The sequence below is a fragment of the Dietzia timorensis genome (assembly GCF_020742175.1).
GTDB lineage: Bacteria > Actinomycetota > Actinomycetes > Mycobacteriales > Mycobacteriaceae > Dietzia > Dietzia timorensis_A.
The window spans coordinates 1-55,260 of record NZ_DYXM01000028.1 but is presented as its reverse complement, the minus strand read 5'-3'; the positions used below and the strand labels follow the sequence as shown (position 1 = coordinate 55,260).

The following is a 55,260-nucleotide window of genomic DNA, read 5'->3' as shown; positions in this document are numbered from 1 at the left end:
GCCCGCTTGTGCACGCGGACGACCTCGTCGTCATCTAGCTCGTGGACGACCTCCCCGTAGTCGAGTTCGCTCTTCCCGGACCTCTCCGAGAAAAGCTCGTCGCCGGAATTGTCGCGGGTGATAAAACGACGACCAGTTCGCTCTACGAAGAGTGGAGGCGGGATCGCGAACCGCTCCCGCCGGTAGGGCGACGGGAAGTGGTCGTTGACTCCGCGGGAGTTGGCATATGCATCACAGAAACAGTCCGGATATCCACCTGTCGATTGGCAGACATCACCCTGTCTCACGCGGTCGGCGAGGGAGAAGGATTCACGAACGTGGCGGCGTGGAGATCGGCTCATGAGGGCTTTTGGAACTCTGCGGAGTTCAGGGCAAGCGTGGGTGAACCGCAGCTGCGCATCGACGACGACACACTCATCGTGTGCGAGGAGTTCAGACTCGTCTCGCTGCTGTCACCGTAGCGGGAACTTCACGATCGTCGAATCTCGCGCTGCGAGGCACGCGTCTTCCTCCCAGGAACTCGAGCAGGCGGCGAATACGGCGCGTGCCGCCGGATCGCAGGCCACGGCAAACGGCATTCCGTATTCGGAGGTATCCCACGCGTTTGTCACTTCGCCTTGAACGGAGACCAGGACCACTTCCGAGGCGAAAGGCATCGCGACGAGAAGTTCATCGCGGGGGAGCACCGCAATCCCGTCGGGCATCCGAGAGCCCTCGAATTCGGCGAATGTCCGGCGATTGGTCAATTCGGCGTCGGGGCCGATATCAAAGGCCGAGATCCTCGGAGGCGTGGAACGAGTCTCGGCGACAAGCAGAGTTCGGCCGTCCTCCGTCATGCTCATCCCGTTGGCGAAGTGGAGATCCGAGGCGACCGCTCGAACTTTGCCGTCGGCGGAGACGTGAGCCAACTTCGCCGGATGGGGCGCTTCGGGTGGAACCGAATCGTCTCCGTAATTGCCGACATAAAGGCCGCCGGAAGGCGCAGAAGTCATGTCGTTGACGTGCCATTCGGCGACGGACGTCAGATCTGCGTGCGGGAGCACGGTTCCGTCGGATGCGATCTCGACCGTGGAACGCGTTTCTTGCTGGGTGACGAATGCGCGTCCACCGCCGGCGAGCACAATGCCCGAAGGGCGGCCATCGGTGTCGACGACGCGAATGGTTTCCCCGGTCTGCGCATCGACGGTATAGACCTTGCGGTCGTACATATCGGAAAACCAGAGGTGCCCATCGGAGTACCTGAGGCCCTCGGCAAAGGCCAAACCCGACACGAGTGTTTCTATGCCATTTCCCACGAGGTCCATCTAACGCCGATCGGTGTCGTCATGTGGCCGAATCGGCGGGCTCTGCGGCAGCGGCGCCCGGGACAGGGCGCTCGTGCTCGGCGCGAAGGAGCGTGACGAAAACCGCCCCGTAGGTGAGAGTGATCGCCGACATCGCGATTCCGACCCAGCCGTGAACTACGGCGGGGGAATCGTCGCGCAGGACCGCGACGATGGCGGCCACGCCTATGGCCACGCCGGCCGCCGTCATCCACAAATGTAGTGCGTTTCGGGTTGCCGGGCTGAACCAGAAGAGGGCGAAGTGCGCGCCGACGATGAGCGCGATGACCGGCTGGATGAGGTCGAGGTCGATGTGGCGGACGATCTGGACCGCGATGAAGATCGCCACGAACTCAATGAAGAGCGCGATGTTGAGAATGCGAAACCCCGAACGAGCCCGTTTGCCCGGCGTCGGCAGGTTCGACTGGTTGCCGTAGTCGCGGCCGCGTGGAACGCGAGCGCGTCGCAAGAGTGCGACAGCGGCGAGAAGCAGAGCGACGCCGGCGGCCATGAACGCCAAGCCGATGACCGTCAGCGCGCCGATACCCGCGCCGAACGTCCACGATGCCCAGAAGAGCGTGAAGACGCCCATCAGAACGATGCCGATCCAGCGCATGTTCATGACGTGGTCCATTCGCCGGTATCGAGTGGTGGGCGCGGGCCGGACTTTGGGCGTCCGGCCTGAAAGTTGTCTGGGCTAATCATCCCAGAAACTGCAGGAGGCGTTACCGGTTCTCGGTTACAGGGCGGCGTCGACGAGCGCGAGGACCTCGCTGCATTCTCCGTCGATGGTGATGGAAGCGGCTCCATGGGCGCGCGTGGTCCCGCGATTGACGACGGCCACGGGCCGGCCCGAGTCAGTCGCCTGTCGAATGAAGCGGTAGCCCGACTGCACGGTGAGCGAGGTGCCGACCGCGAGAACGAGATCGGCGGCGTCAACAAGAGCACGCGCGGCGCCCACCCGGGTGCGCGGCACGTTCTCCCCGAAGTAGACGATCGCGGGTTTGAGGATTCCGCCGCATACCGGGCAGTCGGGAAACGCGAAGCCGTCGGTGTCGCCGACGAGCGCATCGGCGTCGGGGGCGACCTCGATGGCGCCGCGGGAGATCACGCGTTCTCGGAAGCCGGGATTGAGCGCCGACAGTTGGTCGTCGAAAGCCCAGCGGTTGATCGTGTATGTGCACGATATGCACGAGACCGAACCGTAATTGCCGTGCAGATCGATGATGTTTCGGCTGCCAGCCTTGAGGTGCAGCATGTCGACGTTCTGGGTGATCACACCGGCGACGCGCCCCGAACGCTCCCATTCGGCGAGGATCTCGTGGGTGCGGTTGGGCTCTGCGCGTTCCATGTGACGCCAGCCGACGTGGTTGCGCGCCCAGTAACGCTGCCGAAAATCGGGATCGGAGACGAACTGCCCGTACGTCATAGGGGTGCGTTGTGGGGAGTGCGGCCCGCGGTAATCGGGGATCCCCGAGCCGGTCGACACCCCCGCTCCGGTAAGCACCACGGCGCGGCGGCCGCGCATCAACTCGGCGAGGACGGCAGCCCGAACGGTGAGGTCGGCATCCGGCTCGGTGGGTTCCGCCGGTGCCCAAGCCACGGGTCGTGTCCGCATCCTCGTGCCCCTTTTTCGTCTACAGCTGCTCCGATGACGCTTCCAGGGTGTCAGAACCGCGCGGTGGGAAACGATTCGCTGAAATTTCGGGGGAGAGCACGGAACAATGGACCCATGAGCGAAAAACCGGCAGACGGACAGACGCAGCGGCGGGCCGAGAACAAACGCGAGTTCGACGAGTTCATCGACGCGCGCATCACCTCGCCCGGCTACGCCGATTACGTCAAGGACACCTCGACCACCGCGGCGAATGCCGGCCCGCTTCCCGAACCGACGAACGATTTCGCCCCTGACGTGATCGTCGTCGGCGCGGGCCTCGCCGGGCTCGTCGCGACCTACGAGGCGACGCAGGCGGGCCGCAAGGTTCTCGTGCTTGACCAGGAGAACGAGGCGAGCCTCGGAGGGCAGGCGTACTGGTCGCTCGGCGGATTGTTCCTCGTCGACACACCTGAGCAGCGCCGCATCGGGATTAAGGACAGCTTCGATCTGGCATGGCGCGACTGGCAGGGATCCGCCGCGTTCGATCGCCCCGAGGACGAATGGCCGCGCCGCTGGGCGCGCGAATACGTCGCCTTCGCCGCCGGCGAGAAGCGCGACTATCTCCACAAACTCGGCCTGCGGTTCGTGCCGACGGTCGGCTGGGCCGAGCGCGGCGGCGGAGACGTCGACGGACACGGCAACTCCGTGCCCCGCTTCCACGTGTCCAAGGGTACGGGCACAGACGTCGTCCGAGTCTTCGAGGAGCCGGTCCGCGAGGCGGCCACCCGTGGCCTGGTCAAGTTCGCGTTCCGTCACAAGGTGGACCAGATACTGCTGGATGACGGCGCCGTTGCCGGTGTCTCGGGGACGATCCTGGAGCCCAGCGACGACCTCGAACGTTCGGTGGCCTCCTCGCGCACAGAGGTCGGCTCCTTCGAGTTCCGCGCGAAGGCGGTGCTCGTGTCCGCCGGCGGCGTCGGCGGCAACCCGGACAAGGTCGCCGAGCTGTGGCCGACCGACCGGCTGGGCCCCGCGCCGAAGCGTCTCATCTGCGGCGTGCCCGAGCATGTCGATGGTCGGATGATCGACATCGCCCGCTCGGATGCCGGCGCCAATGCCATCAACCGCGACCGCATGTGGCACTACACCGAGGGCATCCGGAACTTCGCGCCGATCTGGCCGCGCCACGCCATCCGCATCATCCCCGGGCCGTCCACGCTGTGGCTCGACGCCAATGGCGACCGGATCCCAATTCCGCTATTCCCCGGGTTTCACACGATGGCCTCGACAAAGGCAATCATCGACTCCGGGTACCACTACTCGTGGTTCGTGCTCGACGAGTCGATCGCGGCGAAGGAATTCATCCTGTCCGGTTCGGAGCAGAATCCGGACATCACCTCGAAGAAGCTGTCCAAGATGGTGGGCCGAATCATCGAGGGAATGCCCGAGGGTGTCCGCGCCTTCGTCGACAACGGCGCGGACTGGGTCACCGCGGATACCATCGAGGACCTCGTTGGCGAGATGAACGGGTTGCTCGAGCCGGGCGAGCCCGAACTCGACGTGGAGAAGGTGCGCGAGTTCGTCGTGGCGATGGACGGGCAGATGGACAACCCGTTCGCCAAGGACGCACAGGTCCAGGCGATCCACAATTCCCGGCGCGTGCTCACCGACAGACTCGCGCGTATCGCCAAGCCCCACAAGCTACTCAAGGACGGCGGGCCGGGCACGCACTCGTGGGCAGGAGAGGGCGGCCCTCTCATCGCCGTGAAGATCCACCTGATGACGCGTAAGACCCTCGGTGGGCTTGAAACCGATCTGGACTCTCGCTGCCTCGCCGAAGGGGGAGACCCCATCCCGGGCTTGTACGCGGCAGGCGAGGCCGCGGGGTTCGGCGGAGGCGGGGTGCATGGGTACAACTCACTCGAGGGAACGTTCCTCGGCGGTTGCATTTTCTCCGGGCTCCGCGCGGGGCGCGCCATGGCTGCATTCGTCGACTGACCGTGCTCGGTCCGGACATCGTACGGAAATAGTGCGGCGCGCCGGGCGGAACGTAGGATGGCAACCATGACCGCGACTGATGCCAGAACCTCGGAGAACTCGGAACAGGGCTCTCCCACCCCGGGAGCCGCCGAGGATCTTCGGGAGGTAGTTCACGCTGCCGCTCGCAACGCGCGAGCCGCCGGGAAGACGCTGACGCTTGCCTCGACCGAGGAACGTAATGCAGTGCTCATCGCGGCGGCGGACGCGCTCGAAGCCGCCGAGGCCGGGGTCCTCGCGGCCAACGCCGACGACATCGAGGAGCAAAGGTCCGAAGGCGCCCCGGAAGCGATGCTCGACCGGCTGCGGCTCACAGCGGACCGCATCGTCGGGATCGCCGGAGGGCTGCGGCAGGTCGCGGGCCTACCGGATCCGCTCGGGCAGGTCGTTCGCGGTTCGAAGCTTCCTAACGGAATGAAGCTCGAGCAGGTACGCGTGCCGCTGGGCGTCGTCGGGATGATTTACGAAGGGCGCCCGAACGTCACGGTCGACGCATTCGGCCTCGCGTTCAAGTCCGGCAACGCGGCACTCCTGCGCGGCTCGCGTTCGGCGAGTCATTCCAACGAGGCGCTCGTCGCAGTGTTGCGCGGTGTGCTCAGCGAGTTCGGATACGACGCCAATCTCGTTCAGCTGTTGCCCAGCGAATCACGCGACTCGGTGACCCACCTGATCCAGGCCCGCGGCCTCGTGGACGTGGTGATCCCTCGCGGGGGTGCCGGACTGATCAAGGCGGTTGTCGAGAACGCCAAGGTCCCGGCCATCGAAACGGGCACCGGTAACTGCCACCACTACATCCATAAAGACGCCGACATCGACGAGGCGATCAAGCTCGTCGCCAACGGCAAGACCCGTCGCTGCAGCGTGTGCAATTCCACGGAAACCGTTCTGCTCGATGCCGCGCTTGGCGAGGACGTCATCAACAAGGTGGCGGACGGACTGGTTGCCGAAGGAATCACCCTGCACGGTGATCGCCCCGGGATGATCGAACCGACCGAAGTCGACTGGGCCGAAGAATACCTGTCCAATGATCTTGCCTTCGCGGTCGTCGATGGACTGGATGGGGCTGTCGCGCACATCTCCCGCTGGTCGACGGGTCACACCGAGGCCATCTCGACCAGGGACGTCAACGTCGCGCAGGACTTTGCCGCACTCGTCGACTCCGCTGCCGTGATGATCAACGCCTCGACAGCGTGGACCGACGGCGAGCAGTTCGGTTTCGGCGCCGAGATCGGCATCTCGACGCAGAAGCTGCACGCTCGCGGGCCCATGGGTCTACAGGAGCTCACGAGTACCAAATGGATCGCCACCGGCCGCGGACACGCGCGCCCCTGAGCGTCCCGCGCACCAACCTTTCCGAACGGAGAAATACTCTATGGACCGCGCTCGCCGCGAACACGCCGCCCTGTTTTCGAGCATCGACGACGTCATCCAGAAGCTTGAAACGCACGGATACCTGGCGGACCGCGCCACCGCCACGGTGGTGTACCTGGCCGACCAGCTGGGCAAGCCGTTGCTCATCGAAGGCCCCGCCGGCGTCGGCAAGACCGAGCTGTCCCGCGCCGTCGCCGCGGCGAACGACGCCGAGCTGGTGCGACTGCAGTGCTACGAGGGCGTCGACGAGGCGCGTGCGCTCTACGAGTGGAACCATGCCAAGCAGATCCTGCGTATCCAGGCCGGTCAGGGCGAGGGATGGGACGCAACGCGCGACTCGGTGTTCAGCGAGGAATTCCTGCTGTCCCGCCCGCTGCTCACCGCGATCCGGCGCGACGATCCGACCGTGCTGCTCATCGACGAGGTCGACAAGTCCGACGTCGAGATCGAAGGGCTGCTGCTCGAGGTGCTCTCCGATTTCGCGGTGACGATCCCCGAATTGGGAACGATCAACGCGACACGGCGACCCTTCACGGTGTTGACGTCGAACGCGGCCCGCGAGCTTTCCGAGGCGCTCAAGCGGCGCTGCCTCTACCTGCACCTGGACTTCCCGACACCAGAGCGCGAACGCAAGATTCTCGCCGCCCGCGTGCCCGAGCTCGACGACCGCCTTGCCGAGCAGGTCGTGCGGGCCGTGGGGCTGCTGCGTGCGATGGCGCTCAAGAAGGTGCCGTCGGTCGCCGAGACGATCGACTGGGCGCGCACCCTCGTTTCCCTCGGTCTCGACACGCTGGACGACGAGACCGTGTCGCAGACGCTGGGCGTCGTGCTCAAGCACCACAGCGACCAGATCCGCGCGGCAGCGGAACTGCGGGTCAACTAGGCGCCACGGGCGCCGGAGCACGAGGAGTAGCGATGGCAGCGGCCAGAACATCAGGGGGAGCGCGCGGTGAGGTGCGTCCCGTGCCCGGTGGGCTTGCGGGACATCTCGTCGACTTCGTCGACGCTCTGCGCGGTAAGGGCATTTCCGTAGGTCCGTCCGAGGCCGTCGACGCCGCCGAGGCGATCGTGGTCCTCGATCTCACCGACCGCGAGTCCCTACGGGAGGCGCTCGCGGCGACGTTGATCCGCCGACCGACGCAGCGCGACATCTTCGATCAGATGTTCAATCTGTGGTTTCCCGTCGCCCGCGGATACGGCGGTTCCGCCGACGCAGACGACGCGATCACCATTGAGCTCCCGCTCGACGAGAACGGCAAGGTCGACCCCAAGGCGCTCGAGGATCTCATCGTCGACCTCCTCGAACAGGACACCCCGGAAGCGATGGCGCAGGCCCGGGCGCTGGCCGAGCTCATGGTCGAGCAGATGGGACGCTACGAGTCGACGCGCGGCCCTTCGTTCTCGACGTACCAGACTCTCGGCAAGCTCGACGCGTCGACCATCATGCAGCGCATTCTCGACGGGATGATCGGCGAGAACCCGGACGACCCGGACGGCAGCGGACGCATCATGGAGAAAGCCGCGGCCGCGAACCTCGCGAACCAAAGGGTCAAGGGCTTTTTCCAACAAGTCGCCGACGAAGTGCGCCGTCGAACGGCAGAGCACTCCGGACGCGACCGCGTAGCGAATTTCGCCGTTGGGCCGTCGGCCGACCACGTGGACTTCCTGCGCGCAAACGATGCCGACCTGCAGAAGCTACGTACCCAGGTAGGGCCGCTGGCGCGCCAGCTGGGCCATCGCCTGGCCGCCAGGCGGAAGCGGATCCGCCGCGGCGATATCGACATGCGGCGCACCATGCGCAAGTCGATGTCCACGGGCGGGGTGCCGATGGAACTTGTGCTGCGAAAGCCGCGCAAGGCCAGGCCCGAGCTCGTCGTGTTGTGTGACGTGTCGGGTTCGGTGTCCGGTTTCAGCCACTTCACGCTGCAATTGGTGCACAGCCTGCGTGAACAATTCTCCCGCGTGCGGGTGTTCGCGTTCGTCGACACCGTCGACGAGGTCACCGACTTCTTCTCGACCGGCGAGGACCTCGCCTCGTCGATGGCGCGCATGGTGCGCGAGGCCGAAATCGTCACCTACGACGGGCATTCCGACTACGGATTCGCCTTCCGTGGGTTCGCAGACAAATACGTGCACACGTTGTCCCCGTCGGGTTCCGTGCTCATTTTGGGCGACGGGCGAAACAACTACCGCGACCCCGCGCTCGGATCCCTCGAACTCATCACCGAACGCGCGCGGCACGTTCACTGGCTCAACCCCGAACCCAAGGAATACTGGGGCACGTCGGACTCGGCGACACCGCAATACTCCGAGTTCGTGCCTATGCACGAATGCCGCAACATCGCCCAGCTCACCACAGTCGTCTCGCAACTGCTACCGGTCTAGCACCCCGCGCCCTCAAGGACCCCTCGCCAATGACCTCCAACGACGCCACTTCGCCTCGTCGCCGACGACTCGGCGTCATGGGCGGCACCTTCGACCCGATTCACCATGGCCACCTTGTCGCCGCGAGCGAGGTGGCGCACCGGTTCGAGTTGGACGAAGTGATCTTCGTACCGACCGGCATCCCGTGGCAGAAATCGAAGCGATCGGTATCCCCGGCCGAGGACCGGTATCTGATGACGGTGATCGCCACGGCCTCCAACCCCCGGTTCTCGGTCTCTCGCGTCGATATCGAGAGAGACGGGCCGACGTACACGACCGATACGCTCACCGACCTCGGCAGGCAGAACCAGAACGCAGACCTGTTCTTCATCACCGGCGCGGACGCGCTCGAGAAGATCTTCACGTGGCGAGGTTGGGAAGAGCTGTTCGATCTGGCAACCTTTGTCGGGGTGTCGCGCCCCGGGTTCGAGCTCAGCGCGACTCACCTGACCAATATCGACTCCGAACGCATTCACCTCATCGAGATCCCCGCGCTCGCCATCTCCTCCACGGAATGTCGGCGGCGAGCCGCCGGCGAGGCACCGGTGTGGTACCTCGTTCCCGATGGGGTCGTGCAATACATATCCAAACGAAATCTCTATCGCGCCGATCAGACGACGAGAGCGGACGGCTCGTTTGCCGCCACACCTCCGACGTCATTGGATAATGAGACAGATACACATCAGAACAACCGTCCGCAGAACAGCACAGGAGACAACTAGATGACAGCCACCCCAGAAGCGATTGCGTTGGCGACGAAGGCTGCGAAGGCCGCCGACGAGAAGCTGGCCTCCGACGTCATGGTGATCGACGTTTCGGACCAGCTCGTGATCACCGATTGTTTCGTCATCGCATCGGCGGACAACGAGCGGCAGGTCACCTCGATCGTCGACGAGATCGAAGAGGAGCTCCGCGACGCCGGCTACAAGCCGGTGCGACGTGAGGGCACGAAGGAGGGGCGCTGGTCCCTTCTGGACTACGGCGACGTCGTGATCCACATCCAGCACGCCGACGAGCGCGACTACTATGCGCTGGACCGGCTGTGGAAGGACTGCCCGATTATCGACATCGAGGGTGTTGCCTCCGCGGACCGCCCGGCGAGCTGGGACGGCATCTCCGCCGACCAGGATGCGGAACTACCGGCGGTCGAACCGAACCGTGACGCCGGCGGGCGGCAGTGACCCGACGGTTAATCCTGCTTCGCCATGGGCAAACGCATTACAATGCGACCATGCGCATGCAGGGCCAACTCGACACGACCCTGTCCGAACAGGGGCATAAACAGGCGCGCCTCGCTGCCGAGGTGATCGCCTACCGACACCCTTTTGCCCTGTACTCCTCCGACCTTCAGCGCGCGCGGAAGACCGCCGACGCGATCGGTGAGGTCACCGGACTCGACGTGCATGCCGATTCGCGCCTGCGGGAGACGAACCTGGGGCAGTGGCAGGGGATGAGCCACCTCGAGGTCGACCAACAGTGGCCCGGTGCCCGAGCGATGTGGCGGTCGTCGCCGCAGTGGGCTCCGCCCGGAGGCGAATCAAGGCTCGATGTTGCCGTGCGCACGCGTTCGGTTGTCGACGAACTCGTCGATTCCGAGGACTGGGGCGATAAGCACCCCGTCGTCATGGTCGCCCATGGCGGGGCTATCGCCGCGCTCGCCGCGGCCCTGCTGGAACTGAGTGTCGAGACCTTCCCGCTGTTCAACGGTTTGGGAAACACGGCGTGGGCGCAGCTTTCCGCGCACGACCGCGGCGCGGACACCGTCTCCGAATCGCCCGCCGCCGTGCCGCCGACGACCGAGGCCGCCGAGTCGATCCGCTGGCGGCTGGACTCGTGGAACGTCGCGCCTCATCTGGAGAACCGATGACCATTCGACTCGTCACCGACTCCGCGGCCCAGCTTCCCGAAAGCTGGGCCGAATCGATGGATGTGACCGTGCTGGACCTCCATCAGACCGTTGACGACGGGCAGGTCGCAGCCACCTCGGGGCTCGCACCGCACGAGCTTGAAGAAACCTATCGCGAGCTTCTCGAACGCGAGGACACCACCGGGATCGTGTCCGTGCACATTGCGAGCAAGCTTTCGCGGACCTGGGAATCGGCGGCCGAGGCTGCGGGTAGTTTCGGCGGTCGCGTCACCGTCGTCGATTCGCAAAACGTGGGCATGACTATCGGCGGTGCAGTCGCGCAAGGCGCTCAACTCGCGGCAACTGGAGGCTCGCTCGTCGCCGTGGCGGGCCTGGTGGAGAAGGTAGTGCGAAGGTCGACGACGTGGCTGTCGGTCGACAAGATGGACTCCCTGCGTCGGGGCGGCCGGGTCGGTGCCGCCTTCGCGCTCTTCGGCGGTGTGTTGTCGTCGAAACCGATCTTGCGGATTCGCGGCGGTAACCTCACACTCGCCGCGAAGACCCGGACGGTGACCAAGGCGCTCGACAAGCTGCGGCTGCTCGCGAGGGAAGAGCTGACCGGCGACGCCCTCGTCACCGTCCACTACAGCGGCGATATAGAGATTGCCGAGAATTTGGCGCAGGAATTCCGCAAGGAGACGACCTTCCCCGAGAGGATCCTCGTCGTCGAGATCGAACCTGTGCTCGCGTGGCATGCGGGAGACAACGCGGTCGCCGTGTCCGTGTGCCCCCTGGAGTACCCGGAGTTTAAGCTGCCCGCCGAGATCGAGAGATCCTAAAACAGCAGACCTAACCCTTGTGGGCACGTTTTTCACAGGGGTTTTCCCAGCGTCCACAGAAGTGCGTTCGGTGTCGCAGGCGGAGCAGGCCGGGGTTGGGCCGCTCGTAGGGTCCGAAACATGGACCCGGCCCCGCTGCGCTTACGCTCTCTCGTTCCACCCGACGAACCCGATGCTCTCTCCGAGGACGAGTACGGCCGGCCTCTGCAGGCAGCAGAGGAGAATGGAGAGGCGCCGCCCCTCTCCACTACACCTGTAGCATTGCGTCGCCGTTTCGTTGAATCTGATCACTCACGCCCCGAGCTGGACACCGAATCGGTAGATGAACTGGACGAGTGGATACCTAGGGGCGGACTGGGCACCTGGTCGCTTGGAAGAATCGGCGGGGCCGCTCTACTGGTTGTGGTTCTCGTTTGTGCAGGTTTCGCTCTCGCCCAATTGCTCCGTTCGGAACCGCAGACGGTTTCCGCCCCGCAGCTCCCGGGGATCGGGGAGGTCGGTGCGCCGAATGCGTCGGAAGAACCGCATCTCACCGGTGTTGCACCCGAATCTACGCCGGAGACCGGCGGCCCGGTGATTGTGTCCGTCGTCGGCCTGGTGCATAACCCCGGCTTGGTTACTCTCGCTTCAGGGTCTCGCGTAGCCGACGCGATCGCTGCGGCGGGAGGAAGTCGCGACGGCGCAGACACGGCGACCCTCAACCTCGCCAGACCGGTAGCGGATGGGGAACAGGTCGTCGTGGGCGCGCTACCTCCGGACGGCGCACCGCCACCGGGCTCGGCGGTACTCGCCGCCGGCGGAGCACCGGAGCCGGCAGGTCCGGATTCTGCGGGCGGGGGAGCAGAGTCCGCCGAGCAGGGCGGCGAAGGGAAAGTGAATCTCAACTCGGCGAGCGCGGCCGAACTCGAAAGCCTCAACGGGGTCGGTCCGGCCACCGCTTCGGCCATCATCGAGTACCGAGAATCGTCAGGGCCGTTTTCCTCGGTAGAACAGCTCGGTGAGGTCAAGGGGATCGGTCCGGCAAAGCTGGAAAATCTGCGCGAGCAGGTTGTGGTGTGACGGCACGTACGAGGTCCACGTGGGACATGCGCCTCGTGCCGGCTGCCTCAGTTGCGCTCGGTACCACGCTTGCGGTCGGGGGCATCGATGCCGACGTTTCGGCGGCCATCGCTGTGTGTGCGTTATGCGCGGCTACTGCGGGAGCCGTAATCGCGTTTGGATGGACGAGTAATGGGACGGAAGCCCGCGCGCTGACGACGTCGCAGGCGAGCACGCGGAAGGGCCGATTCGAGCAACTGTTGATGCTGGCGGTGTGTTGCCTGACGGCCGCCGTGGCCTGCGGTGTGGGAAGCCTGCAGAGCATGGCTCATCACCGCAACGTTCTCGCCGGTTCCGAACCCGTTCGAGCGACTGTGACGATCGACGTTCGCGCCATACCCCGCATGGCCGCAGACGGAACGGTGGTGATCAACGCGATCGTCGTTGAGGTGGGGCAAGGGCAACAGGTGTCGAAGATGCGCACCTCGGCGACTGTGTTCGCCAGCGGCGAGGCGTGGTTGTGGCTGGAACCTGGGACGCGCGTGCGCTCGGTCATGACGACGGGCTCCGGCCACGACCCGGAGGTCCTACTCACCCCGATCAGCGCGCCGCGGACCATTCGCGGGCCCACCGGACTCTTTGCGCTGGCCTCTTCCGTGCGCACCAACCTTCACAGCGTCGCCGAAGGACTGCCGGAGCCCACGGATTCTCTTCTGCCGTCGATGGTGCTCGGAGACCAACGGAGAGTGCCGGTAGAACTGAACGAAAACTTCCTCGCCTCGGGCCTATCCCATCTGGCCGCGGTGTCCGGGGCGAACATCGCCTACGTGCTGGGGGCGACACTGTTCCTGATGTCGTGGTCGGGTGCGCCGCGACGCATGCGACTCGGCGTTGGCGCCGCCGCCGTCGCGGCATTCGTGGGCGTCGTCGGGCCCGAACCCAGCGTGATGCGCGCGGGCGCGATGGCCGCGATCTCGGTGTATGCGATGGCAACGGGGCGCAGCAGGCAATCGCTCGCGCTCCTCGCCGCCGTCGTACTCGTGTTTTCCGTTGCCAGCCCGCACACCGTCCGCGCCCTCGGCTTCATCTTGTCGGTTGCCGCAACTGCGGGAATCGTCATTGCCGCCCGTCCATGTGAGCGAGCGCTTGCCGGAGCCATCCGTGCCGTGGACGCGAGACTTCGGTCTCGTTGGCGCCGACGCCGCGGCATGGCCCCGCGAGTGTCGGAACGGTCCGACGGCGGCACGGTTTCTCGGAGGGGACCGACGACGATCCTCTCCGCGCTTGTGGCGCTCGCAGTCGTCGCTCACCTGTCGACGGCACCGATCCTTGCGGCGACCGGACGTTCGGTGTCGCCGTGGGCGATCGCCAAGAACATTGCGGTCGCACCAGTGGTCCCGTGGGTGACCGTCGCCGGCACCGCGGCCGCCGCGATCGCGCCCGCCTCGCCGCCGGTTGCTCGCGTTCTCGCGTGGTCTTGCGTGCCCTCTTTGTGGTGGACCGCGACGGTCTCCGGTATCGAAGTGGACTCCACGGGAGGCGGCGAACGTGTCGGAGTGGAAAGGTAGGTTGTAAGCATGCCGCCGAAGAGTTCTGGAGACGCCAACGCGCCTTTGCACCTGGTATTGGGGACGGACGAGTTTCTCGCCGACCGTGCCGCGGGCAACGTCGTGGCGGCCGCGCGGCAACTGGTCGGCGCGTCGTCGGCGGAGGAATTCGTGGTTACGACCCGTGCGAGCAGCGAGGTAACGCCGATGGAAATCGGTGAACTTCTGGCGCCTTCGCTCTTCGGCGAACCCCGCGCAGTCATCATCTCGGGCGGAGGCGAGCTCGGCAAAGAAGGCGTGGCGTTGATCAACGACGCTGCCTCGGACCTTCCCGACGGCGTCTGGCTCATCGTCAAACACTCTGGCGCGGGTCGCGCGAAGGCGCTGGCGGCAGACCTGAAGAAAAAGGGCGCCGTCGTCCACGACGCGGCACCGATCAAACGGCCAGGCGACATTCTCGCGTTCGTCAAAAGCGAATTCGCCAGCAACTCTGCGCGCGTATCCACCGACGTATGCGAGGCACTGGTGGAGGCAATAGGTACCGATCTGCGCGAACTCGCCGCCGCAGCCTCACAGCTCGTCACGGACACGGGCGCGGAAATCGATGTCGCAGCGGTTCACCGCTACTACCACGGCGTCGTCGGCGTCACCGGGTTCAACGTCTCCGATCACGCCGTCACCGGCCGGATCGACGAGGCGATCGAGGCGCTGGAATGGGCCATGCATGCCGGCACCCCGCATGTCATGATCGCCGACGCGCTAGCCGATGGCGTCTGGTCGATCGCCCTCGTGCTTTCGCACCGAAACGCTCAAGGCAAGGAGATCTACGCGCTCGGGCTCCAGCCGTGGAAGTTCGACAAGATCAAACGCTCCCAGAGCCGGCACTGGGACGGCGACAACCTCGCCGAGGCGCTCCAGGTCGTTGCCCGGCTCAACGGCGAGGTCAAAGGCGGAACCAGAGACACCGCATTCGCGCTCGAACGTGCCGTGCGACAAGTGAGCAGCCTGGCGCGGTAGCACGCAACGCCGAAGATGCGAGGGCCGCCGGCTCGGCCGGACTGCCTACTGCCGCGCGGCCCACTCGGCCACGCGGCGGCTGCTTTCTTCTTCGGAGAGATCCTCGATGCGGCTCATGATGGACCATCGCACTCCGAAGGGATCTCGAATCGACGCGTACCGGTCGCCCGAGGCGAAGTTCATGAGCCCCTCCCGCACCGTTGCGCCCTCGTCGACCGCGGACGCGACCACTGAGTCGGCGTCTTCGCAGTACAACCCCATCGAGTAGCAGTCGCCCTCGCCTTCCGGCGCGGAGACGAGTCCATACTCCGGGTTTATGGTGCCGATCTGTAGCCACCCGTTACCGAAATCGATCTCGGCGTGCACGACCTCTCCGGCCATCTCGGTGACATCCGCGATCCGTGCGCCGAAGACCTTCTCATAGAAGGCGAGCGCGCCGCGCGCGTCGCGCACGGTGAGAAATGGGGTCAGGCTCGTGCGTCCGGTGGGGATGCCGTTGTTCGTGTGCTTACCTGTGACGCCGCGCGCCGGTGTGTCTTCGCTCATGGGATTAGTCTCGCAGTTGGGAGGGACGGCGGCCTTGTAGATTTGCGACAAGATCGCCCCGCCCCCAGACAGGACGCATTCGTGAGTAATGACATCGGAGACCGGCGCGGCATCATCTACCCGCACAACCTCCCACGCTTCCACCGGCGCACACCTCCGGAGGAACTCGCGGAATACGTGGGCTGGTACTGGATCTCCCAATGGGACCTGCCGGAAGGGGAGGAGTCCGTGCAGCGGGTCCTCCCGTTCCCCGCATCGAACCTCGTCGTGGAACGAGACAAGGTCACACTGTCCGGGCCCACGAGCGGCGTTTCACACCAGGTCCTGACGTCGCACGGCTGGGCCTTCGGGGTCTTGCTCCGGCCCGCCGGTCTCTGTGCTCTGGGTGTGCGGCCGAGCGTGTTCGTCGATCAGCAGGCGCCCTTCGACCTGGGTGACCTAGGGGAAGACATCCGCGAACACATGGACAGGGAAGACGTCGACGGGGCGGCGAAGAGGATGTCGGAAAGTCTCGCGTTGCGCTCCGGCGAGACGCCATACGGCGCGAAGCTCGCCGACCTGGCGGTCGAACTCGCCGCCGACGATCCGGAGATAACATCGGTCAGCCTGTTGGCCGGCAAGGTCGGGGTGTCCACCCGCGAACTCCAACGCCTCACCAAACGCTACGTGGGTGTGTCCCCGCTGCACATCATCCGCCGCTACCGGTTGCAGGAGGCGGCGCTCCGACTGCGCGAGGACCCGAAACTCACGGTCGCGGCGGTTGCGGCCGAGCTCGGCTATGCGGATCAGGCGCACCTCGCCACCGATTTCCGAACGACCCTCGGGCTCAGCGCGCGGGGATACCGCCGAGAAACGTGAGACCCGCAGGGGCCGGGGGAGGGCGGCACGTCCGGCGTCATCCAGCGGTGCCAACCGACGAACGACAAACGCCGCCCGTCTCCGCGAAGCAGTGCGGAAACGAGCGGCGCTCGGTGCGAGACCCGGCTGGTGCCGGGCGGCGCAATTAGATCTTGGAGACCGTCTGAGCCAGAGCCGACTTCTTGTTGGCAGCCTGGTTCTTGTGGATAACGCCCTTCGACGCAGCCTTGTCGAGCTGACGATTCGTGGCGACGAGCAGGGCGCCTGCGCGCTCCTTATCGCCGGCCTTGGCGGCCTCGCGCACACTGCGGATCGCGGTGCGGAGGGACGAACGTACGGACTGGTTACGAAGACGGTTCCGCTCGTTGGTGAGGATCCGCTTCTTCTGCGACTTGATGTTTGCCACGCGCTACAACCTTCGGTTTGCCTTGCGAACGACGCAGTGTGCGACGTTCCTTGCGGAGGCGTTTCGACCGATTACCGGCCGCGCATTCCGCGGTGATGGACATGTTTTAGCAAAAGTTTGCTTGCCCCGCGCCTGACGCGAAGCACCGATTGGCAAGGATAGCAGCGAACGACTGGCCAGAGCAAAGCGAGGCGCAGGTCGGGCCGTCGCTGCCGACGCCTTCGCGGCTAGCTCCAGCCGTATTCGGCACGCAGCTTGTCCGCGACCTTGTCGAAATCGGCCTTCGGCAGGATCGCACCCTCGCGGCGAATCCCATCCTCGGGTACGTCGAGCACCCGGTCCAGACGCAGCCAACTGGGCTTGTCGCCGTGGTCCCAGGCGCCGCGCCCGATGCCGACCCAGTGTCGGTCGTCGGCGCGCTTGTCCTGGCTCGAGAGCATCAGGCCGAGAAGCGTTCCGCCGTCGCGACCGACGACGAGGACGGGACGGTCCTTGCCGCGGCCGTCATTTTCCTCGAACTCAACCCACGTCCATACGACCTCGCCCGGATCGGCGTTGCCGTCGAGCTCGGGCGCGTAGACGATGGTGCGCGCCTTGGCGCTGGTGTCATGGTCGGTCGTCGCGGCGGGGCGGCCCGCACTCTGTCCACCGTTGTTGCCACTGCCCTGCTGCCGACCCGCGCCGGGGCCGATGCCGCGCGACTTGGCCTGCTTCTGGACCTCCCGCGCCACACGCGGACCGTACCGCCGTGCCATAGATACCGCGGTCCTGCCCACACGATTCCAATTGATAGCCATGGCTAGAAGCATACGGTTGCGTAGCGGACAACTAATTCCTGACGGCGGACGTGCCGGGTTTTCCCGGGCCACACCGAGCGGCTCGCGTTCGGTATTCTCCGCGGCGGCCAGGTAACGTCTGAGGTCAGAATATTTGCACCTGCCGAGCGTTCGGGCCTGCGTCCGATGAGGAGTTTCGAATAGTAGTGACGAAGAATTTCGCCAAGGACACCTTCACCTCGCCTGCGCATATTCGAAACTTCTCGATCATCGCCCACATCGACCACGGCAAGTCGACCCTGGCCGACCGCATGCTGCAACTCACCGGCGCCGTCGACGAGCGGCTCATGCGCGCCCAGTACCTCGACCGCATGGACATCGAGCGCGAACGCGGCATCACCATCAAGGCACAGAACGTGCGCCTGCCGTGGGTGCCGAAATCGGGATCGGCCGCCGGCGAGGAGATCGTCCTCCACATGATCGACACCCCGGGGCACGTCGACTTCACCTACGAGGTCTCCCGCGCACTCGAGGCGTGCGAGGGTGCGGTGCTGCTCGTCGACGCGGCCCAGGGGATCGAGGCGCAGACCCTTGCGAACCTCTACCTCGCGATGGAGAAGGACCTGGAAATCATCCCGGTCCTCAACAAGATCGACCTGCCCGCCGCGGACCCGGATCGCTTCGCGCTCGAGATCGCGCAGATCATCGGCTGCGAGCCCGAAGAGGTACTTCGCGTGTCCGGTAAGACCGGCGAGGGTGTGACCGAACTGCTTGACAAGTTGTGCGAGGTCGTGCCGCCGCCGGTGGGAGATGCCGATGCGCCGCCTCGCGCACTGATCTTCGACTCGGTGTACGACACCTACCGCGGCGTCGTCACCTACGTCCGCGTGTTCGACGGCAAGCTCACGCCGCGTACCAAGGTGACGATGATGTCGACGGGAGCGAACTACGAGCTCCAGGAGATCGGCATCATCTCCCCGGAACCCGAGGCGTGTGAGGGGCTCGGCGTCGGCGAGGTCGGCTACCTCATCACCGGCGTCAAGGACGTGCGCCAGTCCAAGGTCGGCGACACGGTGACGCTGGCCAGCGGCGGCGCCGAGGAGCCGCTGGCCGGGTACCAGGAGCCCAGCCCGATGGTGTTCTCCGGCCTGTACCCGATCGACGGCTCGGACTACCCGGTGCTGCGCGATGCGCTCGACAAGCTTCAGCTCAACGACGCCGCGCTGGCCTACGAGCCGGAAACCTCCGTTGCGCTCGGCTTCGGCTTCCGCTGTGGCTTCCTCGGCCTGCTGCACATGGAGATCACCCGCGACCGCCTGCAGCGCGAGTTCGGCCTCGACCTCATCTCGACCGCGCCGAACGTCGTCTACCGGGTCATCGCCGAGGACGGCGAGGAGTACAACGTCACGAACCCGTCGGTGTGGCCCGAAGGCAAGAACCGCGAGGTGTACGAGCCGATCGTGAAGACGACGATCATCGTGCCAAGTGAGTTCGTCGGCACCACGATGGAGCTGTGCCAGTCCAAGCGCGGCGACATGCAGGGCATGGATTACCTGTCCGAAACCCGTGTGGAGCTGCGTTACATCATGCCGCTCGGCGAGATCATCTTCGACTTCTTCGACTCGCTCAAATCCCGTACCCGCGGCTATGCCTCGCTGCAGTACGAGGAGGCGGGCGAGCAGATTTCGGACCTGGTCAAGGTCGACATCCTGCTCCAGGGCGAGGCCGTCGACGCGTTCAGCGCGATCGTGCACCGCGACCACGCCCAGCACTACGGCAACAAGATGACCGTCAAGCTCAAGGAGCTTATCCCTCGCCAGCAGTACGAGGTGCCCATCCAGGCGGCGATCGGCTCGAAGATCATCTCCCGCGAGAACATCCGAGCGATCCGCAAGGACGTGCTGTCCAAGTGCTACGGCGGCGACATCTCGCGTAAGCGCAAGCTGCTGGAGAAGCAGAAGGAGGGCAAGAAGCGGATGAAGTCGATCGGTCGCGTCGACGTCCCGCAGGAGGCCTTCGTCGCCGCGCTGTCGGCAGACACGAGCGCCGATAAGGGCGACAAGAAGAAGTAGCCCGCTCGCTCCCGCCCCGCCCGCCGCTCACCGTGGCGGGCGGGGCATAAGATGGCGGCGTGAGCACTCCGGAAGAACAGCCCCAGAACGCACCGCAGGACCACAATCCACGTATGACGGCGGGCACCGCAGCCCTCCTGGAGCCCTCCGCGCTCCCGTACGGATTACCGGACTTCGCGGCGTTCACCGATGCCGATGTGGAACCGGCCGCCCGCGCGGCGATGGACGACCACAATGCGGAGATCGCCGCCATCATCGCCAACCCGGAACCGCCGACCGTGGACAACACTTCGGTCGCTCTCGAGCTCTCCGGGCAGGCGCTGAACCGGGTGCTCTCGACGTTCTATAACCTCGTCGGCCCCGACGCCACGGCTGAGCGCCAGGACATCGATCGCCGCCTTTCTCCGCTCCTCGCCCAACACTTCGCCGCGATTTGGCTCGATACCGATCTGTTCGCCCGTGTTCGCGCGGTCGCTGAGCAGATCGAGACAGGAACCGCCCGGGTCGACGACGAGACCCGCCGGCTCGTCGAGAAGCAGGTCCGGGAATTCACCCGTAGAGGCGCGGCGCTCGGCGGCTCGGCCCGCGAACGCGTCGCGGAAATCGACGAGCGTCTGGCCGAGCTCACCACGGCATTCGGGGAGAACGTGCTCCGCTCGACAGCGGAGCTCGCGGTCCACGTCACCGACGGAGCGGAGCTCGCCGGCCTCGACGACGCAACCGTGTCCTCCCTCGCCGCCAATGCGCAGGAGGCGGGGCGCAGTGGCTGGCTCATCCCGCTGGGTCTGCCCACGGTTCAGCCGCTGTCGGCACAACTCACCGACGCCGGGCTGCGCGCCCGCCTCATGGCGGCCTCGTTGCAGCGCGGCCGCACCGCCGGTTCCGACAACACCCCGCTCGTACTGGAGATCGTGGCGCTTCGCGCCGAGCGCGCGGAACTGCTCGGCTACGCCTGCCACGCCGATTACGTGTTGGAGGAGGAGACGGCGAAGACCGCCGAGGCCGCCCGTGGTCTCCTAGAAAGCGTCGCCGACGCCGCCGGCACCAATGCCAGGCACGAGGCCAAGGACATGCTCGGCGGAGACGACGAGAACCCGCTGAGTCCAGCAGACTGGGCGCACTTCGCCGAGAGGCTGCGTGCCGAACGGTTCTCGGTCGAGGACTCGACCGTGCGCCAGTATTTCGAGTTGGACACCGTCCTCCACGAGGGCGTCATGTACGCCGCGAGCACGCTGTACGGCCTCGAGTTCACCCGCCGAACCGATCTCGCCGGCTACCTGCCCGGCGTGCAGGTGTGGGAGGTCCGCCGCCCGGCGGATGAGGACCCCGAGACCGGGCTCATCCTGCTCGACTACTACGCCCGCCCGACGAAGCGCGGAGGAGCGTGGATGAGCTCGTTCACCGATCAGTCCACCGCCCTGGGAACCAAGCCCGTCGTCGTCAACGTGATGAACCTCGCGGCGCCCGCCGCGGGCGCGCCGACCCTCCTCACTCGCGACGAGGTGACGACGATGTTCCACGAGTTCGGGCATGCGCTCCACGGCCTGCTGTCGCAGGTGCGCTATCCGACATTCTCGGGCACCAACGTCCCGCGCGACTTCGTCGAGTTCCCCTCACAGGTCAACGAGATGTGGGCCGACGAATCCGAGGTGCTCTCCCGCTTCGCCCACCACGTCGAAACCGGATCGGAGATCCCCGAAGACCTCGTCACCCGACTACGCGAGGCCGAGAAGTTCGGCCAGGGGCAGGCGACCGTCGAATACCTGGGCGCCGCGCTCATCGACCTGGCGTGGCACTCGCTCTCGCTGGAACAGGCACAAGCTGTCGACGACGTCGACGCATTCGAATCACAGGTCCTCGCATCCGCGGGGCTCGATGTCGAAGGGATCGAACCGAGGTACCGCTCCCGCTATTTCCAGCACATCTTCGCCGGTGGCTACTCGGCGGCGTACTACTCGTACTTCTGGGCCGAGGTTCTCGACGCCGACGCCGCGGACTGGTTCCGTGAGAGAGGGGGCTTGCGGGCGCAGCTGGGCGAACAGCTGCGCACGGAGGTGCTTTCCCGGGGAGGCGCGATCGATTTCGACGAGGCCTACCGGGCGTTCCGGGGCGCGAGCCCCGATCCTGCCCCGCTGCTGCGCCGCCGGGGATTGGAGAGTTCGGCCGTCGGATAGGGTGGGGGCATGGATTCGCCACTGCAGATGTGGGACAGCGTCGAGCTGTGGCTGTCGACCCTGCCGTTCCCGCCGCAGGTGGCGATACTCGTAGCGGTTCTCGTCCCGCTGTCGTTCGTGATCGCCCGCGTGCTTATCGCCGTCACCGATGGCGTCGTGAGCACACGCTTGGTCGACGCGATTCGCGGCCGCGACGAGGCCGCGGAGGAGGAATTGGAATAGATGCCTAAGTCTCGCGTGCAGCAGGCCCTCATCGGGCTCATCGTGCTCATCGTTCTCGTATGGGCGCTGACCCAGATTTTCTGATTCCACCAGGCACTCCGGCTGCGGCCTGACAGACCCCCTCCAAGGGTGTAAAGGACGAGATTTTCCTGCGGCGTTTCAGGCGCTCCAAGACAAATCTGCAAAGGCAGTTAAGCGTCAAAATTTCTCGCTTACACTGACACCATGCAGCGACTCAGCGGACTGGACGCGAGCTTTCTCTACTTCGAGACTCCCTCGCAGCTTTTGCATGTCACGGTGTTGATCACGGTCGACCCATCCAGCGTGCCCGGGGGATACGACTTCGAGAAGTTCAAGGCCGAACTCGACCGCCGCGTCAAATACATGCCGCCTCTCCGGCGCAAGCTGCAGGATTCGTTGCTCAACCTCGACCACCCGGTGTGGGTTGAGGACAAGGATTTCGATATCGACAAGCACGTCCACCGAATCGCAGTACCCAGCCCCGGAGGCAATAAGGAGTTCGGGGATCTCGCGGCGCATTTCGCCGGGATCGCGCTAGACCGGAAAGCTCCATTGTGGGAGCTGTGGGTCATGGAAGGACTCGAGGGCGGCGAAATCGGTGTCTTGGTGAAGATGCATCACTCGACCGTGGACGGGGTCTCGGGAGCGAACTTCATCACCCAGTTGTGTTCCCTGACTCCCGACAGCGACCTGCTGGAGGAGAAAAACCTCGACGTCCACGCCGGCGGTTACGGCGCGGTGGAGGTGCTGCTCGGCGGGGCGATGTCGACGGTGGCCAAACCATTCCAATTCATGTCGCTGCTGCCGCACACGATGTCCCTGCTGCCCAAGTGGGTGATGCGGGCGCGGAAGGGCGAGGCGATGCCGGCGCCGTTCTCGGCCCCGCGGACCCGGTTCAACAAGACGATCACCGGCCACCGGACGATCGCGTTCGGAGCGACCGATCTCTCCTGCATCAAACGTGTGAAGAAGACGTTCGGCTGCACGGTCAACGACATTGTGCTCACGCTGGTCGCCTCGGCCATGCGCAAGTACCTCATCGCCAAAGACGAGCTGCCCAGCAACTCGTTGGTCGCGATGGTTCCGATGTCGGTGCACGGCATGTCGAACAGGCCGGGAACCAATCACGTATCAGGCATGTTCATGTCCCTGGCAACGGCGCAGGAGGACCCAGTCAAGCGCCTCAGGGTGATCGCGAAATCCACCGACGTCGCCAAGAAGCACAACGACACCATCGATGCCGACCTGCTCACCGACTGGGCACAGTTCGCAGCGCCCTCGGTATTCGGCGCCGCGGTGCGAACCTATTCGAAGCTGCGCCTCGCGGAGAAGCATCCGACGGTGCACAACCTCGTCATCTCTAACGTGCCGGGCCCGAACTTCCCGCTGTACTTCCTTGGCGCGAAGATCACCGCGATGTATCCGATGGGCCCGGTTTTCCACGGTGCGGGTCTCAACCTGACCGTCGTGTCCATGGACGGCACCCTCTACTCGGGGTTCATCGGTTGCAGGGAGATGGAAGCCGATCTCTGGCCGCTCATCGACTACATGGAAGAAGCACTGCAGGAATACGAGGAACTCGCCGAGCGGTTCGAAAACGTCCAAGGGGCTGACGGCGAGGGCGCCGACAAGGTCGAATGCAAGGAAGATCTCGACCAACTCGATTACGAGAACGAGGCCCCCGACGAGAGCGTCAAGGACATGGGATCGGCGCTCGGTTCCCTTGCGGAGAAGGCGGCGAAGCAAAAGCTCCGCACTCGCCGATAGGGGATTGCCCGCGCTTCTCGCCTACACTGCCAGGCGTGACGGATTCGACTGCGCAGCGTTCGGGCGCCGAAGCCCATGCCTCCACGGAGACGGGGTTCGCCCTGCAGATGCCGGAGAGCATCGCCGAACCGTTCGGCGTGTACGTGCACGTCCCGTTCTGCTCGACGCGCTGCGGCTACTGCGATTTCAACACCTACACCGCCGGCGAGTTGGGCTCGTCGGCGTCGCCGGAGTCATGGCTCGAGGCGATCCGCGCAGAGATTCGCGAGGCGGCGAGCAGGCTGGCGGGCGCGCTGGGACGTGCGCCGTCAGCAAGCACGGTGTTTTTCGGCGGGGGAACGCCGAGCCTCGTGGGGGCGGGAATGCTCAACGCGGTGCTCGCCGAGATCCGGACCTCTTTCGGGCTCACACCCGGCGCGGAGGTCACGACGGAATCGAATCCCGAATCGGTGTCCCCGGAGTTCTTCGACGAGCTCCTCCGCGGTGGCTTCACCCGTATCTCGCTCGGGATGCAGTCGACGTCCTCGCGGGTGCTGCAGATCCTCGACCGGGCGCACACCCCGGGGCGCGCCCTCGACGCCGCCCGCGAGGCCATGGACGCCGGTTTCGGGCACGTCAACCTCGACGTCATCTACGGAACCCCCGGCGAGACCGACGCCGACCTGGCGAAGACCCTCGACGATGCGCTCGGGACGGGGATCGATCACGTCTCGGCGTATTCGCTCATCGTCGAGGATGGCACCGCGCTGGCCAGAAAGGTGCGGCGCGGCGAGATCGCGACACCCCTCGACGACGTGTTCGCCCGCCGCTACGAGATGGTTGCCGACACCATGGCTGCCGCCGGTTTCGACTGGTACGAGGTGTCGAACTGGGCGCGCGGTGAGGCGGCGCAGTGCCGCCACAACCTCGGATACTGGCGCGACGGCGACTGGTGGGGTTTCGGGCCGGGCGCCCACGGGCACCTGTCGGGGCAGCGGTGGTGGAACATCAAGCACCCGGCGCGCTATGCCGCGGCCAGTGGCCCGGGCCTGCTGCCCATCGCCGGTGGGGAGACGCTGGATGACGTCGGACGCCACATCGAGCAGGTCATGCTGCGTCTGCGCCTCGCGGAGGGGATTCCCGCGCGCATGCTGTCCGCCGAGGAGGAGTCGCGGCTAGCGCCGTGGATCGACCGCGGTCTCGCCGTCGTCGACGATCGCGTGGACGAGCGGCGCTACCGCGTCACCGACGCGGGGCGGCTCGTGGCGGACGGGATCGTCCGCGACATCATCGAGCTCTGACCGGAATGGGCCTGTGAGCGGGTCCTATTCGGCGTGTGCGGCAGGCACGGGCTTGGCTCCCGGTCCCGTTGACGTCACGGCCTCGCGCGGGGAGGACAGGCGGTGTCCGTTCGAGCAGCGGATCTCGACATCGATGGGCGCGCCACAGTCGGCATGCGCGATCTCGATCGCCGGGCCCGCCGGATCGGGGCGGTGTGCATCGCCCCAGCTGAGCAGCGAGATGATGACGGGGTAGAGGTCTCTTCCGCTCGCGGTGAGCCGGTACTCCTTGCGCCGGCGGTAGCCGGCCTGCCGGTATTCCGCGGTCTCGAGGATCCCCTCGTCGACGAGCTTGCGCAGGCGCGAGGAGAGAACGGAATCGGACACCCCGATGTGGTCGCGCATCTGGTCGAACCTTCGGACGCCGTGGAACGCCTCGCGGATGACCTGGATGGTCCACTTGTCGCCGATCACGTCGAGGGTGCGTTGGACGGAGCAGTTCTCCGTCGATTGTTCGAGCCAGTCCATTCGAGAATTCTCCTAAGCGATTGACGTCGGCCGCAACCTCATCTAGCTTCTATATTACTAGTCAGCTTCGATTGAAGTCACCCCCGAGGGAAGGAACTCCCATGTCGACCTCTGAATCACCTTCGCCCACGCCCATTCCCGATGTCTCGCTCGAGGCCTCGAGCCGCTTCGTCGCGGCGTCCGGCTTCGTCGTCGACGAGGTGGCCGAGACGAGCGTGCGCGGGCACGTCGAGTTCGGCCCTGAGCACCACACCCCGTGGGGAGTCGTGCATGGTGGCGTCTACGCGACGATCATCGAATCGGCTGCGAGCATCGGGGCGAGCTACGCGGTGCGCGAACGCGGGGAATTCTCCGTGGGCCTGCACAACGGGACCGACTTCATCCGCCCCGCCACTGGCGGCTCTGCACAAGTAGAGGCCACCGCTCTTCACCAGGGCAGGGGGCAGCAACTGTGGGATGTCGTCATCTCCGCGGCCGAGACCGGGAAAACGATCGCGCGGGGGCAGGTCAGGCTGCAGAACGTGCCCGCTCCGTCCGCCTGAGACGGCCTCCGCTTCGGGCCCGCCTGGCCGCCCACCACGCCGGGCGAGATAATGAGGGACGAAAACGCCCCCGCCGCGGCGATCGCGGCAGCAGCCGGGGCCTGAGTGGAGGGAGAGGCCGTGGCCGAACGCGAAACGATCGTGCACTGGGACGACGGCAGCGGTATGGAGCCCGGAACGGAAGAACTCAGCGGCCTCGAGTTCATGCGCAAGGTCGTCTCGGGCGAGCTCCCCGAGTCGCCCATGGGCGCGCACGCCGCGCTCCGCGTCGTCTCCGCGGACCCCGGCGAGGTGTCGGTCCGCTGCACCCCGGACGAGTCCCACTTCAACAGGATCGGTTCCGTACACGGCGGGCTCATGTGCACGTTGCTAGATTCCGCGCTCGGCGGCGCCGTCCACACCACGGTCCCGGCCGGGACCGGGTTCACCTCGATCGACATTAACGTCAGCTATCTGCGCGCGGTGTTTCCCGAGAACGCCCCGCTCGTTTGCAATGCACGGGTGACCAAACCCGGCAGGCGGGTGGCGTTCGCCGAGGGCGAGGTCGTCGACGCCCGCGGCAAGACCGTCGCCACGGCGACGAGCACGTTCCTCGTCTTCGCGCTGGAGGACGGTCCCCGGCGCGGGGCGTGACCGAACGGCCGCGACCTCGCGATCCGGCTCTACAGCGCCGCGACGATCTTCTCCACGGTGTTCCAGTTGCGCGACGTGGCGACGATCCCGCCCATCGACATCAGCGTTCTATCGGTGAGCGTCAGTTCACTCACCCCTTCGGGCGCCCAGGAATACATTTCCAGCCCGGTGAGTACGTGCACGTTGGGCGAGAAGTCCTCCTTCTCGACGTGCGCGGCGACCTCGGCGGGAAGCCGCGCGGACAGGAAAGTGACGAGGTGGCGTGAGCCGTTGTCGGCCATATCACCCAACGGGTTGAGCGCGGCGATCGCGCGCATTTGCTCGGCCGAGCGCGCCACGCAGACCACCTCGGTCCCGCTGGACGAGGCGATCACCTCCCGCACACGGTCGGACGCTTCCGACACCGAATCGCCAGGCGCCGTGACGATGATGTTCCCGCTGGCCAACAGGGTGATGACGTCGGAGAAGCCGGCCTTCGCCAGGTCCGCGCGCAGCGCCGGCATGGGAACCTTGTTGTGGCCGCCGACATTGATGCCCCGCGGAAGCACCACCATGCGCTGGTTCATGCACGAAAGTCTATGCGTCCTCGCGTCTGCGCGGAGTCGGACTAAACTGGGCGGAGAGAGTAGCCAGACCGAGCGAGACAAACCGAGCGAGGCAAGGGGAGGAGCATTCGATGTCGGCAACCGAGGACCGCCGGGCGCAGGTACTGCGGGCGATCGTCGCCGACTACATCTCCTCGCAGGAACCGGTGGGCTCGAAGGCCCTCGTCGACCGCCACAACCTTGGCGTTTCCAGCGCGACGATCCGCAACGACATGGCGGTTCTCGAGGACGAGGGATTCATCACCCAGCCGCATACCTCCTCCGGTCGCGTGCCCACGGAGAAGGGGTACAGGCAGTTCGTCGACGCCATCCATGAACTCAAGCCGCTCTCACGCGCCGAGACCCACGCCATCCAGAGCTTCCTGGAGGAGGCGGTCGACCTCGACGATGTCCTGCGACGCGCTGTGCGTCTGCTCGCCCAGCTCACGCAGCAGGTCGCCGTCATCCAGTATCCGATCCTGGGGCAGGCGACCGTGCGTCACCTGGAAGTGGTCGATCTGACGCCGAGCAGGCTTCTGCTCGTGGTGATCACCGACACCGGTCGCGTGGAACAGCGCGTCGTCGATATGGGCCGTCCGGTATCCGCGGACGACATCTCGGCGCTGCGCACGCTGCTCGGCCAGGCAGTGTCCGGAAAGCGGCTCGCCGACGCGAGTAGCGACCTCGCCGAGGCTGCCGCAGAGGCCCCCGACTACATCCGCACGGCAGCCGTGCAGGCCTCGTCGGTGCTCATCGAGACGCTCGTCGAGCAGCCGGAAACGCGGCTCATGCTCGGCGGAACCGCAAACCTCACGCGCAACGCCGGCAGCTTCGACGGTTCGCTGCAGCGCGTGCTCGAGGCGCTTGAGGAGCAGGTGATCCTGCTCAAACTTCTCGCCGCTTCGCGGGACCTCGCGGCCGGGCCTGGGCGCATCTCCGTGCAGATCGGGGAGGAGACCAACGCCGAGGACCTGCGGGGCACGGCCGTCGTGGCCAGCCAGTATGGTCCCGAGGGGTCCGCCCTCGGCGGGATGGGCGTCCTCGGACCGACGCGGATGGACTATCCGGGAACAATGGCCTCGGTTGCTGCTGTTGCCAGGTATGTGGGACAAATGTTGTCCGAACGTTGATGACGAAACTTATTTAGACACACACACCACAGCGAGCCCGGGCTGTACCGCGCCTCTGCAGGATGAGGAAATTAGGAATTTCCTGCAGCGAAACTAGTATTGTCCCGGACCTTTCAACTGCAGGAGGACAGAGCGAGTGGCTCGGGACTATTACGGCATTTTGGGCGTCGACAAGTCGGCGTCCGAGTCGGAAATCAAGAAGGCGTACAGGAAGCTGGCTCGCCAGTATCACCCCGACGTCAACTCCTCCGATGAGGCGCAGGAGAAGTTCGCCGAGGTCGGCACGGCGTACGAGGTCTTGTCGGACCCGGAGAAGCGCCGCGTGGTCGACATGGGCGGCGACCCCCTTGGCGGCCCCGGTGAGGCTGGCGGTGGCGGCTTCGGCGGCGCCGGTTTCGGCGGCATGGGCGACATCTTCGACGCGTTCTTCGGCGGCGGAGGCGGTGGCGGTTCCCGCGGCCCGCGCTCGCGCGTGCAGCCCGGTTCGGACTCCCTCGTCCGTGTCACCTTGGATCTCGAGGAGGCGGCCACCGGAACGCAGAAGGAAATCCAGATCGATACGGCCGTGCTGTGTAAGACGTGCCACGGCAAGGGGTCGGCCGATGGATCGAAGCCGACGACTTGCCAGATCTGCCAGGGCATGGGCGAGGTTCAGTCCGTCCAGCGCACGATGCTCGGCAACGTGATGACCGCCCGCCCCTGCAGCAACTGCCAGGGCACCGGCGAGGTCATCACCAACCCCTGCGGCTCGTGCGGCGGCCAGGGGCGCGTCCGCGAGCGCCGGAATGTCACCGCCAAGATTCCCGCCGGCGTGACCACAGGCAACCGCGTCCGCCTGTCCGGGCAGGGCGAGGTCGGTCCCGGTGGCGGCCCCGCCGGCGATCTCTATGTAGAGATCCGCGAGCGCGAGCACCCCGTCTTCGTGCGAGAGGGCGACGACCTCCACGCGAGCGTTCGTGTGCCGATGGTCGAGGCCGCGCTCGGTTCGGAGATCGAGCTCGAATCGATTCTCGGCGAGGACATCACCGTGCGCATCGAGGCCGGAACGCAGCCCAACGACGTCGTCAACCTGCGTGGTAAGGGCATGCCGAACGTGCGCGGCGGCGCAGCAGGCGACATGGTCGTCCACCTCGACATCGCGGTGCCCACTCACGTGAACAGCAAGCAGAAGGATGCGCTGCGCAAGCTGCGCGAGCTCGAGAAGGAAGGGCCGAAGCTCGTCGACAAGGACACCGCCCACTCCGGCTCGTTGTTCTCCAAGCTGCGCTCCGCGTTCAGCGGACGCTGACCCCGCCCTTGCCCGTACCCATCCGCGACCACGCTCGAACCGGAGGTGACGATGTCGGCATCGCTTCTGCGTAGCGACGAGATTCCGGATGACGGCGGGCGGCTGGTGATCTCCGGGCCCGAAGGCAAGCACGGGGCGGCGGCGCTGCGGCTCAAGCCCGGCGAGGGCATCCTCGTCGGCGACGGCGCGGGGGTGCTGGCCGAATGCGAGGTCGTCTCGGCCGCCGGCAGCGAAGTCGAGGTCGTGGTCCGCAGCCGCACCGAGCATCAGGCGCCGCGCCCGTCGGTGACGATCGTGCAGGCGCTTCCCAAATCCGAGCGGTCCGAGCTCGCGGTCGACCTCGCCACCGAGGCGGGTGCGGACGAGATCATCCCGTGGCAGGCCGACCGATGCATCTCCCGCTGGACCGGGGGCAAAGACAAGGCCGATAAGGGCCGACAGAAATGGCAGAACGCCGCGCGCGCGGCGGCGAAGCAGGCCCGCCGCGCCTTCGAACCGCCGATCGGCGAGCTCGTCGACACCAAGACGCTCACCGGGATGGTCGCCGACTGGGCGAACACGTCCTCCGCCGTCATCGTGTTGCATGAGGAGGAATCGAGGGCCTTCACCGACCTCGTGGCGAACGCGGTGGGCGAGGGCATCGAACGCATCGTTCTCGTGGTCGGGCCCGAGGGAGGCGTCGCCGAACACGAGATCGAGGCGCTCCGCGAGGCCGGGGCCACTCCGGCACTGCTCGGACCCGAGGTGCTGCGGACCTCGACCGCCGCGGCAGTGGCGCTCGGCGCGATCGGCGCGCTTACCGCGCGGTGGCCCTCGTCGCGGGGATGAATGTCGCCCGCAAGCGCTAGAATCGACGCAGAACCCGCAAGCCCCAAAAAGGAGTGGTTACAGTAACTTCCCCGCATGAAAGCGCCGCCGACGACGGCGAGCAGGCACGCGCCAGCATCATGCTGGAGCCCGATGTGGCGTTCGCGGTGCTCGGCACGGCGGATGCGAACCTCCGGGCGCTCGAGGAAGCGCTCGAGGCTGACGTACACGTCCGCGGCGGCCAGGTGACGCTCACCGGCGCCAGAGACGATGTTTCTCATGCCGCCGATGTCGTCAACGATCTCCGCCGCCAGGCCAAGCGGGGCGTTGCGATCACTCCCGATTCCGTGCTCCGCTCCGTGGACATGACCAAGGACACCGCAGCCCCGGCCGCGGCGGACGTGATGAGCGCCGAGATCCTGCGCAGGCGAGGCAAGACGATTCGGCCCAAGACGCTCGGGCAGAAGGAATACGTCGATGCGATCGATAACCACACGATCGTTTTCGGGCTCGGGCCGGCGGGTACGGGTAAGACCTATCTCGCGATCGCGAAGGCCGTGGCTGCACTGTCGGCGAAGGAGATCGACCGCATCATCCTCACCCGTCCGGCAGTGGAAGCGGGGGAGCGGCTCGGCTTCCTCCCCGGTGCGCTGAGCGACAAGATCGACCCCTACATGCGGCCGCTGTACGACGCGCTGCACGACATGATGGACCCCGAGGCCATCCCGAAGCTCATGGCCGCCGGGGTGATCGAGGTGGCGCCGCTGGCCTACATGCGCGGGCGCACCCTTAACGATGCGTTCATCATCCTCGACGAGGCGCAGAACACCACTCCCGAGCAGATGAAGATGTTCCTCACCCGTCTCGGGTTCGGCTCCAAAATAGTCGTCACCGGCGACGGCTCGCAGGTCGATCTTCCGGGCGGACAGAAGTCCGGACTACGTGTGGTCCAGCGAATCCTCGATGGCGTCGACGACATCCACTTCTCGACACTGACGTCGAAGGACGTCGTTCGTCACTCCCTCGTGAGCAGGATCGTCGAGGCTTATGATGCCTTCGACAAGCGTTCCGCGCGCGGGGACGACGAAGACGGGGCGAACCGCGCCGAGCGACGTCATCCAGGACAAGGAGGCGCGGGACGCGGACCCGGTAGCCGGGCAGAACGGGAACGGCAACATGGAAAGGGCCGAAATTGAGCATTGAAGTTGCCAACGAATCGGGCATCGACATCGAGGGCGAGATGCTCATCTCGGTCGCATCGTTCGTGATCTCCAGGATGGACGTCCATCCCGCGGCCGAGCTTGCCATCACCCTGGTCGATATCGAAACGATGTCCGACCTGCACGTTCAGTGGATGGACCTGCCGGGGCCCACCGACGTGCTCAGCTTCCCGATGGATGAACTGTCCCCGGGCGGGCACCCGGACATGGCCGCGCCCGGGCCGGCGATGCTCGGCGACCTGGTGCTGTGCCCGGAGTTCGCTGCCGATCAGGCCGCGTCCTCGGGGCATCCCCTCGCGCACGAGCTCGCGCTGCTCACGGTGCACGGCTGCCTGCACCTTCTCGGCTACGATCACGCCGAGCCCGAAGAGGAGCGCGAGATGTTCGCGCTGCAGGCAGAGCTGCTCGCCGAGTGGTACGACGAGCGCGAGGCCACCGCCGGCGCCGGCACGCAGGGCTAGGCGAGACGACTTCGTGGACGTTCTTGACTGGACTTTTTTCGTCGGCCTCGCGCTGATCCCACTGGCCGGGCTCTTCTCGGCGGTCGACTCCGCGCTTTCGGCCGTGTCGGTAGCGCGCGTGGAGGAACTCGAACGCGACGGCCGGATGGGCGCCAGGCGGCTGCGGCGCGTCATGGAAGCGCGGCCGCAGTACATCAATCTGTGCGTGCTGCTTTACACCATCTGCCTGGTCGCGGCGTCCGTCCAGGTGGTGACCTTCTTCGAGGACCTTGTCGATCATTCGATCTGGGGGATCATCCTCGGCGTCGCCGTGATGAGTGCGCTCGCCTTTATCGTCGCGGGAGTGGGACCGAGGAACCTCGGCCGCCAGTACGCGTACAAAATTTCCCTGGCCACGGCGTTGCCGTTGCAACTCCTCGGTATCCTTCTGCGGCCGATCGTTCGTATCCTCATCGTGCTCGGTAACGCGCTCACGCCAGGTAAGGGCTTCCGCAACGGGCCGTTCACCGGGGAGATCGAGCTCCTCGAGATCGTCGATCTCGCGCGCGAGCGGGGCGTTGTCGCCGAGGACGAATCGCGGATGATCCAGTCGGTGTTCGAGCTGGACCAGACCATCGCCCGCGAGATCATGACCCCGCGTACCGAGATCGTGTGGATCGAGAGCGACAAGACCATCGCGCAGGTGCTGCGCCTGGCGGTGCGCTCCGGGCACTCCCGCATCCCGGTGATCGGGGACTCCGTCGACGACGTCGTCGGCGTGGCCTATCTCCGCGATCTCGTCGCCGCGGCGACAGGAAGCTCTGACTCGTACGCGAGCGCCGAGCACACGCTCGTGTCGAGCGTGATGAAGCCGGTCTATTTCGAACCGGACTCGAAACGCGCGGACAGTCTCCTCGCCGAGATGCAGCGCCAGCGCAATCACCTCGCCGTGCTCATCGACGAGTACGGCGGCGTGGCCGGTCTGGTGTCGATCGAGGACGTGCTCGAGGAAATCGTCGGCGAGATCGTCGACGAACACGACTCCACGGAGGTCGCGCCGATCGAGGAGCTCTCCGACGGCGGCTACCGATTGTCCTCGCGACTATCGCTTGCCGAGGTGAGCGACCTATTCGACGTCGAATTCGATGAGGAGACCGCTGAAGAGGCGGACACCGTTGCCGGCCTGCTCGCCTACGAGCTCGGCAGGGTGCCGCTCCCCGGAACCCGCGTGAAGGCCGCCGGCGTGATCTTCCTCGCCGAGGGCGGAACCGACAGGCGCGGCCGAATCCGCGTATCGACCGTGAGGGCGTACAAGCTCGAACCCGAGCCCGCCACCGATGAGGAGAATCCCCATGACTGAGCCCGCCCCGTACCGCTCCGGATTCGTGTCCTTCGTCGGGCGGCCGAACACCGGAAAATCGACGCTGACGAATGCGCTCGTCGGCGAGAAAATCGCGATCACCTCGAACCGTCCGCAGACGACCAGGCATACGATCCGCGGAATCGTCCACCGCTCCGACGGCCAGATCATCATCGTCGACACCCCGGGCCTGCACCGCCCGCGAACACTCCTCGGCGAACGGCTCAACGCGTTGGTCGAGGACACCTACTCGGACGTCGACGTGATCGGCATGTGCTTCCCCGCGGGCGAGAAGATCGGTCCGGGGGACAAGTGGATCCTCGGACGTGTCCGCGAACTCGCCCCCAAGAAGCCGCTGGTTGGGATCGTCACGAAGATCGACGCCGCGCCGCAACAGGCCGTCGCCGAGCAGCTGCTCGCCGTGTCCGAATTGCTCGGCCCCGAAGCGGAGGTCGTTCCGGTGTCGGCGACGTCGGGCCAGCAGGTCGACATCGTGGGCGATGTTCTCGTCTCGCAGCTGCCCGAGGGGCCGCAGTTCTATCCCGATGACGCAATCACCGACGAACCGGACGAGACGCGGATCGCCGAGCTCATCAGGGAGGCGGCGCTGGAAGGTGTGCGCGACGAGCTGCCGCACTCCATCGCCGTCGTCATCGACGAGATCCTGCCGCGCGAGGGCCGGAACGACCTGCTCGACGTTCACGCTTCGCTCATCGTCGAACGCGAGAGCCAGAAGGCGATCGTGATCGGCAAGAAGGGCTCACGCATGCGTGACGTCGGCTCCCGCGCGAGGCAGGGGATCGCCGAACTCCTCGGCAAGAAGATCTTTCTCGACCTGCACGTCAAGGTGCTCAAGGACTGGCAACGCGACCCGCGATACCTTGGCCGACTCGGCTTCTAGCTGGGCTTACCGGGAACCGGAGCGCGAGAGAATAAACTTGAGGGCCTGAAGGCGCGCCCCAGCAGGCGGTACGCCCGGGCGACGACCCGCACAAGGAGGTGAAGGGTGCATCCAGTGAGGGATCGTGCGCTGGTATTGCGCACGCACGACCTCGGCGAGGCCGATCGGATCATCACGATGCTGTGCTACGAACACGGCATCGTCCGCGGCGTCGGCAAGGCTGTGCGTAGGACCCGGTCCAAATTCGGCTCTCGGCTCGAACCCTTCACTTTTGTAGAGGTGCAGTTTGTGCCCAGCAGGCGCTCGCTGGCCATGGGCAGCGGTGCACCCGGGATGGTGGGGCTGGGTACGCCTTTCGGTAGCGGCGGCCTCGCGATCATCCAACAAGCCGAGACCATCGAGACCTACGCCCCGCAGATCACCGGCGATTGGCGCGCCTATACCGCGGCCTGCGCGATGATGGAGGCCGCCGAGCACCTCGCAGGCGGGGAGCCGCGAATTCTGCGCATGCTGGTGCTCGCGTTCCGATCGCTCGCCGAGGCGCGCCGCGATCCTTCGCTCGTCGCCGTATCGTTCATGCTCAGGGCGCTGCAGGTCGCCGGCTGGGAACCCGTGCTACTCGCCTGCGCCCGGTGCGGCGCGGTCGGCCCGCACCGCGCGTACCACGTGGCCAGCGGCGGAGCGGTCTGCGTGCACTGCCGACCGGCCGGCGCGGTGACTCCGCGGCAGGGCACCCCGGAAGTCCTCGACGCGCTCCTGCGCGGTAAATGGGACGTCGTCGAAGCGGCGCCGGAGCAGGTTCTGCGGCAGGCCTCGCAGCTTGTGGTCGCCCACGTGCAATGGCACACCGAACGTTCGCTGCACACGCTGCCGCTGCTGGCCGGAGAAGGAGACGTCCGACGTCATACCGGCACCCTGACCGGAAACCCGAACCGAAAGGACCACTCGCATGGCGCTTCTGCCTAGGCGCGCGAAGGCGAACGCCGCCGGCTCCATTGGTGTGACGCCGGAGACCGCGAAAGCACCGCCACGCCACTCCTCCGGGGCTCAGGCGCCGGCGATTCCCGCGCAGTTCGTTCCCCGACACGTAGGCCTCGTGATGGACGGCAACGGGCGCTGGGCACAGGAGCGCGGACTGGCGCGGACCGAGGGGCATAAGCGCGGCGAGGGCGTGCTCATGGACGTGGTGCAGGGCTGCATCGAGATGGGGATTCCGTACCTGAGCGCGTATGCGTTCTCGACGGAGAACTGGAAACGCAGCCCCGAAGAGGTGCGATTCCTCATGGGATTCAACCGCGACGTGCTGCGCCGGCGCCGCGACGAACTCCACGAGATGGGCGTGCGGGTGCGTTGGGCCGGGCGGCGCCCCAAGCTCTGGAAATCGGTGATCTCCGAACTCGAGATCGCCGAGGAGAAGACGAAGAACAACACCGTGATGACCCTCGCCATGTGCGTGAATTACGGCGGCCGCGCCGAAATCGTTGACGCGGCCAGAGAGATCGCGCGCCGCGCGGCGGCGGGGGAGATCGACCCCGACCACATCACCGAGAAATCGTTCTCCGGGTACCTCGACGAACCCGACATGCCCGACGTCGACATGTTCCTGCGCCCCTCGGGCGAATTGCGCACCTCGAACTTCCTTCTGTGGCAGTCGGCGTACGCGGAATTCGTGTTCCAGGAGACCCTGTTCCCAGACTTCTCCCGGCTCGACCTGTGGGACGCGTGCCTCGAATATGCCCGCCGCGACCGGCGCTTCGGCGGCGTGAAGTAGCCGCCTCCGCCGCCTACTCGATTTCCGCCGAGCACTCGGCGCACAGGCCGACGAGCTCGATCGTGTGCTGGACGTCGGAGAAACCGTTGGCCGCGGCGACCGACCTGGTCCACTGCTCGACGGTGTCCGCCTGGATCTCGACGGTCTTCCCGCAGCGCCGACACACCAGATGATGGTGGTGGTGATCGGAACACCGGCGGAAGAGCTGCTCTCCGCCGTCATTGCGCAGGGTATCCACCGCGCCGACGTCCACGAGCGACTGGAGCGTGCGATAGACGGTGGTGAGACCGATGCGTTGGCCCAGATCGCGCAGCCGCGCGTGCACGTCCTGCGCGGAGATGAACACGTCCTGCTCGCCGAGAAGATCGACGATCGCCTCCCGCTGACGAGTCGAGCGGACACCGACCTTGGGCGCGTCGGAAGGGTCGGACGAGCCGCCTCGGGGCATGGGCCGGACTCCTTTCTCCGCGAGGTGTGGTGAGAAGACTTCGCGGGGCGTGGTGCAGCGGGACGTTCCCCGCGATTATTCCAAAGATCGCGAGAAGACGGGGCCTGCGGCGGGGCCACGAACGAGTCGTTAAGCTGGACGCTGAACAACTGCTAATGCGTCGCCCGCACGAAACTGCGCTGACCATGGCGCACTCTACCGGCCCGCTAGCGAGATGGAGATAAAACACGTGGCAACCAAGATCGATACCATCGTCAACCTGTGTAAGCGTCGTGGACTCGTCTTTCCCTGTGGCGAGATCTATGGCGGCACGCGGTCGGCATGGGATTACGGGCCACTGGGCGTCGAGCTCAAGGACAACATCAAGCGCCAGTGGTGGAAGACGATCGTGCAGGGCCGCGACGATGTCGTCGGCCTCGATTCGTCGGTGATCCTGCCTCGCCAGGTCTGGGAGGCCTCCGGGCACGTCGAGGTGTTCTCCGATCCGCTCGTGGAGAGCCTGTACACCCACAAGCGTTTCCGTGCCGACCACCTGCTCGAGGCCTACGAGGAGAAGCACGGCCACCCGCCGGAGAACGGCCTCGCGGACATCAAGGACCCCGACACCGGGCAGCCCGGCAACTGGACCGAGCCGCGCGAATTTTCGGGCCTGATGAAGACCTACCTCGGCCCCGTGGACGACAAGGAAGGCCTGCACTACCTCCGCCCGGAGACGGCGCAGGGCATCTTCGTCAACTTCCATAACGTGCTCACCACGGCGCGCCGCAAGCCGCCGTTCGGCATCGGCCAGATCGGCAAGAGCTTCCGCAACGAGATCACCCCCGGCAACTTCATCTTCCGCACCCGCGAGTTCGAGCAGATGGAGATGGAATTCTTCGTCAAGCCCGGCGAAGATGAGGAGTGGCACCAGTACTGGATCGACCAGCGCCTGAACTGGTACGTCGAGCTGGGCATCGACCCGGAGAACCTGCGCCTGTTCGAGCACCCGCAGGAGAAGCTCTCGCACTACTCCAAGCGCACCGTCGACGTCGAGTATGCCTTCCACTTCGCCGGATCCAAGTGGGGCGAGCTCGAGGGCGTCGCCAACCGCACCGACTACGACCTGTCGACGCACTCGAAGGCGTCGGGCGAGGACCTGTCGTACTTCGACCAGGCCTCCGGCGAGCGCTACACCCCGTACGTCATCGAGCCCGCGGCAGGGCTCACGCGTTCGTTCATGGCGTTCCTCATGGACGCCTACACCGAGGACGAGGCGCCGAACTCCAAGGGCGGGGTCGACAAGCGCACAGTGCTCAAGCTCGATCGTCGTCTCGCGCCGGTCAAGGCAGCGGTGCTGCCGCTTTCTCGCCACGAGGATCTCTCGCCCAAGGCGCGGGACCTTGCGAACCAGCTGCGCAAGAACTGGAACGTCGACTTCGACGATGCCCAGGCCATCGGTCGCCGCTACCGCCGCCAGGACGAGATCGGCACGCCGTTCTGCATCACCGTCGACTTCGACACGCTCGACGACCAGGCGGTCACCATCCGCGAGCGCGACACCATGGCGCAGGAGCGCATCGCCATCGACCAGGTCGAGCGGTACCTCGCCGAGCGCCTCATCGGCTGCTAGCGCCCCCACACGCGCCGGCAAATACGGTAGAACGACCCACACGGGGCGGACGCATCCGCGCGCCTCGTGTGGGTTTTTCGTATGACGGCGGAGAATCTTTCCAGCAGGACCCGCGCGATACGCGCGCGGGGAGGACGAGCAGAAAGCAGGCGGTGGATCAGTGAGCGGTGCGGACGCGATTCCCCAGTGCGCCGAATACAGCGAGGCGGACCATGCCCGCATAGTTCCCGAGCCTCCGGCGACACGGCGCACCGAGTTCGAACGCGACCGCGCCCGCGTCCTCCACTCGGCTGCCCTCCGGCGGCTCGCCGACAAAACCCAGGTCGTCGGTCCCGGTGACGGCGACATTCCGCGCACCCGGCTCACCCATTCCCTCGAGGTCGCGCAGATCGCCCGCTCCATCGGCTCCGGCCTCGGCGCAGACATGGACTTGTGCGACCTCGCCGGGCTGTCTCACGATATCGGCCACCCTCCGTACGGGCACAATGGCGAGACCGCCCTTGCCGAGGTTGCCGAGAATTGCGGCGGCTTCGAGGGCAACGCACAGACCGTTCGTATCCTCACCCGTATCGAGCCCAAGGTGCTCGCCCGAGACGGCGACTCCTCCAGCTCCGTTGGACTCAACCTCTCGCGCGCCGCTCTCGACGCCGCCACGAAGTACCCATGGACGCCGAAGGAAGGTACCTCCAAATACGGCGCCTACCCCGAGGACGCCGAAATCCTCGCGTGGATCCGAGAGGGAGCGCCGGGGGAGCGCCGGTCCCTGGAAGCTCAGATCATGGACTATTCGGACGACGTCGCGTACTCGGTACACGACGTCGAGGACGCGATCCTCGCCGGTCGCCTGGACATGAGCATCCTCGACGACGACAACGAAGTGACCGCGCTGGCTGCGCTCGGCGCCTCACACTTCTCGGATGCCGACGCCGCAGCGTTGGAGGCGGCGGCGGCCCGGCTTGCGAGCAACCCCGACGTCATGAAGCTGAAGCCCTACGCCCCGACCTTCGAAGGTCTCGTAGCTCTGAAGGCATTTACCTCCGGCATGGTCGGGCGTTTCGTGGGGCCGGCGATCGAGGCGACCCGCGCCGAATTCGGCGAACACTCCCACCACCGGTACAGCGCGGACTTGATCGCGCCGGCGGAGGTCATCGCAGAGGTCGTGCTGCTGAAGACGATGGCCGTGCGGTACGTGATGCTCGATCCGGGGCACCGTGTGCGCCAAGACCGCCAGCGCGATCGCATCCACCGCGTCGCGGAATACCTATCCGGCTCGGCGCCGGCAAGTCTGGACCCGGCGCTCGTGCCCGCTTGGGAACAGGCGGAATCCGAGCCCGGACGGCTGCGCGTCGTGGTCGATCAGATCGCGTTGTACACCGAATCCCGGCTGGAGCGCATCGACCGTCAGATAGCCGGTGTTTCCGCGGCCTGGGGCTAATCCAACTGTGTGTTCGTCGCAGCTCTGAGAAACGCGTCTCTGCTCGGATTCTCGAGGTGGCGGGCGGTGAGGGCCCCGAGCGGAACACGAGCGGCCTGATCGAGCTCGATAACCCGGGCTCGACCCCCCGCAGCGGGACCGGGTCGGGCGGTGACAAAGGCGATATGACCCGTGCCGACGACGGCAGAGATCGGGGGCGTGCCCTGTACCGGATTGCGAAAGATGTGCGGTTCGAAACCCGCAGAGCGGCACTGCTGCACGAGGAAGTCCGTGTAGCCGGAGTTGCCCGGCGTTCCCCATACCATGATGGACTCGTCTTGCAGGTCGAGTAGTGTGAGCTTCTCCGCGGAGGCAAGTGGGTGGTCGGATGGCACCGCGACGCGGAGCGGCTGCCACGTGACCACATCGCGGCTGATGCCGCCCGTTGGTGACATGGCACGACACAGTCCGATATCGATCTCACCGTAGACGAGTTGTTCGGTGAGCTCGGCGGGGTAGCGCTGATTGACTTCGGTCTCGACGCTGACGCCAGATTCTCTGGCGGTGTAGATCAACTCGGTCACTTCATCGACGGTTACTGCGGGAGTATGCCCGATGCGGAGAACATCCTTGTCGCCGGCGTCAACGCGAATGGCGCGCTGCAGAGCGGAATGCGCGAGCCCGCTGAGGACTCGCGCGTCCGTCAGGAGGGACTCTCCGGCAGGACGCGGAGAAACCTTGCCTCCAGATCTATCGAGAAGGGGCGCCCCGACCTCTCGCTCCAATGCGCGAACAGAACTCGATAATGCCTGTTGGGAAAGGTGGAGTCGTTCGGCCGCACGGGTAAATGAACCTTCTTCGCACACCGCTATGAAGTGTTCAAGTTTGTATAGGTCGAGAGTCACGTTGAGCGGCCCCTTCGGTTGTCTCGTCTTACCGCGCTTGTGTGCTCAGCGCGGTCCTCACGAGACTAGCGCGTGGTGTAGCCGCCGTTGGGGAACAGCGTCTGGCCGGTGAACCAAGCGCCATCTGCAGAAAGGAACTCGATGATCGGTGCAATATCCTCGATCTGCGTGAGCTGGTTTCCCATCGCCTGGGACTTGTGGAAGTCCACGCGCTCGGGAGTCTCCTGGGGGTAGAAGAACGGCGTATCCATCGGGCCCGGCGCGACAACGTTGACCGAGATCTGACGATCGGCGAGCTCCTTGGCGGCCGCGCGCGTGAAATGCTCAAGCGGCGCCTTGGCTCCGGCATACGTCGAGTAACCGTCGGTGAAGGCGGCTTGGAGCGAGGTGCCTATGCTGATGATCTTGCCGTGGTCCTTGAGCCGCTTCCCGGCTTGTTGGATGAAGAAGAACGCGGCCTTGGCGTTGATGTCGAACATCGAATCATATTCGTCCTCATCGATCTCCGCGATGGGCTTGCGCAGCACCATACCCGTGGTGTTGATGGCGATATCTACGGGGCCAAAGCGGTTCTCGGCCTCGTCAAAGAGTTTCTTCACCTGGGCAGGTTTGGTCAAGTCTGCCTGTACGGCTGCTGCCTCACCGTCCAGATTTGAGCCGAGGTTTACCGTCTTTTCGGCGTCTTCACGGGAGCTGTCGCTGTGGTAATGAACGAGAACCCGCGCGCCTTGTTCCAGGAAATGGCTCGTCAGGAGCCCGCCGAGATTCTTGGCGCCTCCCGCTATGACAACGACCTTGTCGCGAAACTTTGTGTCAGACATGTAGTTAACGTCCCTTCGCTCTTGTGTGGTTCGTGAGTTGCGAAAACCATTGCTTTCGCCACGACCCACGCTAGGAGCGGCGCGACCGCATGAAAAACACGAAAAGGCGAACGCTGCACAAGTATCAGTGGTAGCCCCAGGTCAGAATGCTATCGAATGGCCGATGTGGGCGATCAATTCGAATAGAGGTCGTCCAACTCATCGATGGTTTTTCCCGAAGCGTCGCTGATGATGTCGAGAATCTTCTGGTAGTGGCGCGAGTCGCCGCTGACCAGCGATACGTGGTCGTCGCCCTCTGCCATGACGAGGTCGCCGATGCCGTCGGCTTTTTCCACAGCGTCGATGTATCGCATCGAGTTCTCCGGCGAGACCATCGTGTCGTTCGTGCCATGGATGGCGACCACGGGGATCGAGGGATCGATGTTTTGGATCGGGTCCACCGATTCGTACCGGTCGGGGATCTCCTCGGGTGTCCCACCGAGCACCTTGACAATCCGGTCGTCACCGTGCTGAGCGGCATAAACCATGTCGAGCGGGCCGGCGAGAGAAACCACTCGCTTGGGGCGGAACTTGGGATCATTACCAACCTCGTCTTGCCTCAACGAATGTCGAGTACCGGCCCACATCGCCAATTGGGCGCCGGCACTGTGGCCGACGACGAGCTCATCGTCGATCGTGAACTCCGGGTGTTCCTCGTTGAGGTCGGCTACGTAGTCGAGTGCACTTGCGACGTCGCTGAATGTGGTCGGCCAACCACCACCGGAATCGACGCGCCGGTACTCGATGTTGTAGACGGCCATCCCACGGGCGACGAGGTCTTCGGCGTAGGTGTTCATGACTTCGGCGCCTAGCTGCGAAGCCCACGAGCCGCCGTGGATGAGCACGACGAGCGGAATCGAATCCTTTTTGTGCTGGCCCGCGGGGAGGTAGAGGTCGCCCCAGTTTTGGTTCGGATCGCCTTCCCCTTCGGTGGGGTACTGGACCCTGGTTTTTTCGGGAGCATCCCTGTCCGCAACGATCTCGGCATCATCTTCGACATTCTCGGAGACCGTAGGATGTGCCGACTCGGAGGAGGACCCAGCCGAAGGCCCTGCCTCCTGTTCGGACCCGGTCGTACAAGCGGCCAGTAGCGTGACGCCGCACGCAATGGCTCCTACTGCTTTGATCCGGTGGCGCATGAAGCGCGTCTTTGTTGTGTGAACCACGGTGCCGCCTTACTCGTTACGTTTCTCGTTGCCCCAACCGTATCTGAGTATTTAGCTTGCCTGATAAGAGTTACATATGCCCGAAATGAGGAGCTTGGATATGTGCGCGAGTCCGGACGACGAAGGGCCGAGAGGGCAGCTACACAGTCGCCCTCTCGGCCCTTCGCTCAGGTCTTACGGTGTTTAGGCGTCGAGGTCGGTTTCGATGAGCTTCGCGATTTCCTCGACGGCGGCCTCGTCATCGCTGGTCACGGTAACTTCTACACCCTTCTCTGCACCAAGTGCCATGATCATCATCGATGAGGCGGCGTCGACAGGGTCTTCTCCCTCGGTGCTGAGCTCGATGTCCGTGTCGTACTTCTCGGCTGCTTCGGCAATGAGTCCCGCGGGGCGGGCGTGCAGCCCCTCCGCAGAGGCGACGATTACGGTCTTGCTTGCCATGGGTTCTCCTTTGGATAATTCGGATCCGCGCGTCAGCCTAGGCGACGACGGTTCCACTGGCGTGTGATGCAGCCTCGGCCTTACTCACGGTTTCGGCACGGTTGCCGATGGACTTGGCGATGACGACGGCGATCGTCGACACGACGACCCCGGCGAGGATGGATACGAAGTATCCCCATATCGGGTTGATCGCGAAGATGACGAAGATGCCTCCGTGCGGGGCATAGGACTCGACGGAGAACGCCATACTCAACGCGCCGGTCGTGGCACCGCCGAGCATCATCGATGGGATCACGCGGAGCGGGTCCGCTGCGGCAAACGGGATGGCTCCCTCGGAGATGAACGAAAGCCCGAGTAGCCAGGCCGCGCGACCGTTCTCGCGTTCCGCCGGGGTGAACAGATGCTTACGCACGAACGTGGCAATCGACAGCGCGATGGGCGGGACCATGCCGGCGGCCATGACGGCGGCCATGATGCGCAGCGTCGAGGGTTCGTCGACGACGAGGCCGGCGGTGGCGAAGACGTACGCTGCCTTGTTCACCGGACCGCCAAGGTCGAAGCACATCATCAGGCCGAGGATCAGACCGAGCAGGATCGCGGAGGATCCGGACATGCTCGACAAACCGTCGGTGAGCGTCTCCATCAGCCACGCGATGGGCTGGCCGAGCACGAGGAACATCAGCAGGCCGATGATGAGCGAGCCGAGGAGCGGGAACAGGACGACGGGCATGAGGCCGCGTAGCCAGGACGGCACACTCCACGAGCTCATCCAGCGCATGAGGAAGCCGGCGAGAATGCCGGTGATGAGCGCGCCGAGGAAACCTGCGTCGAGGGTCAGCGAGATCGCTCCGCCGACGAAACCGGGGGCGAGTCCGGGGCGGTCGGCGATGCCCATCGCGATGTAGCCGGAGAGCACGGGGATCATGAACGACATCGCTGCTTGGCCGATGGCGAAGAACACCACACCCAGGTACAGCAGCATTCCGCTGCGATCGAGCGCGTCGGCTCCTGACGTGCCGGCGGCCACAAGGGACTCGCCGTCGGAGAAGAGCTGGGGCGGGAGATCGGTGAGCGAGTAGGTGGTGACGATGTCCTGGTAGACGCCGGCCATGTCGTAGCCGCCGAACAGGAAGCCGAGGGCCATAAGTAGGCCACCGGCCGCGACGAACGGGATCATGTAGCTGACGCCGCTCATCACCCCTCGCTGGAGGGTGCGGGCCCAGTGCTCGCCCTTGCCTCCGCCGCCTGCGGTTTCTTCGCCCGAGCCGGCGGATGCCTTCACTCGGGTCGCATGGGGATCCCGCGCCGCCTTCACTGCATCATCGAGCATCTTCTCCGGCGCGTCGATCCCGCGCTTGACGGGTCCTTCGACGACCGGCTTGCCGGCGAACCGGCCCTTGTCGCGCACTCCGACGTCGGTGGCGAAGATGACCGCGTCGGCTTTGTCGATCTGCTCGGCGGTCAAGGGCGTCGTTCCCGAGGAGCCCTGCGGCTCGACCGCGAAGTCGATGCCCTTGTCCTTGGCTGTCTGGGTCAGCGCGTCCGCAGCCATGTAGGTATGGGCGATTCCGGTGGCGCAGGAGGTCACCGCGACGATCCGCACGGCGTCGTCACCCTTTGCGGTGTCGTCGCTGCCGGAGCCTGCGGACGCGGCCGCGCCTGCGGTCGCGGCGCCACCGCTTCCCGCGGGGTCTTCGGATTTCGGCTTGTCCTCGACGGCGTCGAGGATGATCTTTACGGCCTCGGAATCGGTCTCCACCTGCCGGAGGGACTCGACGAAGTCCTTACGAACGAGGCTGCGCGCGAGCTTCGAAAGCATCTTGAGATGGGTCTTGCCCTCGCCATCGGGCGCGCCGAGCATGAACACGAGGTCGGCAGGGCCGTCGGCCGCGCCGAAGTCCACGGGGTTGGACAGCCGCGCGAACGCGAGGCTTGGGGTGTCGATCGCCGCGGACTTGCAGTGCGGAATTGCGAATCCGCCCTTCATGCCCGTGGCGGCCTTCTCCTCCCGCGCCATCAGCGCCTCCACGGCGCCGTCGAGGTCGTTCGCGCGTCCGGTGTCGACGAAGGCGCCGGCAAGCGCGCGGAGGACCCCCTCCTTGCTCTCTCCGAGGTCCGCATCGAGGCGGACGGTGCCCGTCTCGATGAGTGGTGTGTCAGTCATCGCGAGTCCTTATCGGTCGGTCGTGCGTTAGTGGGATGTGACGTCGATGTGCGGGGCCTGGTCCATGTCCAGGGCGTGCGGCAGTCCTGTTCCGGGTAGCGATGCAGCCACGGAACCGTGGGCGACGGCCCACCGCAGGCGCTCCAGCGGATCGAGATCGAGGTGGGCGGCCAGGAGATAGCCGGCGAGCGAAGAGTCGCCGGCGCCGACAGTCGAGCGCACCTCGATGTCCGGCGGGCCCGCCGACCACACTCCGTCGGCCGTCGCGAGAAGCGCGCCCGCCCCTCCGAGCGTGACCAGCGCCGCACCGACCCCGGTGTCGACGAGCTTTCGGGCGGCGTCGGCGACTGGTGCGAACTCACCGGCCTCGGCACCCGACTCGAGTGCGGAGCCATCGATCCCGAGCAGCTGTCCGAGCTCGAGCCCGTTGGGCTTGATCAGATCCGGGAGGAAGCGGCCCTTCCGCGAGCCGGCACGCATCGCCGCGCCGAGAGCCTCGAGCGGCGCATCCGAGGTGTCCAGAGCGACGGACACTCCGGCGTCATGAAGCGCGGTTAAGGCGTCGAGGTAGAAATCCGGCGGGCACCCGCGGGGGAGGGAGCCGCACAACACGGCCCAGGACGATGCGGATTGCTTCGCCGCGCCGACGACCGTGTCGACGAGCAAGGTGCGGGCCGAGTCGCTGATCTCGGCGCCCGGCGCGTTGAGTTTGGTGGTCGTCCCGTCGGGCTCGGTTACCGTGAGATTGACTCGCACCGGATCGTCGACCTGGACAAGCTCGTGGGGGATCTGTGCGCCACCGAGCATCGCTGCAAAGGGATCCGAGTGTGACGACGGAGCGACGGCGAGCACCTCGGGCCGTGCGTATTTCGGCGCCGCTTCTTTGATCACGCGCGCGACGTTGATGCCCTTGCCGCCGGCGACATCGGTGATATCGGCGAGCCTGTTGACTCCGCCGCGTTCGAGCGAACCGGCGACGCCAGCTGTTCTGTCGACCGAGGGGTTCATGGTGAGCGTGACGATCATGGATAGACCACCTCTACATTTGCAGTGTTCAGTGCGCTCGCGAGTTGCGATGGCGGTGCCGAGTTGCAGACGAGAACGTCGACGCTGTCGAGGGAGGCGAATTCGACGACATGGTCGACCGAGAACTTCGATTCGTCGGCGAGGACGACGATCTTTCGGGCCGAGGCGACCATGGCTGATTTGACCGCGGCCTCGGCGGGATCCGGTGTGGTCAGTCCGCGTTCCGCCGAGATCCCGTTGGTGCCGATGAAGGCGACGTCCACACGAGTCCTGCGGATGGCGTCGACGGTGCTCGACCCGACGAGGGCGCCGGTGATGCCGCGGACCATTCCTCCGAACAGATAAAGCTGAGCGGTGTTGGAGCTGGCCAGCTCGGCGGCGATCGGCGCCGAGTCGGTATAGATGCTGAGTGCCCCGCGGCCGGTGAGGGTCGACGCAGGCATGCGTCCGACCAGGTGCGCCGTGGTCGATCCCGCGTCGATGATGATGGATCCGCCGGACGAGGGCAGGTACTCGGCCGCGAGCCGCGCGATAGCGGTCTTGGCGGAGCGATGCTCTTGGGTACGGGCGGACAGGCTACGTTCCGCATGTCCCGACGGGGCGACGGCGCCACCGTGGGTGCGCTCGAGACGGCCTGCCGCTTCGAGTGCCGCAAGGTCCCGGCGAACGGTTTCGGGGCTGACGTCGAAGTGCTCCGCGAGATCGGCAACGCTCACGGACCCGTGCGTGCCGATGCGCTGGGCGATGAGCTGCTGACGCTGCCGCGAATACATGCGGTACGCCCCTTTCGGTGAGTGGGCGACCATCGCCGGGCGATGGCCTTCGATTGTCGAGTCACTCTCGGTCGGAAACCCACCTAGATGAGATCTAGGCAACACTTAAACGAGGATATTATGCCCGAGTGCGTGGGTTCACATGTTGATTAACGCCCATTTGTGTGGGTTTGTCAATTCCTTTTTGTTAAGCTGGTCACAGCACGTGCGGCGAGGGCTGCAGCGTCACACATTTGGTTCTGGAGGATTCGATGGCACTGAGCGAGGGTTCGATCCCGGGGAAGACGATCTCCGGCACGGGAGTGGTAGCAGGCGTCGCCTACGCTCCCATGGTCTGGGCAAGCCATGTCGTCATCGAGGTGTCGACGGAAGCTGACTCGGGACTCACCGACGAGGCGACGATCGAATCCGAAAAACAGCGGGTCGCCGACGCAGCGAATGCCGTTGCCGACAGGCTTATCGCTCGCGCGCAGCACGCCTCCGGGGCTGCGTCCGAGGTGCTTGCGGCGAACGCCCAGCTGGCAAGGGATAAGGGCTGGATCAAAGAGGCCGGAAAGAATGTCGCCAAGGGTATCCGTGCCGAAGGTGCGGCCCAGCTGGCGACGAACAAATTCGTCGGCATGTTCGAGAAGCTCGGCGGACGCCAGGCCGAGCGCGTCACGGACCTCAAGGACATCCTCGCCCGCATACTCGCCGAGCTCACCGGGCAGCCGGAACCGGGGGTCCCCGATTTCACCGAACCCTCGGTTCTTGCGGCCGCGGATCTCGCCCCCGCCGACACAGCCGGCCTGGATGCCCGGTCGGTGCGGGCCATTGTCACGGAATTCGGCGGCCCGACCTCGCACACGTCGATCATCGCCCGGCAGCTCGGTATCCCGTGCGTCGTTGCGGCGGCCGGACTCAGCGATATCGAAGCCGGAACGACAGTGCTCGTCGACGGCTCTGCCGGAACCATCGAGGTCGGCGCCGACCCGGAAGACGCAACGGTCCGGGCGGCGGCGGACGCCGAGCTGCGCAGGAAGGCCGCCGCATGGACCGGCCCTGCCGCTCTCGCCGACGGGACTCCGGTCGACCTGCTTGCCAATGTGCAGGACGGTGTCACCGCACGTGCTGCCGCTCAAGGACCGGCGCAGGGAATCGGCCTCTTCCGCACGGAGCTGGCTTTCCTCGACAGAAGTAGCGAACCCACCGTCGACGAGCAGGCCGAGCTGTACGGCGAGGTGCTCGCAGCATTTCCGGGCGCCAAAGTCGTCACTCGAACCCTCGACGCAGGATCTGACAAACCGGTGAAGTTCGCCGGGCTTCCGGAGGAAGACAACCCGGCGCTTGGCGTGCGCGGACTGCGTATCGATTCGTTGGATCGGGGCCTGCTCGATAGGCAACTCGATGGATTGGCAAAAGCCGCCGAAGGGCTCGAGCACGGCAAGCAGGCCTGGGTGATGGCGCCGATGGTCGCCACGGTTACGGAGGCGAAAGATTTCGCCTCGCGCTGCCGGGAACGGAACCTGAGCCCCGGGATCATGATCGAGATTCCTGCCGCAGCGATCAATATCGACAAATTCCTACCGATCGTAGACTTCGTTTCCATCGGCACCAACGACCTGACGCAGTACACGATGGCCGCTGATCGTATGAGCCCACACCTCGCCGAGCTCACCGACCCGTGGCAGCCTGCGGTGCTCGGGCTGATCGCCCACGTGGCCGAGGCCGCCGAGCGGTACGAGAGCGAGCATTCGCGCGCCGTTCCCGTGGGCGTGTGCGGGGAAGCGGCCGCTGACCCGTTCCTGGCGGTGGCACTACTCGGGATGGGCGTGTCCTCGCTGTCGGCGGCAGCAGCCGCGGTGCCGTTCGTGGGAGCGCAACTCGAAGCCGTCTCGCCGGAAATCTGCGCCGAGGCCGCCCGTCTCGCGCTCGCCGCGGACACTGCGAAGGAAGCGAAGAAGTCGGTGATCGAGCTCGTATCCAGCAGTTAAGTACGAGTTTATTTTTGTGTGGACACGGCGACGAATTCCCCGTTAGAATTCGGGGCCGAACACATCGTTCGTTGGGTGTCGTCTCCGGTAACCCTCCGGTCTGCCCTGTCTCGCCCTGCAGCATCTCCGCGGGGCGCCTTCGCCCTCTCGGAGGACATATGTCGTACTCGATCCCGAAGACCATGACCGCGTGGCAACAGAATGTCTACGGCGGACCTGAAACGCTCACGCGAACCGACGTTCCGGTTCCTCAGCCCGGTGAGGGAGAGGTCCTCATCAAGATCGGCGCCAGCTCGCTCAATGGCGCCGACATTCGCATCATGCGCGGGGATCCCAAGCTGTTGCGTCTGGGATTCGGCATGCGCGGACCGAGAGAGAAGATCCGTGGCAAGGATGTCGCGGGAACCATCGTCGCGGTGGGGCCGCGCGTCTTCGGTCGTTCGGTGGGCGACCGCGTCGTCGGCGAGCTGCCCGGTGGCGGTCTCGCCGAATACGTCGTTGCCTACTCCTCCAAGCTGACCACGATCCCGAGCGGGGTCGACGACAGGATCGCCGCAACCCTTCCGCTCGCCGGCGGCACCGCATGGCAGGCGCTGGAATCGGTGAACACGGACAGGGGCGCGAGCGTGCTCGTCATCGGAGCGGGCGGTGGGGTCGGCACTTTCACCGTAAATCTCGCAACATGGGCCGGCGCCCACGTCCACGCGCTGTGCAGCCCCCGCGCGATCGACGCGGTCACCGCACTCGGGGCCGAGCGTGTCGACGACCGAACCACGACGAGCACCGAGTCGTTGGAATCTGACGACTACGACGTCATCGTCGATCTAGGCGGCGTCGTGCCGCTGCGGGAACTGCGCAGGCTCGTTCGAGATGGTGGCGACGTCGTCGAGATCGCCGGGGGCGGCAACTCGGTCGTCGGGCCACTGGGACGGGCGATCGGTTCGCAGGCCATGTCCACGTGGTCGAAGAAGCACCTCCGCCCGCTACTGGCCACCAAACGGCCCGGCCTCACCAAGGCGCTTCTCGATTTGGTTGCGTCGGGAGAGATCACCCCGCACATCGATCGCGAGTTTTCACTCGACTCCGCAGATCAGGCAGTGAAGACACTGGATGACGGCGGAGTGGTCGGGAAAATCCTGGTCGTTCCCGGCTCCTAGGTGCACGCTCGGCGCGGGCCGAGGCAGGACGGAATTGCGAGGCTAGAAACGTCCTCCCACGGACCCGCCTCCGCCTCCGCCTCCGCCTCCGCCGAAGCCACCGCGCCCGCCGCCGAAGCCACCGCCACCGAAGCCTCTGTTACGGCCGCCGCCGGAGCCGAAACTCGAACCGACGCCGAAGAGTACGCCGCGCACGAGCGCCCCGGCCAGCTCGTTACCCACCGAACGGTTGCGTCCATACCCGCGGCGGCGATAGCCGCCGAAACCCATTCCGCCGCCATAACCGCCGCCAAATCCTCCCCCGAGGGAGGCAAACGAGTTGTGGTTCTGGACATCCTGCTGTGCACGCATCAGCGCCTCGCGGGCGAGTGTGCTCGCTGCGGTGGCTGCATCTGCGGCAACGTAGCCCTCGGACTGTTCGGCATCCCTGAGAGCGCGCTCGGCGCTTGAGAGTTTGCTTCGGGCACCCTGCCCGACCACAGCCTCGCGCGCGTGAAGGAACTGCGTCGCCTCTCGGACGGCACTTCGCGCGGAGGACAGTGAGGCTTCGACGGAGCGGCGAATGCGGACATTATCGGCGATCTCGCGGCCGGCGCTTGCCATCGCCCGGTCGAGGGCGAGATCTGCTTCGGCGAGCTCGCGGTAACTACCGAGCGGATCATTGGAACCGGCACCGGTCGCGATGTCCAGCTTGTCCTGGGCGAGAGTCATCGCCCCGCGGAGCTCGGATGCCAGACGCGGATCGAGCGCCGCGTCGTCGACCTGCGTGCGCGCCTCAACCAATTCCTCGCGCACCTCCTCGATGAGTGCAGGCAGTTCGGCGGTGGCACTGGCGATATCGGTGGAGGCGTTCTCCACGGCGTCGAGGAATGTCTCCGCCTTTTCCACGGCCTCGGCCGCGTGCATGATCTGATCGACGGCGGCGCCTTGGTTGCCGGTTGGGTCCTGAAGCGCGGTCCGTGCCTGATCGAGTTCGCTTTCCGAACTTTCGATCAGTGCTTGCGCGAGCTCCGGATTGTCCTCGATAGAGGCGAGTTTCTCGGTGGGATAACGCTGCGTGAGCGTCGCGAGAGTTGAGCGGGCGGAGTCGAGACGGGAACGTGCCGTCACGGTGCGTCGGCGCAATGTGTCGACGGTGGTATCGCCATTGACCAGCATCCTGCGCATCTCGTCGAACCTATCGCGCTGCTCGTCGAGGGACTCCTCGGCCTGGGCCGAGACTTCGGCGAGCTGTAGCAGCATCTGCTTTTGCTGGGCGGGCGTTTCGGGAATGGTGTCGTCGAGCTCGGTGACCAGTTGATGGCCGTTGCCGACCAGCGCCTCGGCACGAGCGATCGCCGACTGGAATTCGCGGGCGCGGATGTCGCCGAACTCGTCGCTCGCCGCCTCGAGCGCTGCGCGGGACGAACGTAGCGATTGGTCCGCCGAGGCGAGAGCCGCGCGTGCGCGTGCATCCAGGGTCGAATTATCGAGCTGTGCGAGACTGCGCGAATCGGCGGGGTCGATCGACATCGCCTGCTCGGCCCGCTGCGCTTCGCGCTTCCTTCGGCGTCGGGAAAGCCACCAGGGGATGGCGACCAGAAGAATTACCACCAGGACGATGATCAAGCCGAAGAGCGCGATCCCACTCGAGGACGTGCCGGAGCCGGATGAGGACCCGCCGCGAAGGCCGTCGGCGGCGGCAACGGCGGCTCCCGCAAAATCATCCTCGCGGAGAGCGGAGCCGACACTTTGGGCGGATACTTCCTGAAGCTCGGACTCTGAATAGCTGGGCCCGGCGTATTTGAGTCGGTACTCGCCATCTTCGATGGCGACGGCGAGTAGTGCGTCGGTCGTGCCGAGGTCGGACTTCTGGTAGGTCTGCTCGGTCCACTGCTCCGCCCCAAGCCCGTCAAAGGTGTTCACGTACGCCACCCACAAACTGATGCCGCGGTCGGTCTGCAGTTCGTCGAGGGCGGATCGGACCCGTTCGACGTCGGTGCCGATGACACCGGCGGAGTCGGTAATTTGCTCGTCCACGCGCATGGGCGCTTCGGCAGACGCCGGGGCCGCGAGCTGCGCCGTCATCAAGAGAAGAAACGAAAGGACGAGCGCGACCCTGCCGCCGAACCGGCGAGCGACCGCGGGAACACGGGTGCGCGCCAGGGGCGCGGGGGTAGATGCCGTGGAGCCGGGACGAGCGACGGAGGTAGCCATACCAAAAACTCTAGCGAGACCGTTACCCTTGGTGGTTGTGGCTAGGCGGATTCCGGACAAGGACATAGCTGCGATCCGCGAGCGGGCACGCATCGAAGAGGTCGTCGGCGAGTATGTCGCACTCAAACCCGGGGGAGTGGACTCTCTCAAGGGGCTCTCGCCGTTCAAGGACGAGAAGACCCCTTCGTTTCACGTGCGCCCGCAACACGGCTACTACCACTGCTTTTCCACCGGCGAGGGCGGCGACGTCTACTCGTTCCTGATGAAGATGGAGCACATCACCTTCGTCGAGGCCGTCGAGCAGCTCGCCGACCGGATCGGCTACCAGATCAATTACGAGGGCTCCGACTCCGGCTCGGACGGGCCCGATCGCGGCGCGCGGGCCCGCATCATCGCCGCCAATGCTGCGGCGCAGAAATTCTATGCCGAACAGCTCGGTTCGGAAGAAGCCCAGGTTGCTCGAGACTTCCTCGCGCGAAAGGGGTTCGACAGGGCTGCGGCCGAGGCATTTGGCTGCGGGTACGCGCCCTCGGGCTGGGACACGATGACCCAGGCGCTACGTCGGCAAGGCTTCAGCTTCGAAGACCTCGAAGCAGCCAAGCTGTCGCGGAAATCCTCGCGCGGAACATACATCGACTGGTTTCACCGGCGCATCCTGTGGCCCATCCGCAATAGCGCGGCCGAGGTTGTCGGATTCGGCGCGCGCAAGCTGTTCGACGACGACCAGATGGGCAAATACATGAACACCAGCGATTCGCTGGTGTACAAGAAATCGCAGGTTCTGTTCGGAATCGATCTCGCACGCAAGGAGATTGCTAAGCAACGCCAGGCGGTCGTCGTCGAGGGCTATACGGATGTCATGGCGATGCACGCCGCGGGCATCAAGACGGCCGTGGCGACGTGCGGCACCGCCTTCGGTCCCGAACACATGACGTTGCTACGCCGGCTGCTGCTCGACGACAGCCACTTCCGCGGCCAAATCATCTACACCTTCGACGGCGACGAAGCCGGGAAGAAGGCGGCGATGCGGGCGTTCGCGGGGGACCAACAGTTCGCCGGCAAGTCCTTTGTCGCGATTGCTCCCGGCGGTATGGACCCGAACGATCTTCGCCAGAATTCCGGCGATGCCGCGCTGCGCGACCTCATCGCCTCGCGAGTGCCGATGTTCGAGTTCGCGATCCGCACCATGCTCGAGAACCACGACCTGGATACGGCCGAGGGGCGCGTCGATGCCCTCCGCGAAACGGTGCCGGTCGTAGGCCAGATCCAGGACGCTGCGCTGCGCGACGACTACGCGCGTCAGCTCGCCGGCTGGGTCGGCTGGGACGACCCCGGCCAGGTGCTGCGCCGCGTGCGGGAAGAGTCCCGCAAACCGAGATCCGCTCAGGGGGCGCGGCCCCAGCGCAGGATGCGAACTGTTTCCGATGACGGCGGGGGGCGCGCTCCCGAGGGAAACGCCGCACCCCGCATGCTTCTACCGGATCGGCGCGACCCCAGCCTGTGGCCACAGCGTGAGGCGCTCAAGGCCGCAGTGCAGGAACCCGCGCTCGCTGGGCCACTGTTCGACTCGCTGCCCGCGGAGACCTTCAGGCACCCTGCGTACAGGGCGCTTGCCGAGGCCATGGCAAACGCAGGCGGCACAGCGCAGGGCAAGTCCGGAGTGGACTGGATCGACTCGATCGTCAACGCGATGTCCCCATCGGCAGCCGCGCAGGGGCTTCGCTCGCTCGTCGGGGAACTGGCCACCGAGGAGATCCCGGCCTCCCAGGACCGGTTGCCGATGTTCGTCGAGGGGGTCATTGCACGGGTGCAGGAGACATGGGTGTCGCAGCAGATCGCCGTGCTTAGGGGGACTGTGCAGAGAATGAATCCACAGACCGAGCCCGACGACTACGCTGCGGCGTTCGGCGATCTCATCGCACTAGAATCGTATCGCCGCGGGCTGTTGGAGCGGGCGAGCGGCGCCACACAGGACATGGCATAGGAACAACTACGCTGAACTGCGGATTTGGCTGCGATGGCCAGGCCCAGGTAAAGTCTGTGCTCGGTGCGAGCGAGCCCTACCAGGCAGCTCGCGCGCGATATTCCCCCATAGCTCAATTGGCAGAGCATTCGACTGTTAATCGAAGGGTTACTGGTTCGAGTCCAGTTGGGGGAGCAAGAATCAAAGATCAGAGCGGTTTCCGGAGATCCGGGAGCCGCTCTACTTGTCTATCCCGCATATCGGCGCGACCGCCGGGTGCGCTCCGAGGCCCGGCTATTTGTGAGGCTGTTCCGCCGGACCGATCTCCTTGGGTGGGTTTTCCTTAGACCGGTTTCGTCCGTCAACGGCTTTCGACGGCCACGCGCGCCACAGAAGTTGCGGCTGCGAGACACCCTTGAGTGTCACCTCGAGCGGATCGGTGAATGCGAACGCGCTGCGCTCGGCGAGCGCGTCGCGAACGTCTTCCGAAACAAGCGTCTCCTTGCCTCGCGCCTCGGCAGCGATACGCGCCGCCATCGCGACATTGAGACCATAGAAGTCGCCGTCACGAGCCACAACGGCACCGCGATGCATACCGATGCGGATCGCAATCGGCGTCGACAACAGCTTCCCGCGCATGCCGGCAAGATTCCGGTGCATCCGAATCGCGGCGCTCAGTGCATCGCCCGGTTCGGTGAACACGACCATGAACCCGTCGCCTTGATTCTTGACGATGTGGCCATGGTGCCGAGCGATAGCGGCACGCACGATGTCGTCGTGGCGGGACAGAATCTTGATCCACGCCTTGTCGCCGAGCTCATC

Annotated in this window: 52 protein-coding genes and 1 tRNA gene; 35 read left to right on the top strand and 18 right to left on the bottom strand. The window is 65.6% G+C overall.

Annotated elements, in window-relative coordinates:
* Positions 1 to 41: 41 nt before the first annotated feature.
* Positions 42 to 461, top strand: a complete 420-nt coding sequence (locus K8V11_RS01515; RefSeq protein ID WP_303910441.1) for an ASCH domain-containing protein — start codon at positions 42 to 44, stop codon at positions 459 to 461.
* Here K8V11_RS01515 and K8V11_RS01510 read toward each other — a convergent pair.
* The 3 genes from K8V11_RS01510 to K8V11_RS01500 all read right to left on the bottom strand — a co-directional run bounded on the left by K8V11_RS01510 (position 453) and on the right by K8V11_RS01500 (position 2,925).
* Positions 453 to 1,295 carry an SMP-30/gluconolactonase/LRE family protein gene (locus K8V11_RS01510; protein ID WP_303910440.1) on the bottom strand — a complete coding sequence of 281 codons (843 nt, stop codon included), beginning with the start codon at positions 1,293 to 1,295 and terminating at the stop codon, positions 453 to 455. The genes K8V11_RS01515 and K8V11_RS01510 overlap by 9 nt on opposite strands.
* A 28-nt stretch (positions 1,296 to 1,323) precedes the next feature.
* Positions 1,324 to 1,956, bottom strand: coding sequence for a hypothetical protein (locus tag K8V11_RS01505; RefSeq protein ID WP_303910439.1), 633 nt, complete (start codon positions 1,954 to 1,956; stop codon positions 1,324 to 1,326).
* A 105-nt stretch (positions 1,957 to 2,061) separates the two neighbouring features.
* Positions 2,062 to 2,925, bottom strand: coding sequence for a Sir2 family NAD-dependent protein deacetylase (locus tag K8V11_RS01500; protein ID WP_369693019.1), 864 nt, complete (start codon positions 2,923 to 2,925; stop codon positions 2,062 to 2,064).
* Between the two features lie 129 nt (positions 2,926 to 3,054).
* Here K8V11_RS01500 and K8V11_RS01495 point away from each other — a divergent pair, with 129 nt between their 5' ends.
* The 11 genes from K8V11_RS01495 (at position 3,055) to holA (ending at position 15,038) form a co-directional block, all read left to right on the top strand.
* On the top strand, positions 3,055 to 4,917 hold the full coding sequence (locus K8V11_RS01495; protein ID WP_303910437.1) for an FAD-binding dehydrogenase: 1,863 nt from the start codon (positions 3,055 to 3,057) through the stop codon (positions 4,915 to 4,917).
* 66 nt (positions 4,918 to 4,983) lie between these two features.
* The gene (locus K8V11_RS01490) at positions 4,984 to 6,288 is read left to right on the top strand and encodes a glutamate-5-semialdehyde dehydrogenase (RefSeq protein ID WP_303910436.1); all 1,305 of its coding nucleotides are present in this window, start codon (positions 4,984 to 4,986) and stop codon (positions 6,286 to 6,288) included.
* Between the two features lie 40 nt (positions 6,289 to 6,328).
* A complete protein-coding gene (locus tag K8V11_RS01485; RefSeq protein ID WP_303910435.1) occupies positions 6,329 to 7,210 on the top strand; it encodes a MoxR family ATPase in 882 nt (293 codons plus the stop codon).
* 32 nt (positions 7,211 to 7,242) lie between these two features.
* Positions 7,243 to 8,712, top strand: a complete 1,470-nt coding sequence (locus K8V11_RS01480) for a VWA domain-containing protein (RefSeq protein WP_303910434.1) — start codon at positions 7,243 to 7,245, stop codon at positions 8,710 to 8,712.
* 29 nt (positions 8,713 to 8,741) lie between these two features.
* Positions 8,742 to 9,473: a nicotinate-nucleotide adenylyltransferase gene (nadD, locus tag K8V11_RS01475; protein ID WP_303910433.1), complete on the top strand. Its 732-nt coding sequence runs from the start codon at positions 8,742 to 8,744 to the stop codon at positions 9,471 to 9,473.
* A complete protein-coding gene (gene rsfS, locus K8V11_RS01470) occupies positions 9,474 to 9,932 on the top strand; it encodes a ribosome silencing factor (protein ID WP_303910432.1) in 459 nt (152 codons plus the stop codon).
* Positions 9,929 to 10,618 (top strand): histidine phosphatase family protein, encoded by a 690-nt coding sequence (locus tag K8V11_RS01465; protein ID WP_303910431.1) that lies wholly within the window; start codon positions 9,929 to 9,931, stop codon positions 10,616 to 10,618. The genes rsfS and K8V11_RS01465 overlap by 4 nt, the downstream gene beginning before the upstream one ends.
* The gene (locus K8V11_RS01460; protein WP_303910430.1) at positions 10,615 to 11,436 is read left to right on the top strand and encodes a DegV family protein; all 822 of its coding nucleotides are present in this window, start codon (positions 10,615 to 10,617) and stop codon (positions 11,434 to 11,436) included. Before K8V11_RS01465 ends, K8V11_RS01460 begins: the two co-directional genes overlap by 4 nt.
* Positions 11,437 to 11,556: 120 nt before the next feature.
* On the top strand, positions 11,557 to 12,495 hold the full coding sequence (locus tag K8V11_RS01455) for a ComEA family DNA-binding protein (protein WP_303910429.1): 939 nt from the start codon (positions 11,557 to 11,559) through the stop codon (positions 12,493 to 12,495).
* A 302-nt stretch (positions 12,496 to 12,797) separates the two neighbouring features.
* Positions 12,798 to 14,042, top strand: coding sequence for a ComEC/Rec2 family competence protein (locus K8V11_RS01450; RefSeq protein ID WP_303910428.1), 1,245 nt, complete (start codon positions 12,798 to 12,800; stop codon positions 14,040 to 14,042).
* 9 nt (positions 14,043 to 14,051) lie between these two features.
* The gene (gene holA, locus K8V11_RS01445) at positions 14,052 to 15,038 is read left to right on the top strand and encodes a DNA polymerase III subunit delta (protein ID WP_303910427.1); all 987 of its coding nucleotides are present in this window, start codon (positions 14,052 to 14,054) and stop codon (positions 15,036 to 15,038) included.
* 45 nt (positions 15,039 to 15,083) lie between these two features.
* Here the strand turns inward: holA and K8V11_RS01440 are convergent, their stop codons facing one another.
* A complete protein-coding gene (locus K8V11_RS01440; RefSeq protein ID WP_303910426.1) occupies positions 15,084 to 15,584 on the bottom strand; it encodes a glyoxalase/bleomycin resistance/extradiol dioxygenase family protein in 501 nt (166 codons plus the stop codon).
* Between the two features lie 81 nt (positions 15,585 to 15,665).
* On the opposite strand from K8V11_RS01440, the gene K8V11_RS01435 reads away from it, so the two are divergent.
* The gene (locus K8V11_RS01435; RefSeq protein ID WP_303910425.1) at positions 15,666 to 16,442 is read left to right on the top strand and encodes a helix-turn-helix domain-containing protein; all 777 of its coding nucleotides are present in this window, start codon (positions 15,666 to 15,668) and stop codon (positions 16,440 to 16,442) included.
* A 145-nt stretch (positions 16,443 to 16,587) separates the two neighbouring features.
* On the opposite strand, the gene rpsT is transcribed toward K8V11_RS01435, so the two are convergent.
* Both rpsT and K8V11_RS01425 read right to left on the bottom strand, forming a co-directional pair.
* A complete protein-coding gene (rpsT, locus tag K8V11_RS01430) occupies positions 16,588 to 16,848 on the bottom strand; it encodes a 30S ribosomal protein S20 (RefSeq protein ID WP_303910424.1) in 261 nt (86 codons plus the stop codon).
* 227 nt (positions 16,849 to 17,075) lie between these two features.
* A complete protein-coding gene (locus tag K8V11_RS01425; protein WP_303910423.1) occupies positions 17,076 to 17,645 on the bottom strand; it encodes a type II toxin-antitoxin system PemK/MazF family toxin in 570 nt (189 codons plus the stop codon).
* A gap of 179 nt (positions 17,646 to 17,824) precedes the next feature.
* Here K8V11_RS01425 and lepA point away from each other — a divergent pair, with 179 nt between their 5' ends.
* From lepA to hemW, 5 genes are all read left to right on the top strand, one after another.
* Positions 17,825 to 19,696 carry a translation elongation factor 4 gene (lepA, locus tag K8V11_RS01420; protein ID WP_303910447.1) on the top strand — a complete coding sequence of 624 codons (1,872 nt, stop codon included), beginning with the start codon at positions 17,825 to 17,827 and terminating at the stop codon, positions 19,694 to 19,696.
* Between the two features lie 113 nt (positions 19,697 to 19,809).
* Positions 19,810 to 21,870, top strand: a complete 2,061-nt coding sequence (locus K8V11_RS01415; RefSeq protein WP_303910446.1) for a M3 family metallopeptidase — start codon at positions 19,810 to 19,812, stop codon at positions 21,868 to 21,870.
* Positions 21,871 to 21,879: 9 nt separating this feature from the next.
* Complete coding sequence (locus tag K8V11_RS01410; RefSeq protein ID WP_303910422.1) at positions 21,880 to 22,092, top strand: hypothetical protein; 213 nt, start codon at positions 21,880 to 21,882, stop codon at positions 22,090 to 22,092.
* Between the two features lie 225 nt (positions 22,093 to 22,317).
* On the top strand, positions 22,318 to 23,880 hold the full coding sequence (locus K8V11_RS01405) for a wax ester/triacylglycerol synthase family O-acyltransferase (protein WP_303910421.1): 1,563 nt from the start codon (positions 22,318 to 22,320) through the stop codon (positions 23,878 to 23,880).
* Between the two features lie 107 nt (positions 23,881 to 23,987).
* Positions 23,988 to 25,160, top strand: a complete 1,173-nt coding sequence (gene hemW, locus K8V11_RS01400; RefSeq protein ID WP_303910445.1) for a radical SAM family heme chaperone HemW — start codon at positions 23,988 to 23,990, stop codon at positions 25,158 to 25,160.
* A 24-nt stretch (positions 25,161 to 25,184) separates the two neighbouring features.
* Here hemW and K8V11_RS01395 read toward each other — a convergent pair whose 3' ends face one another.
* A complete protein-coding gene (locus K8V11_RS01395) occupies positions 25,185 to 25,667 on the bottom strand; it encodes a helix-turn-helix domain-containing protein (RefSeq protein ID WP_303910420.1) in 483 nt (160 codons plus the stop codon).
* Positions 25,668 to 25,768: 101 nt separating this feature from the next.
* On the opposite strand from K8V11_RS01395, the gene K8V11_RS01390 reads away from it, so the two are divergent.
* Positions 25,769 to 26,209, top strand: a complete 441-nt coding sequence (locus K8V11_RS01390) for a PaaI family thioesterase (RefSeq protein WP_303910419.1) — start codon at positions 25,769 to 25,771, stop codon at positions 26,207 to 26,209.
* Between the two features lie 120 nt (positions 26,210 to 26,329).
* Complete coding sequence (locus K8V11_RS01385) at positions 26,330 to 26,842, top strand: PaaI family thioesterase (protein ID WP_303910418.1); 513 nt, start codon at positions 26,330 to 26,332, stop codon at positions 26,840 to 26,842.
* A 29-nt stretch (positions 26,843 to 26,871) separates the two neighbouring features.
* On the opposite strand, the gene K8V11_RS01380 is transcribed toward K8V11_RS01385, so the two are convergent.
* A complete protein-coding gene (locus K8V11_RS01380; RefSeq protein ID WP_303910417.1) occupies positions 26,872 to 27,408 on the bottom strand; it encodes a DUF1697 domain-containing protein in 537 nt (178 codons plus the stop codon).
* A gap of 110 nt (positions 27,409 to 27,518) precedes the next feature.
* Here K8V11_RS01380 and hrcA point away from each other — a divergent pair, with 110 nt between their 5' ends.
* From hrcA to K8V11_RS01335, 9 genes are all read left to right on the top strand, one after another.
* Complete coding sequence (gene hrcA / locus K8V11_RS01375) at positions 27,519 to 28,556, top strand: heat-inducible transcriptional repressor HrcA (protein ID WP_303910416.1); 1,038 nt, start codon at positions 27,519 to 27,521, stop codon at positions 28,554 to 28,556.
* Between the two features lie 136 nt (positions 28,557 to 28,692).
* The gene (gene dnaJ, locus K8V11_RS01370) at positions 28,693 to 29,844 is read left to right on the top strand and encodes a molecular chaperone DnaJ (protein ID WP_303910415.1); all 1,152 of its coding nucleotides are present in this window, start codon (positions 28,693 to 28,695) and stop codon (positions 29,842 to 29,844) included.
* A gap of 51 nt (positions 29,845 to 29,895) precedes the next feature.
* Positions 29,896 to 30,672, top strand: coding sequence for a 16S rRNA (uracil(1498)-N(3))-methyltransferase (locus K8V11_RS01365; protein WP_303910414.1), 777 nt, complete (start codon positions 29,896 to 29,898; stop codon positions 30,670 to 30,672).
* Positions 30,673 to 30,791: 119 nt separating this feature from the next.
* On the top strand, positions 30,792 to 31,847 hold the full coding sequence (locus K8V11_RS01360) for a PhoH family protein (RefSeq protein WP_303910444.1): 1,056 nt from the start codon (positions 30,792 to 30,794) through the stop codon (positions 31,845 to 31,847).
* Positions 31,844 to 32,332 carry an rRNA maturation RNase YbeY gene (gene ybeY / locus K8V11_RS01355; protein WP_303910413.1) on the top strand — a complete coding sequence of 163 codons (489 nt, stop codon included), beginning with the start codon at positions 31,844 to 31,846 and terminating at the stop codon, positions 32,330 to 32,332. Before K8V11_RS01360 ends, ybeY begins: the two co-directional genes overlap by 4 nt.
* Before the next feature lie 13 nt (positions 32,333 to 32,345).
* The gene (locus K8V11_RS01350) at positions 32,346 to 33,671 is read left to right on the top strand and encodes a hemolysin family protein (RefSeq protein ID WP_303910412.1); all 1,326 of its coding nucleotides are present in this window, start codon (positions 32,346 to 32,348) and stop codon (positions 33,669 to 33,671) included.
* Positions 33,664 to 34,572, top strand: a complete 909-nt coding sequence (gene era / locus K8V11_RS01345; protein ID WP_303910410.1) for a GTPase Era — start codon at positions 33,664 to 33,666, stop codon at positions 34,570 to 34,572. Before K8V11_RS01350 ends, era begins: the two co-directional genes overlap by 8 nt.
* Before the next feature lie 105 nt (positions 34,573 to 34,677).
* Entirely contained in the window at positions 34,678 to 35,538 is an 861-nt protein-coding gene (locus tag K8V11_RS01340) for a DNA repair protein RecO (protein ID WP_303910409.1), read from the top strand.
* Positions 35,522 to 36,343 carry an isoprenyl transferase gene (locus K8V11_RS01335; RefSeq protein ID WP_303910408.1) on the top strand — a complete coding sequence of 274 codons (822 nt, stop codon included), beginning with the start codon at positions 35,522 to 35,524 and terminating at the stop codon, positions 36,341 to 36,343. The genes K8V11_RS01340 and K8V11_RS01335 overlap by 17 nt, the downstream gene beginning before the upstream one ends.
* A 13-nt stretch (positions 36,344 to 36,356) precedes the next feature.
* Here the strand turns inward: K8V11_RS01335 and K8V11_RS01330 are convergent, their stop codons facing one another.
* Positions 36,357 to 36,791, bottom strand: coding sequence for a Fur family transcriptional regulator (locus K8V11_RS01330; RefSeq protein ID WP_303910407.1), 435 nt, complete (start codon positions 36,789 to 36,791; stop codon positions 36,357 to 36,359).
* A gap of 229 nt (positions 36,792 to 37,020) precedes the next feature.
* On the opposite strand from K8V11_RS01330, the gene K8V11_RS01325 reads away from it, so the two are divergent.
* Positions 37,021 to 38,400 carry a glycine--tRNA ligase gene (locus K8V11_RS01325; RefSeq protein ID WP_303910406.1) on the top strand — a complete coding sequence of 460 codons (1,380 nt, stop codon included), beginning with the start codon at positions 37,021 to 37,023 and terminating at the stop codon, positions 38,398 to 38,400.
* 178 nt (positions 38,401 to 38,578) lie between these two features.
* The gene (locus K8V11_RS01320; protein ID WP_303910443.1) at positions 38,579 to 39,835 is read left to right on the top strand and encodes a deoxyguanosinetriphosphate triphosphohydrolase; all 1,257 of its coding nucleotides are present in this window, start codon (positions 38,579 to 38,581) and stop codon (positions 39,833 to 39,835) included.
* Here the strand turns inward: K8V11_RS01320 and K8V11_RS01315 are convergent.
* The 7 genes from K8V11_RS01315 to K8V11_RS01285 all read right to left on the bottom strand — a co-directional run bounded on the left by K8V11_RS01315 (position 39,832) and on the right by K8V11_RS01285 (position 47,149).
* Complete coding sequence (locus K8V11_RS01315; protein ID WP_369693018.1) at positions 39,832 to 40,719, bottom strand: LysR family transcriptional regulator; 888 nt, start codon at positions 40,717 to 40,719, stop codon at positions 39,832 to 39,834. The genes K8V11_RS01320 and K8V11_RS01315 overlap by 4 nt on opposite strands.
* Before the next feature lie 65 nt (positions 40,720 to 40,784).
* The gene (locus K8V11_RS01310) at positions 40,785 to 41,540 is read right to left on the bottom strand and encodes an SDR family oxidoreductase (RefSeq protein ID WP_303910405.1); all 756 of its coding nucleotides are present in this window, start codon (positions 41,538 to 41,540) and stop codon (positions 40,785 to 40,787) included.
* Between the two features lie 173 nt (positions 41,541 to 41,713).
* Positions 41,714 to 42,745 carry a S9 family peptidase gene (locus tag K8V11_RS01305; protein WP_303910404.1) on the bottom strand — a complete coding sequence of 344 codons (1,032 nt, stop codon included), beginning with the start codon at positions 42,743 to 42,745 and terminating at the stop codon, positions 41,714 to 41,716.
* A 183-nt stretch (positions 42,746 to 42,928) separates the two neighbouring features.
* The gene (locus K8V11_RS01300; protein WP_303910403.1) at positions 42,929 to 43,186 is read right to left on the bottom strand and encodes an HPr family phosphocarrier protein; all 258 of its coding nucleotides are present in this window, start codon (positions 43,184 to 43,186) and stop codon (positions 42,929 to 42,931) included.
* Between the two features lie 37 nt (positions 43,187 to 43,223).
* Complete coding sequence (locus tag K8V11_RS01295; protein ID WP_303910402.1) at positions 43,224 to 45,350, bottom strand: fructose-specific PTS transporter subunit EIIC; 2,127 nt, start codon at positions 45,348 to 45,350, stop codon at positions 43,224 to 43,226.
* Between the two features lie 27 nt (positions 45,351 to 45,377).
* Entirely contained in the window at positions 45,378 to 46,376 is a 999-nt protein-coding gene (locus K8V11_RS01290) for a 1-phosphofructokinase family hexose kinase (protein WP_303910401.1), read from the bottom strand.
* Positions 46,373 to 47,149 carry a DeoR/GlpR family DNA-binding transcription regulator gene (locus K8V11_RS01285; RefSeq protein ID WP_303910400.1) on the bottom strand — a complete coding sequence of 259 codons (777 nt, stop codon included), beginning with the start codon at positions 47,147 to 47,149 and terminating at the stop codon, positions 46,373 to 46,375. The genes K8V11_RS01290 and K8V11_RS01285 overlap by 4 nt, the downstream gene beginning before the upstream one ends.
* A 251-nt stretch (positions 47,150 to 47,400) precedes the next feature.
* Between K8V11_RS01285 and K8V11_RS01280 the strand changes: the two genes are divergently transcribed.
* Together K8V11_RS01280 and K8V11_RS01275 are read left to right on the top strand one after the other, a co-directional pair.
* Positions 47,401 to 49,122: a putative PEP-binding protein gene (locus K8V11_RS01280; RefSeq protein ID WP_303910399.1), complete on the top strand. Its 1,722-nt coding sequence runs from the start codon at positions 47,401 to 47,403 to the stop codon at positions 49,120 to 49,122.
* Between the two features lie 158 nt (positions 49,123 to 49,280).
* Complete coding sequence (locus K8V11_RS01275) at positions 49,281 to 50,279, top strand: NAD(P)-dependent alcohol dehydrogenase (RefSeq protein ID WP_303910398.1); 999 nt, start codon at positions 49,281 to 49,283, stop codon at positions 50,277 to 50,279.
* A gap of 42 nt (positions 50,280 to 50,321) precedes the next feature.
* On the opposite strand, the gene K8V11_RS01270 is transcribed toward K8V11_RS01275, so the two are convergent.
* Positions 50,322 to 52,475 (bottom strand): TPM domain-containing protein, encoded by a 2,154-nt coding sequence (locus tag K8V11_RS01270; protein ID WP_303910397.1) that lies wholly within the window; start codon positions 52,473 to 52,475, stop codon positions 50,322 to 50,324.
* 37 nt (positions 52,476 to 52,512) lie between these two features.
* Between K8V11_RS01270 and dnaG the strand changes: the two genes are divergently transcribed.
* Positions 52,513 to 54,459: a DNA primase gene (gene dnaG, locus K8V11_RS01265; RefSeq protein WP_303910396.1), complete on the top strand. Its 1,947-nt coding sequence runs from the start codon at positions 52,513 to 52,515 to the stop codon at positions 54,457 to 54,459.
* Positions 54,460 to 54,560: 101 nt separating this feature from the next.
* Positions 54,561 to 54,633 (top strand) — tRNA-Asn (locus tag K8V11_RS01260).
* A gap of 99 nt (positions 54,634 to 54,732) precedes the next feature.
* Here K8V11_RS01260 and K8V11_RS01255 read toward each other — a convergent pair.
* The coding region (locus K8V11_RS01255) for an adenylate/guanylate cyclase domain-containing protein (protein WP_303910395.1) at positions 54,733 to 55,260 on the bottom strand (528 nt) is incomplete at its 5' end.

Excerpts from the sequence above, each read along its gene's own strand:
- K8V11_RS01505 (WP_303910439.1), bottom strand. The coding sequence starts at position 1,956 with ATGGACCACGTCATGAACATGCGCTGGATCGGCATCGTTCTGATGGGC.
- K8V11_RS01495 (WP_303910437.1), top strand. The coding sequence starts at position 3,055 with ATGAGCGAAAAACCGGCAGACGGACAGACGCAGCGGCGGGCCGAGAAC.
- K8V11_RS01490 (WP_303910436.1), top strand. The coding sequence starts at position 4,984 with ATGACCGCGACTGATGCCAGAACCTCGGAGAACTCGGAACAGGGCTCT.
- K8V11_RS01485 (WP_303910435.1), top strand. The coding sequence starts at position 6,329 with ATGGACCGCGCTCGCCGCGAACACGCCGCCCTGTTTTCGAGCATCGAC.
- K8V11_RS01480 (WP_303910434.1), top strand. The coding sequence starts at position 7,243 with ATGGCAGCGGCCAGAACATCAGGGGGAGCGCGCGGTGAGGTGCGTCCC.
- nadD (WP_303910433.1), top strand. The coding sequence starts at position 8,742 with ATGACCTCCAACGACGCCACTTCGCCTCGTCGCCGACGACTCGGCGTC.
- rsfS (WP_303910432.1), top strand. The coding sequence starts at position 9,474 with ATGACAGCCACCCCAGAAGCGATTGCGTTGGCGACGAAGGCTGCGAAG.
- K8V11_RS01460 (WP_303910430.1), top strand. The coding sequence starts at position 10,615 with ATGACCATTCGACTCGTCACCGACTCCGCGGCCCAGCTTCCCGAAAGC.
- K8V11_RS01455 (WP_303910429.1), top strand. The coding sequence starts at position 11,557 with ATGGACCCGGCCCCGCTGCGCTTACGCTCTCTCGTTCCACCCGACGAA.
- K8V11_RS01450 (WP_303910428.1), top strand. The coding sequence starts at position 12,798 with ATGGCTCATCACCGCAACGTTCTCGCCGGTTCCGAACCCGTTCGAGCG.
- holA (WP_303910427.1), top strand. The coding sequence starts at position 14,052 with ATGCCGCCGAAGAGTTCTGGAGACGCCAACGCGCCTTTGCACCTGGTA.
- K8V11_RS01440 (WP_303910426.1), bottom strand. The coding sequence starts at position 15,584 with ATGAGCGAAGACACACCGGCGCGCGGCGTCACAGGTAAGCACACGAAC.
- K8V11_RS01425 (WP_303910423.1), bottom strand. The coding sequence starts at position 17,645 with ATGGCTATCAATTGGAATCGTGTGGGCAGGACCGCGGTATCTATGGCA.
- K8V11_RS01415 (WP_303910446.1), top strand. The coding sequence starts at position 19,810 with ATGACGGCGGGCACCGCAGCCCTCCTGGAGCCCTCCGCGCTCCCGTAC.
- K8V11_RS01410 (WP_303910422.1), top strand. The coding sequence starts at position 21,880 with ATGGATTCGCCACTGCAGATGTGGGACAGCGTCGAGCTGTGGCTGTCG.
- K8V11_RS01405 (WP_303910421.1), top strand. The coding sequence starts at position 22,318 with ATGCAGCGACTCAGCGGACTGGACGCGAGCTTTCTCTACTTCGAGACT.
- hemW (WP_303910445.1), top strand. The coding sequence starts at position 23,988 with ATGCCGGAGAGCATCGCCGAACCGTTCGGCGTGTACGTGCACGTCCCG.
- K8V11_RS01395 (WP_303910420.1), bottom strand. The coding sequence starts at position 25,667 with ATGGACTGGCTCGAACAATCGACGGAGAACTGCTCCGTCCAACGCACC.
- K8V11_RS01390 (WP_303910419.1), top strand. The coding sequence starts at position 25,769 with ATGTCGACCTCTGAATCACCTTCGCCCACGCCCATTCCCGATGTCTCG.
- K8V11_RS01380 (WP_303910417.1), bottom strand. The coding sequence starts at position 27,408 with ATGAACCAGCGCATGGTGGTGCTTCCGCGGGGCATCAATGTCGGCGGC.
- hrcA (WP_303910416.1), top strand. The coding sequence starts at position 27,519 with ATGTCGGCAACCGAGGACCGCCGGGCGCAGGTACTGCGGGCGATCGTC.
- K8V11_RS01365 (WP_303910414.1), top strand. The coding sequence starts at position 29,896 with ATGTCGGCATCGCTTCTGCGTAGCGACGAGATTCCGGATGACGGCGGG.
- K8V11_RS01360 (WP_303910444.1), top strand. The coding sequence starts at position 30,792 with ATGCTGGAGCCCGATGTGGCGTTCGCGGTGCTCGGCACGGCGGATGCG.
- era (WP_303910410.1), top strand. The coding sequence starts at position 33,664 with ATGACTGAGCCCGCCCCGTACCGCTCCGGATTCGTGTCCTTCGTCGGG.
- K8V11_RS01335 (WP_303910408.1), top strand. The coding sequence starts at position 35,522 with ATGGCGCTTCTGCCTAGGCGCGCGAAGGCGAACGCCGCCGGCTCCATT.
- K8V11_RS01330 (WP_303910407.1), bottom strand. The coding sequence starts at position 36,791 with ATGCCCCGAGGCGGCTCGTCCGACCCTTCCGACGCGCCCAAGGTCGGT.
- K8V11_RS01310 (WP_303910405.1), bottom strand. The coding sequence starts at position 41,540 with ATGTCTGACACAAAGTTTCGCGACAAGGTCGTTGTCATAGCGGGAGGC.
- K8V11_RS01300 (WP_303910403.1), bottom strand. The coding sequence starts at position 43,186 with ATGGCAAGCAAGACCGTAATCGTCGCCTCTGCGGAGGGGCTGCACGCC.
- K8V11_RS01295 (WP_303910402.1), bottom strand. The coding sequence starts at position 45,350 with ATGACTGACACACCACTCATCGAGACGGGCACCGTCCGCCTCGATGCG.
- K8V11_RS01290 (WP_303910401.1), bottom strand. The coding sequence starts at position 46,376 with ATGATCGTCACGCTCACCATGAACCCCTCGGTCGACAGAACAGCTGGC.
- K8V11_RS01285 (WP_303910400.1), bottom strand. The coding sequence starts at position 47,149 with ATGTATTCGCGGCAGCGTCAGCAGCTCATCGCCCAGCGCATCGGCACG.
- K8V11_RS01280 (WP_303910399.1), top strand. The coding sequence starts at position 47,401 with ATGGCACTGAGCGAGGGTTCGATCCCGGGGAAGACGATCTCCGGCACG.
- K8V11_RS01275 (WP_303910398.1), top strand. The coding sequence starts at position 49,281 with ATGTCGTACTCGATCCCGAAGACCATGACCGCGTGGCAACAGAATGTC.
- K8V11_RS01270 (WP_303910397.1), bottom strand. The coding sequence starts at position 52,475 with ATGGCTACCTCCGTCGCTCGTCCCGGCTCCACGGCATCTACCCCCGCG.